At 35.6% G+C, this 57,671-nt stretch carries 53 protein-coding genes and 1 other RNA gene (1 of these 54 cut by a window edge); 44 read left to right on the top strand and 10 right to left on the bottom strand.

Features of this window, described 5'->3' with window-relative positions; translation table 11 throughout:
* Positions 1-268: 268 nt before the first annotated feature.
* Positions 269-1,417 carry a YhgE/Pip domain-containing protein gene (locus MKX39_RS07630; protein ID WP_340768985.1) on the bottom strand — a complete coding sequence of 383 codons (1,149 nt, stop codon included), beginning with the start codon at positions 1,415-1,417 and terminating at the stop codon, positions 269-271.
* Between the two features lie 128 nt (positions 1,418-1,545).
* Between MKX39_RS07630 and MKX39_RS07635 the strand changes: the two genes are divergently transcribed.
* The 10 genes from MKX39_RS07635 to MKX39_RS07680 all read left to right on the top strand — a co-directional run bounded on the left by MKX39_RS07635 (position 1,546) and on the right by MKX39_RS07680 (position 10,562).
* Positions 1,546-2,142, top strand: coding sequence for a TetR/AcrR family transcriptional regulator (locus MKX39_RS07635; RefSeq protein WP_340768986.1), 597 nt, complete (start codon positions 1,546-1,548; stop codon positions 2,140-2,142).
* A 203-nt stretch (positions 2,143-2,345) separates the two neighbouring features.
* Complete coding sequence (locus MKX39_RS07640; RefSeq protein ID WP_340768987.1) at positions 2,346-3,473, top strand: ABC transporter permease; 1,128 nt, start codon at positions 2,346-2,348, stop codon at positions 3,471-3,473.
* Positions 3,473-4,144, top strand: coding sequence for an ABC transporter ATP-binding protein (locus tag MKX39_RS07645; protein ID WP_340762102.1), 672 nt, complete (start codon positions 3,473-3,475; stop codon positions 4,142-4,144). Before MKX39_RS07640 ends, MKX39_RS07645 begins: the two co-directional genes overlap by 1 nt.
* Positions 4,145-4,197: 53 nt before the next feature.
* Entirely contained in the window at positions 4,198-4,869 is a 672-nt protein-coding gene (locus MKX39_RS07650; RefSeq protein ID WP_340768988.1) for a response regulator transcription factor, read from the top strand.
* Positions 4,866-6,251: a sensor histidine kinase gene (locus tag MKX39_RS07655; protein ID WP_340768989.1), complete on the top strand. Its 1,386-nt coding sequence runs from the start codon at positions 4,866-4,868 to the stop codon at positions 6,249-6,251. Before MKX39_RS07650 ends, MKX39_RS07655 begins: the two co-directional genes overlap by 4 nt.
* 4 nt (positions 6,252-6,255) lie before the next feature.
* The gene (locus MKX39_RS07660) at positions 6,256-6,657 is read left to right on the top strand and encodes a hypothetical protein (RefSeq protein ID WP_340762105.1); all 402 of its coding nucleotides are present in this window, start codon (positions 6,256-6,258) and stop codon (positions 6,655-6,657) included.
* A gap of 671 nt (positions 6,658-7,328) precedes the next feature.
* Positions 7,329-7,853, top strand: a complete 525-nt coding sequence (locus MKX39_RS07665) for a GNAT family N-acetyltransferase (RefSeq protein ID WP_340771372.1) — start codon at positions 7,329-7,331, stop codon at positions 7,851-7,853.
* A gap of 133 nt (positions 7,854-7,986) precedes the next feature.
* Positions 7,987-8,412, top strand: a complete 426-nt coding sequence (locus tag MKX39_RS07670) for a hypothetical protein (RefSeq protein WP_340768991.1) — start codon at positions 7,987-7,989, stop codon at positions 8,410-8,412.
* A 185-nt stretch (positions 8,413-8,597) separates the two neighbouring features.
* Positions 8,598-9,116: a GNAT family N-acetyltransferase gene (locus MKX39_RS07675; protein WP_340768992.1), complete on the top strand. Its 519-nt coding sequence runs from the start codon at positions 8,598-8,600 to the stop codon at positions 9,114-9,116.
* Positions 9,117-9,863: 747 nt separating this feature from the next.
* Entirely contained in the window at positions 9,864-10,562 is a 699-nt protein-coding gene (locus MKX39_RS07680) for a class I SAM-dependent methyltransferase (protein WP_340768993.1), read from the top strand.
* A 622-nt stretch (positions 10,563-11,184) separates the two neighbouring features.
* Here the strand turns inward: MKX39_RS07680 and MKX39_RS07685 are convergent.
* Complete coding sequence (locus MKX39_RS07685) at positions 11,185-12,054, bottom strand: YitT family protein (protein ID WP_093534659.1); 870 nt, start codon at positions 12,052-12,054, stop codon at positions 11,185-11,187.
* Positions 12,055-12,164: 110 nt separating this feature from the next.
* Here MKX39_RS07685 and MKX39_RS07690 point away from each other — a divergent pair, with 110 nt between their 5' ends.
* The 9 genes from MKX39_RS07690 to panD all read left to right on the top strand — a co-directional run bounded on the left by MKX39_RS07690 (position 12,165) and on the right by panD (position 19,282).
* Positions 12,165-12,497, top strand: a complete 333-nt coding sequence (locus tag MKX39_RS07690; protein WP_093534657.1) for a nucleotide pyrophosphohydrolase — start codon at positions 12,165-12,167, stop codon at positions 12,495-12,497.
* Positions 12,498-12,499: 2 nt separating this feature from the next.
* Positions 12,500-13,276: a 4-hydroxy-tetrahydrodipicolinate reductase gene (gene dapB, locus MKX39_RS07695; protein ID WP_340768995.1), complete on the top strand. Its 777-nt coding sequence runs from the start codon at positions 12,500-12,502 to the stop codon at positions 13,274-13,276.
* A gap of 10 nt (positions 13,277-13,286) precedes the next feature.
* Positions 13,287-13,694: a methylglyoxal synthase gene (mgsA, locus tag MKX39_RS07700; protein WP_093534653.1), complete on the top strand. Its 408-nt coding sequence runs from the start codon at positions 13,287-13,289 to the stop codon at positions 13,692-13,694.
* 12 nt (positions 13,695-13,706) lie between these two features.
* Entirely contained in the window at positions 13,707-14,837 is a 1,131-nt protein-coding gene (bshA, locus tag MKX39_RS07705) for an N-acetyl-alpha-D-glucosaminyl L-malate synthase BshA (protein WP_340768996.1), read from the top strand.
* Positions 14,815-16,023 (top strand): CCA tRNA nucleotidyltransferase, encoded by a 1,209-nt coding sequence (locus tag MKX39_RS07710; protein WP_340768997.1) that lies wholly within the window; start codon positions 14,815-14,817, stop codon positions 16,021-16,023. Before bshA ends, MKX39_RS07710 begins: the two co-directional genes overlap by 23 nt.
* A complete protein-coding gene (locus MKX39_RS07715; RefSeq protein WP_340768998.1) occupies positions 16,007-16,996 on the top strand; it encodes a biotin--[acetyl-CoA-carboxylase] ligase in 990 nt (329 codons plus the stop codon). Before MKX39_RS07710 ends, MKX39_RS07715 begins: the two co-directional genes overlap by 17 nt.
* Positions 16,997-17,217: 221 nt before the next feature.
* Positions 17,218-18,075 carry a 3-methyl-2-oxobutanoate hydroxymethyltransferase gene (panB, locus tag MKX39_RS07720; protein ID WP_093534645.1) on the top strand — a complete coding sequence of 286 codons (858 nt, stop codon included), beginning with the start codon at positions 17,218-17,220 and terminating at the stop codon, positions 18,073-18,075.
* The gene (gene panC, locus MKX39_RS07725; protein ID WP_340769001.1) at positions 18,050-18,895 is read left to right on the top strand and encodes a pantoate--beta-alanine ligase; all 846 of its coding nucleotides are present in this window, start codon (positions 18,050-18,052) and stop codon (positions 18,893-18,895) included. The genes panB and panC overlap by 26 nt, the downstream gene beginning before the upstream one ends.
* Before the next feature lie 3 nt (positions 18,896-18,898).
* Positions 18,899-19,282, top strand: coding sequence for an aspartate 1-decarboxylase (gene panD, locus MKX39_RS07730; protein WP_093534641.1), 384 nt, complete (start codon positions 18,899-18,901; stop codon positions 19,280-19,282).
* A 460-nt stretch (positions 19,283-19,742) separates the two neighbouring features.
* Here panD and MKX39_RS07735 read toward each other — a convergent pair whose 3' ends face one another.
* A complete protein-coding gene (locus MKX39_RS07735) occupies positions 19,743-20,747 on the bottom strand; it encodes a hypothetical protein (protein WP_340769003.1) in 1,005 nt (334 codons plus the stop codon).
* 262 nt (positions 20,748-21,009) lie between these two features.
* On the opposite strand from MKX39_RS07735, the gene MKX39_RS07740 reads away from it, so the two are divergent.
* From MKX39_RS07740 to MKX39_RS07750, 3 genes are all read left to right on the top strand, one after another.
* On the top strand, positions 21,010-22,044 hold the full coding sequence (locus tag MKX39_RS07740; RefSeq protein ID WP_445678020.1) for an ROK family protein: 1,035 nt from the start codon (positions 21,010-21,012) through the stop codon (positions 22,042-22,044).
* A gap of 22 nt (positions 22,045-22,066) precedes the next feature.
* Positions 22,067-23,272 carry an MFS transporter gene (locus tag MKX39_RS07745; RefSeq protein ID WP_340769006.1) on the top strand — a complete coding sequence of 402 codons (1,206 nt, stop codon included), beginning with the start codon at positions 22,067-22,069 and terminating at the stop codon, positions 23,270-23,272.
* A gap of 240 nt (positions 23,273-23,512) precedes the next feature.
* Positions 23,513-24,097, top strand: a complete 585-nt coding sequence (locus tag MKX39_RS07750) for an AAA family ATPase (RefSeq protein ID WP_340769008.1) — start codon at positions 23,513-23,515, stop codon at positions 24,095-24,097.
* 41 nt (positions 24,098-24,138) lie between these two features.
* Here the strand turns inward: MKX39_RS07750 and MKX39_RS07755 are convergent, their stop codons facing one another.
* Positions 24,139-24,360: a hypothetical protein gene (locus tag MKX39_RS07755; RefSeq protein ID WP_340769009.1), complete on the bottom strand. Its 222-nt coding sequence runs from the start codon at positions 24,358-24,360 to the stop codon at positions 24,139-24,141.
* Positions 24,361-24,751: 391 nt separating this feature from the next.
* Here MKX39_RS07755 and dinG point away from each other — a divergent pair, with 391 nt between their 5' ends.
* From dinG to MKX39_RS07800, 9 genes are all read left to right on the top strand, one after another.
* A complete protein-coding gene (gene dinG, locus MKX39_RS07760; RefSeq protein ID WP_340769010.1) occupies positions 24,752-27,514 on the top strand; it encodes an ATP-dependent DNA helicase DinG in 2,763 nt (920 codons plus the stop codon).
* Between the two features lie 21 nt (positions 27,515-27,535).
* Entirely contained in the window at positions 27,536-27,706 is a 171-nt protein-coding gene (locus MKX39_RS07765) for a YpmA family protein (protein ID WP_093534627.1), read from the top strand.
* 3 nt (positions 27,707-27,709) lie between these two features.
* Positions 27,710-28,198 carry a cell wall elongation regulator TseB-like domain-containing protein gene (locus MKX39_RS07770; RefSeq protein WP_340769011.1) on the top strand — a complete coding sequence of 163 codons (489 nt, stop codon included), beginning with the start codon at positions 27,710-27,712 and terminating at the stop codon, positions 28,196-28,198.
* Positions 28,199-28,219: 21 nt separating this feature from the next.
* Entirely contained in the window at positions 28,220-29,515 is a 1,296-nt protein-coding gene (gene asnS, locus MKX39_RS07775; protein ID WP_093534623.1) for an asparagine--tRNA ligase, read from the top strand.
* A gap of 40 nt (positions 29,516-29,555) precedes the next feature.
* Entirely contained in the window at positions 29,556-30,266 is a 711-nt protein-coding gene (locus MKX39_RS07780) for a DnaD domain-containing protein (protein ID WP_340762124.1), read from the top strand.
* 9 nt (positions 30,267-30,275) lie between these two features.
* Positions 30,276-30,932, top strand: coding sequence for an endonuclease III (gene nth, locus MKX39_RS07785; RefSeq protein WP_340762125.1), 657 nt, complete (start codon positions 30,276-30,278; stop codon positions 30,930-30,932).
* Entirely contained in the window at positions 30,919-31,212 is a 294-nt protein-coding gene (locus tag MKX39_RS07790; RefSeq protein WP_340769013.1) for a YpoC family protein, read from the top strand. The genes nth and MKX39_RS07790 overlap by 14 nt, the downstream gene beginning before the upstream one ends.
* A 244-nt stretch (positions 31,213-31,456) precedes the next feature.
* Positions 31,457-32,644 carry a YhgE/Pip domain-containing protein gene (locus MKX39_RS07795; protein WP_340769014.1) on the top strand — a complete coding sequence of 396 codons (1,188 nt, stop codon included), beginning with the start codon at positions 31,457-31,459 and terminating at the stop codon, positions 32,642-32,644.
* A gap of 73 nt (positions 32,645-32,717) precedes the next feature.
* Positions 32,718-33,266, top strand: coding sequence for a PadR family transcriptional regulator (locus MKX39_RS07800; protein ID WP_340762128.1), 549 nt, complete (start codon positions 32,718-32,720; stop codon positions 33,264-33,266).
* 94 nt (positions 33,267-33,360) lie between these two features.
* Here MKX39_RS07800 and MKX39_RS07805 read toward each other — a convergent pair whose 3' ends face one another.
* Both MKX39_RS07805 and recU read right to left on the bottom strand, forming a co-directional pair.
* Complete coding sequence (locus MKX39_RS07805; protein WP_340769015.1) at positions 33,361-36,060, bottom strand: PBP1A family penicillin-binding protein; 2,700 nt, start codon at positions 36,058-36,060, stop codon at positions 33,361-33,363.
* Between the two features lie 21 nt (positions 36,061-36,081).
* Positions 36,082-36,681, bottom strand: a complete 600-nt coding sequence (recU, locus tag MKX39_RS07810; RefSeq protein ID WP_340769016.1) for a Holliday junction resolvase RecU — start codon at positions 36,679-36,681, stop codon at positions 36,082-36,084.
* A 183-nt stretch (positions 36,682-36,864) separates the two neighbouring features.
* Between recU and MKX39_RS07815 the strand changes: the two genes are divergently transcribed.
* The 10 genes from MKX39_RS07815 (at position 36,865) to MKX39_RS07860 (ending at position 48,331) form a co-directional block, all read left to right on the top strand.
* Positions 36,865-37,020: a hypothetical protein gene (locus MKX39_RS07815; RefSeq protein ID WP_175496162.1), complete on the top strand. Its 156-nt coding sequence runs from the start codon at positions 36,865-36,867 to the stop codon at positions 37,018-37,020.
* A gap of 75 nt (positions 37,021-37,095) precedes the next feature.
* A complete protein-coding gene (locus tag MKX39_RS07820; protein WP_093534606.1) occupies positions 37,096-37,464 on the top strand; it encodes a YppE family protein in 369 nt (122 codons plus the stop codon).
* A complete protein-coding gene (locus MKX39_RS07825) occupies positions 37,457-39,736 on the top strand; it encodes a DEAD/DEAH box helicase (RefSeq protein WP_093535686.1) in 2,280 nt (759 codons plus the stop codon). Before MKX39_RS07820 ends, MKX39_RS07825 begins: the two co-directional genes overlap by 8 nt.
* Positions 39,726-41,000 (top strand): ribonuclease H-like domain-containing protein, encoded by a 1,275-nt coding sequence (locus MKX39_RS07830; RefSeq protein WP_340769017.1) that lies wholly within the window; start codon positions 39,726-39,728, stop codon positions 40,998-41,000. Before MKX39_RS07825 ends, MKX39_RS07830 begins: the two co-directional genes overlap by 11 nt.
* Before the next feature lie 79 nt (positions 41,001-41,079).
* The gene (gene gpsB, locus MKX39_RS07835) at positions 41,080-41,376 is read left to right on the top strand and encodes a cell division regulator GpsB (RefSeq protein ID WP_093534602.1); all 297 of its coding nucleotides are present in this window, start codon (positions 41,080-41,082) and stop codon (positions 41,374-41,376) included.
* 144 nt (positions 41,377-41,520) lie between these two features.
* Positions 41,521-41,904: RNase P RNA component class B (gene rnpB / locus MKX39_RS07840), an RNA gene on the top strand.
* Positions 41,905-42,010: 106 nt separating this feature from the next.
* Positions 42,011-43,729, top strand: a complete 1,719-nt coding sequence (locus tag MKX39_RS07845) for a putative bifunctional diguanylate cyclase/phosphodiesterase (RefSeq protein ID WP_340769018.1) — start codon at positions 42,011-42,013, stop codon at positions 43,727-43,729.
* Entirely contained in the window at positions 43,729-44,856 is a 1,128-nt protein-coding gene (locus MKX39_RS07850; protein ID WP_093534598.1) for a THUMP domain-containing class I SAM-dependent RNA methyltransferase, read from the top strand. Before MKX39_RS07845 ends, MKX39_RS07850 begins: the two co-directional genes overlap by 1 nt.
* A 56-nt stretch (positions 44,857-44,912) precedes the next feature.
* Positions 44,913-46,814, top strand: coding sequence for an ATP-dependent DNA helicase (locus tag MKX39_RS07855; RefSeq protein ID WP_340769019.1), 1,902 nt, complete (start codon positions 44,913-44,915; stop codon positions 46,812-46,814).
* 17 nt (positions 46,815-46,831) lie between these two features.
* Positions 46,832-48,331 (top strand): carboxypeptidase M32, encoded by a 1,500-nt coding sequence (locus MKX39_RS07860; protein WP_093534594.1) that lies wholly within the window; start codon positions 46,832-46,834, stop codon positions 48,329-48,331.
* Between the two features lie 442 nt (positions 48,332-48,773).
* On the opposite strand, the gene MKX39_RS07865 is transcribed toward MKX39_RS07860, so the two are convergent.
* The 4 genes from MKX39_RS07865 to MKX39_RS07880 all read right to left on the bottom strand — a co-directional run bounded on the left by MKX39_RS07865 (position 48,774) and on the right by MKX39_RS07880 (position 51,716).
* Entirely contained in the window at positions 48,774-50,441 is a 1,668-nt protein-coding gene (locus MKX39_RS07865; protein ID WP_340762134.1) for a b(o/a)3-type cytochrome-c oxidase subunit 1, read from the bottom strand.
* A gap of 1 nt (position 50,442) precedes the next feature.
* Entirely contained in the window at positions 50,443-50,919 is a 477-nt protein-coding gene (locus MKX39_RS07870) for a cytochrome B5 (protein ID WP_093534587.1), read from the bottom strand.
* Between the two features lie 24 nt (positions 50,920-50,943).
* A complete protein-coding gene (locus MKX39_RS07875) occupies positions 50,944-51,066 on the bottom strand; it encodes a cytochrome c oxidase subunit 2A (RefSeq protein ID WP_093534585.1) in 123 nt (40 codons plus the stop codon).
* A 197-nt stretch (positions 51,067-51,263) separates the two neighbouring features.
* Entirely contained in the window at positions 51,264-51,716 is a 453-nt protein-coding gene (locus MKX39_RS07880; protein WP_340762135.1) for a chemotaxis protein CheX, read from the bottom strand.
* 690 nt (positions 51,717-52,406) lie between these two features.
* Between MKX39_RS07880 and MKX39_RS07885 the strand changes: the two genes are divergently transcribed.
* From MKX39_RS07885 to rlmN, 3 genes are all read left to right on the top strand, one after another.
* Positions 52,407-55,997 (top strand): dynamin family protein, encoded by a 3,591-nt coding sequence (locus tag MKX39_RS07885; protein ID WP_340769020.1) that lies wholly within the window; start codon positions 52,407-52,409, stop codon positions 55,995-55,997.
* 12 nt (positions 55,998-56,009) lie between these two features.
* On the top strand, positions 56,010-56,834 hold the full coding sequence (locus MKX39_RS07890) for a sulfurtransferase (protein WP_340769022.1): 825 nt from the start codon (positions 56,010-56,012) through the stop codon (positions 56,832-56,834).
* A gap of 99 nt (positions 56,835-56,933) precedes the next feature.
* Positions 56,934-57,671, top strand: partial view of a 23S rRNA (adenine(2503)-C(2))-methyltransferase RlmN gene (gene rlmN, locus MKX39_RS07895; RefSeq protein ID WP_340762138.1) — the 5' portion only. The gene runs 336 nt beyond the window's last position; the window shows 738 of its 1,074 coding nt (coding positions 1-738); the start codon lies at positions 56,934-56,936; its stop codon lies off the right edge, out of view.

Consider the following 57,671-nt stretch of genomic DNA (forward strand, 5'->3'; position numbering starts at 1 on the left):
GTAGGAATGATTATTAGTAGATTTGCTTTCGTAATTCCCAAATATTACTCTTATCTTTTGTATAATAACCTTTTTTACTTTTGATATTTAGACATAAAAAAACCCCCGTAAATGTTAGATTTTGTGTCTAACATTTACGGGGCAGTTCAATATGGTTGGCTTTTTCCTTCACTTTAGTTGCGTAAGTCGATAATAATGTTAGATCTGATTGGACGGAACAAAAGAGCACTTTTTAATGATGGAAGCATTTACGCTTGCCAACTGTTCTTTATTTTACACTAGTTTTTGTACGTACTGGTTTAAAAATAGACAGTAGGAAAATCAATAAACCTGCAATACCAATTCCTAAAATAGTGTTGAAAGATTCCCCTGTGTAGAAGCCGCTACCAAAGTAGAAGATTTCACGTAAACCTTCAGAAGCAAACCGAATTGGTACCCAAGGACGAATGAAGTTTACAAAGAAACTTGGAAGCATTTCTTGTGGCGTCATTAGAACACCCATACCTAACAGCATAACGACCATAAATAACGTAATGGCAGGTTTGCCAATCCATGCAGTTATAGCTGATACCAATAAGTAGAAACAGAATGCTGCAAAAGATACAAATAAAGCGACTAAAAAGTAGCTTGGCATATTAATACCAGCAATCTGTGCTAGTGTTGCAACAGTAAAGCCTGAGAACAGGGCGATAATTACACCGAATAATACTTGTCCACTCATTAGACGTAATGTTTGTTTACGTGTTAGCATTTCTTTTTTAAAGATGCTAGATGTAGCTAGGAAGACAATGAAGCCACCGATTAATGCTCCAACCCAAGCAGGCACGGCCAATAATGTCGGTGCACTCCCATTCGCTGTGGCAGTAGTGATTGTATTGAATACTTTTTCTTCAGATACGACGGGGTGGATAAGCACAGATGCTTGGTTAGCATCTATTTGTTGATCGCCCAATTGTCCTATAAGGTTTGTTGAATATTGATCGCTAATTTGGGTAACTAATCCATTTAAAGCAGTTTTCGCAAAGTTTGCACCTGTCATGTTAAAACCTTGATTAATATATATTTTGAGAGTTGCTGATGTGTTACTTGTCATGGCATTTTGTACGGCATCGTTATACCCTTCAGGAATAACTAGAGCTGCATAATACTCTTTTTGAGCAAACAACTCTTCAATATCTGCTTCTTTTTCACTTGAAAAAGCTAACATCGGTTCCTCACCGTCGATACCTTTACTCATTTGTTCGATTGCTTCTTTTACAGCATCCACATGACTGCCTTCATCACTCGTTATAAGCGCAATTGGTAGATTTTTAACTTTTGGATCTCCTTGAGCAAATAAGTTCAAAGAGAATAGAGCAATTATTAATATTACAGCGATAGGAGCAACCCATGCTAATTTTTCTTTAAATAATCTCAACTGGAATTCATCCTTTCTCAATTTACAACATGTTGTTTAGTGGTACTTGTATATCTTACAATTTACGCGTATATTAAAGCAATAAACAAAAGTTAACAGTGTGTTCATTTTTGGGAGGAGTTGATTTTTTGAGTGTTTATACAGAAAAAAATCGCAAAACAAAGAAACTTATCCAAACGTCATTTATGCAGATTATAGAGAATAAGTCATTTGAAGCAATTACGGTAGGTGACATTACAAAAGTTGCGCAAATAAATCGCGGGACATTTTATTTACACTATAAAGATAAATTTGATTTACTTGATCAAATTGAGCAACAGTTATTTGAGGATTTAGGCAATCATATTGATGAATTGCAAAAATATTATTCATCTATGCAAAAATTTGAAAAGAATCAAGAACAATTAGCTGCTACCTTATTTAACTCGATTAAAATGCATGCGCCAATGTTAAAAATATTTTTAAGTGATCGCGGTAGAGCTGGTTTTCATCTTCGATTTAGAGATGCCTTTTCAGAAAAAGTGCGTGTTAATTTAGAGAAAAATGAAAGTTTCCATGCAAACTTAAAGGTGCCAATGGAATACTATTTATCCTTTATCACATCAGCATTTTTAGGATTAATTGAACAGTGGATTCAAAATGGTTTAGATAAGACCCCTGACGAAATGACAGCGTTATATATCGAGATTATATCTATTATTCAAAAGAACCAATCAGGTTTATAAGCTCGGAATATATAATGGTGATGAAAAAGCATCTGATACATCCTGCTCAAATATTTGAGTGGGTTTTTTTGTCTTGTGATGAAATATATTAATAAATTTGGCGGATTTCTATATCTCTAATTCTGCTTAATTGGTGAAAGTTTATATAAAGTTTATATAGCTTGTATATGATGAGAAATGTAAATAAATAAGGAGGTTATTATATGTTTTTGGCATTAAAAGAACTAAAACATGGTAAGTTACGTTTTACAATGATTGGGCTTATCATAATATTAATCGCATGGCTTGTATTTATTCTTTCGGGTTTAGGAAATGGATTATCTACACTAAGCGCTGCGACGATTAAAAACTGGGAAGCAGAGCATGTTGTTTATGAAAATGGGGCGGGTGCGACATTTTCAAAATCATTATTGTCTCAATCGTTGCAAAGTAAAATTGAAGCGCAGCCAGGGGTAGAAGAAGTTACACCATTTTCTCAGTCAGTCATAGCAATCTTACCAATTGATGGTGTTGCTGAAGGGGAGGACAAAGTAGATGCTGCTTTATTAGGTATTGAAGCAGGCTCATTTTTACATCCAGAAGTAATAGAAGGTAAAGCTGTTGATCCGAAGATTAAAAATGGTGTGGTTGCGAATATCACATTAAAAAATACAAATGGCTATGAAATTGGTGATTCTGTAGCAATTGATGGTTCTGAACTAAATGCAGAAATTATTGGTTTTGTGAAAAACGAGACATTCAATCACTTGCCTTCACTATTTGCAAATATGGATTTTGTACGGGAGTATAAATATTCTGCACCCGGATCAAATAATGGAGTAGAAGATGCTATCAATGCATTCGCCATATTAGGTAAAGACGTGGATGCAGCACAAATTGAAAAAGAAGTTGATGGCTTGGAAGTAGTAACCAAATCCGCTGCTATTAATGGTATGCCAGGTTATACTGCGGAAAATGGTACAATAATGATGATGCTTGTGTTCTTAATTGTCATTTCAGCTTTCGTAATTGCAGTTTTCTTCTATGTTCTAACAATCCAAAAAACACAACAATTTGGTGTGATGAAAGCAATTGGTGCTTCAAATGGATTTATAGCTAAAGCAATCGTATCTCAAGTATTTGTGTTGTCGTTTTTTAGTATTTTAATAGGTATTGGCCTTACATATCTAACTGCGATGGTATTCCCAGAAGAAATGCCATTTAATTTAGATCCTGTATTAGTTGTTATTTATGGAATAGTACTATTAGTGATATCTGTTGCTAGCTCGTTGTTTTCAGTTCGTCGAATTTCAAAAATAGATCCATTAACCGCATTAGGGAGGGTTGAATAATGACTTTAAGCATGAAAAATGTCTCAAAGGTATATAAAGAAGGCGAATCACAAATAGTAGCTTTAGATCAAGTTTCAATGGAGGTTGCTTCTGGAGAGTTTGTGGCCATTATTGGCCCATCAGGTTCTGGAAAGTCAACATTTCTATCGATTGCTGGGGCATTATTAAAACCTTCACAAGGTGAAGTCAAAATTGATAATAAAGATATTGCAACACTAAAAGATAAAGAACTTTCCAATTTACGATTACATGAAATAGGATTTATATTACAAACGTCTAATTTAATGCCGTACTTAAATGTTTTAGACAATTTACTTCTATTAAAAAAGATGTCGGGTAAAGTAACAAAACAAGATGAAGCCTTTGCAAAAGAATTATTAATAGAGCTTGGTTTGAGTAGTAAATTCGAAAAATTCCCTAATGAGCTTTCTGGTGGGGAACGACAACGTGTAGCAATCGCGCGTTCATTTATGAATGATTCATCGCTTATTTTAGCGGATGAACCTACTGCATCATTGGATACAAACCGTGCAAATGAGGTCGTTTCCCTTATTTCAAAAGAGGTTAAAGCACGTGGTAAGGCTGCTGTTATGGTAACTCATGATGAACGAATGCTGGCATATTGCGACCGCGTTTACCGTATGGAAGATGGTAAATTAACGTTACAATAATATAATTAATAACTTACATGAAACCAAATTCACTAGAAAGCGGAGGCGTTACTATGCAGATTTTATTAGTAGATGATGATTTAGATACATTACAACTAGTAACTATACATTTGGAACGTGAAGGGTATAAAGTGCATAATGCTGACAATGCGGAAGCAGCGCTAATTTTACTAGAAACTTACAAAGTGGATTTGGCGATTGTAGACGTTATGATGCCGGGTATGAATGGTTTTGAGTTAACAGAAATTTTGACGGAAGATTATGATATTCCCGTGATTTTATTAACCGCTAAAGGTCAATTAGCAGATAAAGAACAAGGATTTACTGCTGGATCAGAAGATTACATAGTAAAGCCATTTGAGCCTAGCGAGTTATTATTTAGGGTTGCAGTTGTTTTGCGACGTTATGAAAGATCTTTAGAAAACTTCATAGAAATTGGGAATATGAAAATTGATCGAAAAAACTATGAAGTAATTATAAAAAAAGAAACCGTTTTGTTGCCTTTGAAGGAATTTGAACTACTCACTTTGTTAGCATCACGAAGTGGAAAAATCGTGCAACGAATTTTTCTAATTGAGCATACATGGGGAATTGATATTGAGGGTAATGACTATACGCTGAATACACATATTAATCGATTAAGGGAACGATTAATACGTTACGAGGCAAATGTTGAAATTATAACCGTTCGTGGAATTGGTTATAAATTAGAGCTGTTGAAATGAAAACACTTTATCGACAATTTATTAGCGCGACTGTATTAATTTTGTTTTGCAGTATTATCGTCGGATTTGCCCTTGCGAATATTATTTACTTTTCAGTCTCAAAAAACAATATTGATTCACAGAATGTAGAGTTTGCTCAAGAGGTTGCGAATGGAATTGAAAATATGCATGATTCGAAGGATTCTATGCATGCCTATTTATCATTAATCGGTAATTCAGGATATCAAATCTATCTAATATCTAGTTCTGGAGAAAAATACCCCTTTGGTGAAGAATTTCAAAATCTAAAGATACCCCCTGAAACAGTTCAAAGTATTATGGATGGCGAAATATATCATGGGATGAAATATGCACCGAGTTCGTTATTAATGATGGGGCATTTTTCCAATAGCTTGGAAAATTCCGTTGGGGTACCTGTTGTTACACAGCAAAACCAATATGCATTATTTTTGAGACCCGATAATAAGTCCATTTTCTCGGATATCCATGTTGTATTAATGAGCTTTGTCGTTGCAATCGCTATCATTAGCTTACTCGGTGTGGCTGTTATGACACGAAACCTAATACGACCGATTTCATCCTTAACAGAAGCTACTAAGGCGGTAAAAAACGAAAATTTCAATTACCGATTAAATATTTCACGAAACGATGAGATTGGCCAATTGGCGGAAAATTTTAATTTGATGCAGCAGCAGCTTGCTCATAATGATGAATTACGCAAGGGATTTGTAAATGACGTTTCTCATGATTTTCAATCGCCATTAATGAATATTCAAGGTTACTCTGATCTACTTCAAACTGATGAACTAAAGAAAGAAGACAGGTTACAGTATGCAGCCATTATTCAGCGAGAATCTAAGCGATTATCGAACTTAACAAAACAGTTACTTATCTTAACCTCTTTAGATCAGGCTTCTTATTCCTTACAAAGGAATAGTGTCCGATTAGATGAACAGTTAAAAGAGATTATAAGGAAGTCGCAATGGCGAATCAATGAACGTGAATTAGAATTATCCTATAAATTAGAACCAGTAGCTATTCAAGGGGATGCAGAATTACTCATGAGTGTGTGGGATAATTTATTGAGTAATGCTATTAAGTATTCTGAATTAGGAAGTATCATCTCTATTACTTGTCGAGAAGTACATGGTGAAATTCAAATTATTTTCAAAGATACAGGAATAGGGATTAGTAATGAACAATTAGCGCAAATATTTGTCCGCTTTTATCGAGTAGATACAGCTAGAAAAAAAGATGGTACTGGGCTAGGACTATCAATAGTCAAGAAAGTTGTGGAGTTACATGGTGGACAAGTAAATGTCACTAGTAAAGTTGGAAAAGGAAGTACATTTGTAATTAAATTACCAATTAGAAGGAGTTAACATTATGGAAAAGAAATGGTCAATTCGATTAATTCGTTTTGCTGCTATATTTGGAATAATCGGTACGTTTTTAGGGTCTAAAATGAGTGGAAGTATGGATTATTCATTGCGTCCCATACATGCACATATATTATTAGTAGGATGGTTATCCGTATTTGCATGGGGAATATTTTATAGAGTGTATACTGTAAAATACAAAAAACTTGTACCTATACACGCTATTACAGGAATGTTAGGTGCACTTGGTCTAACGTTTGGTATGTGGATGTATAATTTAAACCCATTTAACTTAAATGAAACATTTGTGATGATTTTGTTCATTGTAGGCGGAACTTTATTATTATTGGCATTTGCATTATTTGTAGTTATTACCTTCTTAACAGAGGATACGAAACAAATTAAGTAAAAGACATTGTGAAGAAATACATTCAAAGTAACAGGTGTTTAGTAAAGAAAGACAGAAAAAAGAGTTTGGAAGTTTCATTTTCCAAGCTCTTTTTTAATATGTTGAACAATTATTATTAAATTTGGCTAAGTAAAAGGTAAGGGTTAATTGATTTTTAGTAAAAGTATCATGAATTTAACCTACATCTAAAAGTTTGTGAAAGAATGTACTTAATGGCAGTTTCGTTGAAGAAGAAGGTTATTTTGCTACTGTGTTGAATAAGTTAATATATGTAAAATATTGTGCAAAAGGGTTGCTTACTTCAAGTTTGGAGATGGATCAATGAAACCTATATTATTGATTATTGGATTATTACTCTGTTGCATGTATATCTTGAGCGGTTTTTACATTCGAATTAAAAGAAGGCCAGTTTCCGGAACTCCATTTATTGTCACAGGAATAATAGGGATTTTTGTTTTTTTGATATATTCTTTTTTCTTCACTTAAATTTCGATTATGCAGTTAGTCAAATAAGGATATGAGAATAGATTCTACTTAGACTAATGGGTGCTTAGTTAAACAAGTGGCTGCCTGTAAGGGTAACTTTTCTTATTGAACTAACACAGCAGGTTAGTTCATTATGAAATCGAAATTTTGTGGTATTATTTACTGCAAAAGAGGGAGAGGAATTAATGAACAATGGGAATATGAACATTAGAAAAGCTGTTTTATCAGACGTAAAAGGAATAGCAAAAGTACACGTTGATTCTTGGAAAACTACGTATAAGAATATAGTTTCAGACCAATATTTAAATAATTTAACATACGAAAGCAGAGAACGGCTATGGGAAAACAATATTCCTAATGGCGGGGTATATGTAGCAGAGACCAATGGCGGGGAAATTGTTGGTTTTTCTTCTGGTGGATTAGAAAGAAGCGGGAATTACCATGGGTTCGAAGGGGAGTTATATGCAATATACATTTTAAAAGAGTATCAGGGCAAAGGTTTAGGAAAAGCACTTGTTAAACCAATAATTGAAGAAATTGCAGAATTGGGATTAAACTCTATGCTTGTTCTTGTCTTAAAAGATAATATTTCTCGTCTGTTTTATGAATCACTTGGTGGGAAAAAAATAGATGCTGTTGAAGTTGAGATTTCAGAGAAAAAACTTACCGAACTTGTGTATGGTTGGGAAGATACTAGAAATATATTTTAGTTTTCCTACCTCAACTAAGGGTGCTTTACTTTAAGAAGGAGTAAAGCCTTTTTCTTATTGAACTAACGAAGCGTTAGATTAAGAAGGAATTTGAGATATAGTATATAAAAATCACTAAAAAGGTGGTAGTAAAATGATATATCAACTGTATTTTAGTGTATCTGGTGAATATGAAAAAATTGATTATTGGGTTCCTTTGATGAACTACTTTTTATCACAATCAGATACGATAGAAATCCATTGTTGGAATGAAGAAGCAGTTGTTGTCGAGGAAACAAAATCAATGCTTAAAGGCCCATTCGAAAGAATCACGGAAAATAACCTCACTATTTTCAAGGGAAATAAAGCACTAAATGTTGTAACCCATTTATTATCAAACAATGTAAATATTGAGGGGAAGATAAAATGGTTCTCTATTTTTTTGAGTAAAAACTCCACCACTATTTTTCATTCCGAACATTGGGGTATGGAATTTTTTGCACCCAATGTTAACGAAAAAGATATAGCCTTCATTAAATCGGTAATGCCTATCGAAACGAATTTTAATCAGTATAAATAGCGAGATTACTACTTCCTTCTTCAACAACGAGGTGCTTTACTTCAAGAAGGAGTATAGCTTTTTTTCTTATTGAACTAACGAAGCAGTATAGTTGAATAATCAGGTAGAATTTGGATGCATATCGAAGTAGATAATATAAAATGAAAATTTTTTAAGTAACTGTATCAAAGGAGAAGAGAGAAAATATGGAAAAGGTAGAAATTAGATTAGCGGAACAGAAAGATGCTGTGAATATGCTTGAAATTCAGCGTGCAGTTTTATCAGAAGAACAATATTTATTATCGACCTCAGAAGAATTTAACCAGTCTGTAGATGGTCAAAAAGCGTGGATTCAATCGAAGATAGACAATGGACGTGAAACAATTTTAGTAGCAGAGATAGAAAATGTTGTTGTTGGATGGCTTGTCTTTCAATCATCAAACCGCAAAAGGTTGAGTCATACAGGTTCCTTAGGCATGATGATTGATAGTGCCTTTCGGGGAAAAGGAATTGGGAAAGCTTTATTGCAAGAATTACTAAATTGGGCAGAACAAAATCGGTACATTGAGAAAGTAAGCTTAGGTGTATTTTCTACAAATATTAATGCTATATCTCTTTATAAAAAAATGGGCTTTATCGAAGAAGGAAGAAAAATTGGTGAGGTTAAGCTGAATGATAATGAATATATAGATGATGTATTGATGTATAAAAACGTAAAGAATTGACTTGGACATTAGTGGCAAATCTTTGGGTACTTTAATTACATTTTCCTCTACAACTAACGTGGTGTTTTACTTCAAGAAGGAGTATAGTTTTTTTAAAAAATAAGTAGTTTAGTTAAATAAGAGAAAGAAAAATTACTCTGTTCCTTTAGGGTCATATTTTATCTTTTATTTCTTCTCTTTAATTGGATTAAAGTTATTAGTACACCTAAATTTATTGCTATTAGAATAGGAAATCCGAAGTAAATAACATAGAGTATCCAGTTCAATGCATCCTTTTCAGAAAGTAATTCCATTTTATCACCTCAAGTAATCGTATGAAGAAAACTATACTATCATGCCATTACGACCATAATGTGTAATAAAAGAGATGGTGCTTAGTTTAACAAGCGGTTGCCTGTAAAGGTAACATTTTCTTATTGAACTAACGAAACAGTTTAGTTCAAAATTAAATATTACGATAGTGTAACAAATAATACAAAAATAGCTTATGAGTTCATTTTGTAATAGGTCAAATCCTTTTAAAAAGGATATTTAAGAGGACTATTATCGTTAAGTATATACTAAGTCATTTGTTCGATTAAAATAGTATAAATGTTTCAAAAATACCTTTTAAAGCTAGATTCAAGGACTTTGCTAATCTGAATTTACTAATAAAATAACGTTAAATTAATGGTTGTGTAACATTGGGAATGGTAACTTTTAGTAAAATGGTAGAGAGAGATAACTTTTACTAAAGGGGGGATTTTTTTGAAAAAGGCAATACTGAATTATGAGAATTTGCAAGAAATGTTGGATGGGTTCCTAAGAGAGCCAAAGGAATTTTGGGATGATTTTTATACTGATAGAACTAAAGAAATTCCGTTTTTCATTAAAGGTCCTGATGAGAATCTTGTAGATTATTTTAAAAATGGGTTGGCACCTAAACGAGTATTGGAAATAGGATGCGGACCGGGTAGGAATGCTGTTTATATGGCTAAAAAAGGCTGTGAGGTAGATGCTTTAGACCTTTCTAATAATGCGATTGAATGGGCAAAAGAAAGGGCTAGAGAAGAAGGGGTTAATATAGATTTTCAATGTATTTCGCTATTTGACTTTAAGTTTAAGCCACACTCGTATGACTTTATTTATGACTGTGGGTTGTTTCATCATTTAGCACCACATCGCAGATTAACATATCTTGAAATGCTGAAAAAGGCATTGAAAAGAGATGGATACTTCGGAATTGTTTGCTTCAATACTGAGGGTGCCTTAGATACATCTGATTGGGAAGTCTACAAAGAAGGTAGTTTAAAAGGAGGAATAGGTTACACTGAAGGGCGATTAAAAGAAGTGTTTACGAATGATTTCAATTTAATTGATTTTAGGGAAATGAAAAAGATTAGTCAACCAGATAAATTATTTGGAGAAGACTTTTTATGGGTCAGTTTGATGCAGGTTAGAAATTAATTTCTTATTCAACTACCTGGTGCTTTAGTAAAAAAGGACATCAAAATAAATGAGTTTGGAGAACATACTCTAGCTCATTTTTTTATTTATATTAAAATCAACCTTTATCTTTAACATAGCTTGAAATTAAAATGCAACTAAATAAGAACACCGGAAAAGACGCTTGATCCCCAATAAATAATAATGTAGACATGCAGTTAATTTTACTCCGAGCGAACGCTTTCTATTGGCCCTACTCCAGCCGCCTCCCTTGCTCCTGCGCTCCAATCAACTAGATCCACTTTATTTAATCGGATAATTGGATATACTTCGACTACTCCTATTATCCAAGCGATAGCCTATGCTAAATCTTATAGGCCAGTACTACCCGCTTAATTGATTGAAGTGAAGGGTGGCGACTTCGGCGGGATGAGTGAGACAGACAAGATATCACAACGACGCGTGTGCTGTGGTGGTAGCTCATCGCTCACCCCGCGAAACGCGTCCACCTGTAGCGTAAATCTGAAGTATCATTCATTCATTAAAATTTTATAAATAATCCAATATTCATGCTGTGTTCTATATTATTGCTTATCTATTAAAAAAGGATCACCCAAGTAAGATACTTGAATAATCCTTCACACTAATCTATCGGATTTTTCTCATCATCTAAAGTGAAACCTTCTCCCATGACATCCTTTACTTCTGTTATAGACACAAATGCATGTGGATCGATAGAACTTATAACCGACTTCAATGCACTTATCTGGTTTTTCGCTACGACGCAATAGATTACTTCCCGACTACTTTTTGTGAAATGTCCATGTCCGTTCAATATTGTTACTCCGCGAGACAATTTATTCGTAATGAGATCAGCAATCTCATTTTGCTTGTCTGAAATGATAAATGCACCTCTAGCAGAATATGCGCCTTCTTGCACAAAATCTATAACTCTTGCGCCAACGTATACAGCAACAAGCGTATACATCATGGAACGCTCATTTAGGAAAGTTGCCCAGGATAACAAAATGACGAATGCATCGAAGATAAACATCGTTTTACCCATGCTCCATCCCTTGTATTTGAATACAAGTCGGGCGATAATATCCACCCCTCCGGTTGTACCACCATATTTGAATATAATACCTAAACCTACACCTACAAAAACCCCAGCAAATAGTGAAACTAGAAACAAGTCACCTTCTAGCCCAAGATGGAATTCATAAATATCAAATAATTTTAAAAATACGGATACTGAAACAGTGCCAATCACTGTATAAGCAAACATTTTCCGCCCAAGCAACTTCCAACCTAAGAAGAACATTGGTATATTTAATAAAAGGTTCATCAATGCTACATCCCAGTTGAATGCAAAATATAAAACGAGAGTAATACCAGAAAATCCACCTTCACCAAGTTCATTTTGCATATTAAAGTGAACAAAGCCAAAACTATAAATGGCTGATCCCAATATAATCATTATAATATTTTTTAATTTAAGTCCAACTCCCATTGTTACACCTCGCTTATTAGTTCATACTTAAGTTATTATCGATTATTTTGATGTTTTTGACAACTAGCTGTTTTTCTTATTAGGATATACACGAAGGAGAGATAGATTATATGGTAGAGAAAAAAACTTTATCTGATTTACAACTAGAAGTGGATACATACATAAACCAATTTAAAGAAGGCTATTTCCCACCAATGGAACTACTAGCAAGACTTACGGAAGAACTAGGGGAGCTCTCCCGTGAAGTTCAACATAAGTATGGGACAAAGAAAAAGAAATCCACAGAAGTGGAGAAAGAAATTGCGGATGAGATGGGAGATTTCTTTTTCGTACTATTATGTTTGGCAAATGCAGAAGGTATAGATCTTCAGCAATCATTAGAGCAAGTTTTAAACAAATATAATACAAGAGATAAAGATAGATGGACGATTAAGGAGGACTAATAATGGTTATTAAAGTAGCGGTAGCAGGCCCAAGAGGTAAAATGGGAAGAGAAGCAGTAGCAACTGTAATAAAAAACGAAAATTTTTTATTAGTGGCAGTTTTGGATTATAAGCAAGAGACAGAGTGCTTAGGGGATAACATTCCCATCTTCACATCATTAGAATTATTAATCGAACAAACAGAACCTGATGTATTAGTTGATCTGACTATTCCTTCTGCCGTTTTTGAGCATGCGATGACTGCACTTGACTATGGTGTGAGACCAGTTATTGGTACAACGGGCTTTACTGATTTACAATTAGATACATTAAGAAACAAAGTAGAAGAGGTACAAGTAGGATGTATTATTGCCCCAAACTTTTCTATAGGTGCGGTGCTTATGATGAAGTTTGCACAAACAGCAGCAAAATATTTGCCGAATGTGGAAATTATTGAGATGCATCATGATCAAAAAGTAGATGCTCCTTCTGGAACAGCATTTAAAACAGCTCAGATGATACAACAAACACGTACTTCTATGGAACAGGGACATCCGGGTGAAGAAGAGATAATTCCAGGTGCAAGAGGAGCAAAAATGGATGGCATGCATATACATAGTGTCCGATTACCTGGTTTAGTTGCACATCAACAGGTGCTTTTAGGTGGAGAGGGGCAATTGCTAACACTACGTCATGATTCTTTTGACCGCGCATCCTTTATGTCTGGAATTGTATTATCTATCAATGAGATCATGGAGCGTGATGTTCTGATTTATGGTTTAGAAGATATTATTTTATAGGAGGGAAACAATGAGAATTGCATTAGTCGCACATGACCAGAAAAAAGAAGATTTGATACAGTTCGTAACAGCATATAAGTCAATATTAATAGAGCACGAATTATTTGCTACCGGAACAACCGGAACACGAATTATAGACGAAGTTGGTTTAAATATATTTAGATATAAATCTGGACCACTAGGTGGAGACCAGCAAATAGGATCAGCGATTGCAAATAACGAAATGGATATGGTTATATTTTTCCGAGATCCACTTACCGCTCAACCGCATGAGCCAGATGTAACGGCGCTTATTCGACTTTGCGATGTATATCAGATCCCACTTGCAACAAATATGGGAACAGCTGAAATCCTTTTAAAAGGTATAGAACAAGGTTTTTTAGATTGGCGTTTACTAGAAGAGAGACGTTCACGTTAAGGAAGTGATTAAGTGCGTAAATTGAAAATAGGAATTACTTGCTATCCATCTGTTGGGGGATCAGGAGTAATTGCAACAGAATTAGGAAAGATGCTTGCAGCAAAAGGGCATGAAATACATTTCATCACATCTGGGATCCCTTTCCGACTAAATAAAATATCTCCAAAGATCACATTTCATCAAGTGGAAGTGAATAGCTACTCTGTTTTTCAATATGCTCCATACGATATTGCTTTAGCCAATAAAATGGCAGAGGTAATTGTAGATGAGCAATTAGATGTATTGCATGTACATTATGCTATTCCTCATGCGGTGTGTGCAATACTGGCAAAGGATATGGCAAACTCAGATATCGGCATTGTTACTACTTTACATGGAACTGATATAACCGTTTTAGGATATGACTCGTCGTTAAAAGGCGCAATAAAGTATGGGATAGAAAAATCAGATGTCGTAACGGCAGTGTCTCATTCCCTTGGCCAAGAAACAATGGACTTAATATCTCCCAATAAGGATATTGAGACGATATATAATTTTATTGATGAGCAGGAATATACTAAAAAGGATGCAGGTAATCTAAAGGAATTATTAGGTATAAAACCACATGAAAAAGTAGTAATTCATGTTTCTAACTTTAGAAAAGTAAAGCATGTTCCGGATATAGTACAGAGCTTTAAGCTTATCCATGAAGAGGTTCCTTCTAAATTACTGTTAGTAGGAGATGGACCCGAAAAACATCCTATTATGGAATCCATTAAAGGTACATCTATCGAAAGTGATGTTCTATTTTTAGGTAAACAGGAAAATCTATCAGAACTATATTCCATAGCAGATCTTATGCTATTGCTTTCTGAAAAAGAGTCTTTTGGTTTAGTGCTATTAGAAGCAATGGCTTGTGGAGTGCCTTGTATAGGAACGAATGTAGGTGGCATTCCTGAAGTAATTACGAATGGCGAAAATGGATTTATCGTGGAACTAGGGGATTGGAAAAAGGTAGCAGAACATGGTGTGGAAGTTTTACAAAACCCCTCATTACATAAACAGATTGTCGATAGGTCTTTAGAGGTTATACGGGATCGATTTAGTTCTAAAAGTATTGTAGAGCAGTATGAAGAAATGTATGAAAGAGTGGCGAGAAAATAGCTTGATGAAAAATCGGTGGCCGGCAGCTTATAAAATAATAGAAGAACTAGAACAGGCAGGCTTTGAGGCGTTTGTAGTAGGAGGGGCTGTCCGAGACTTTGTACGTAATGCTCCTGCAAATGATGTAGATATCACTACAAATGCTACTCCCTTGGAGGTCAAACAGATATTTACTCATACTATTGATGTTGGAATCGAACATGGGACTGTTTTAGTTGTAGTAGATGAGCCTATTGAAGTAACTACGTATCGCTCGGAATCTACCTACTCTGATTTTAGACGACCAGATGGTGTAACATTTGTACGTAATTTACAAGAGGATCTTCAACGAAGAGACTTTACGATAAATGCAATGGCCTTAACTAAAGAAGATAAGCTTGTCGATTATTTTGGAGGCAAAAAAGCTATCGAGGAAGAAATAATTCAAGCGGTTGGAAATCCTCAGTTAAGATTTTCAGAGGATGCATTACGTATGTTAAGAGCAGTACGTTTCTCAGCGCAGCTGAATTTTACACTTGAGCAAGAGACCTTTCAAGCAATTCGTTCCTTACATGCACTTATTGAGCATGTCTCCATTGAAAGAGTGAAAGTGGAGCTAGAAAAGATATGGCTAAGTGACTTTCCTTTCAAAGGGATGAAACTTTTTGTAGAAAGTGGATTATCTCAGAATTTCCCTGGCGACTGGGAAAGGCATCTACAAAGTTGGGACAACTTCTCGAGTTTTAATGTTAAAGCTAATGGATGGGCCTTCTTTGCTCTATTGCAGTCGAACGAAAATATTAACATTCTGTTAAATCATTATAAATGCTCAAATGACGAGAAAAGACATGTAAAAAATGTGTTGGAAGCAGTTTATAGTTTGGAAAAAGGTGCTTGGACGCTTGATGAATTATTCCTTTTTAGGGAGGAAGTTCTGACAGTAGCTTACCACTTTGGAAACTCCATTTTTTCAAATGAAATAGCTCATCCACTTGCAAAATTTTTACTACAGAAACGCACACTTCCCATTACTTCTAAAAAAGATATTGTTGTGAATGGAAATGACCTGATTGAATGGACAAACAAAAAAAGAGGCCCATGGATAAAAGAAGTTTTAGACATATTAACGGGCATGATTGTAAATGGCAAAATAAATAATGACAGACATGAAATAAAGGAATGGTTTTCTCATGAATATCTCCATTAAAGAAAAGATTCTTTCAACGCTTATCAATGCAAAAGGGGAACCGGTCTCTGGTCAGAAGTTAGCAGATGAACTACATATTTCACGAACAATGATCTGGAAGCATTTGAAAAGTATCGAAGAGGATGGCTATGTAATTGAAGCTATCAAAAAGAAGGGGTATATACTCCAGTCTATACCGGATTTAGTTACGCCAGAGCAAATTCTTCCTAAACTTAACACGAAACAATTAGGAAGAAATATTGATTATTATACATCTTGTACATCCACTCAAATTATTGCAGCAGACAAAGCACGTCAGGGTGCCTCTCATGGAACGGTTATTATTTCGGAGGAACAAACTGCTGGAAAAGGAAGGTTAGAACGCAGCTGGGACTCTACTGCAAATAAAGGCATATGGATGAGTGTTATTATTCGTCCAAATATAAGTCCCGAGTTTGCTGCTCAGTTTACACTGGTTTCAGCTGTAGCTATCAATCAAGCTATTCAAGAGGTAACTAATCTTACACCTCAGATTAAGTGGCCAAATGATATATTGATAAACGGAAAAAAAGTCACCGGTATTTTGACGGAATTACAGGCAGATATGGATATAGTCCATTCAATTATTATAGGAATTGGTGTCAATGTAAATCAGGAACTAAGTGCATTTGACGAATCCATCCAAAACATTGCCACTTCATTGAAAATGGAAAATGGAGAAGAGGTTGATCGTTCCTTATTGGTAGCTAAAATACTTTACTATCTAGAAAAATATGGCGATCTATATGTAGAAAACGGCTTTGAACCTATTAAAATACTATGGGAAAGCCATAACTGCACGATTGGAAAACGTATACGTGCCACTATGTTACGAGAAACACTTGAAGGTGTAGCTTTAGGTATTACGAAAGATGGAGTTTTAGAGCTGAGATTAGATAGTGGTGAAATTCGTGGTATTTATTCGGCAGATATTCATTTGTTAGGAAGAAGTTAGTTTGGACGGATTTCATTTTTTTTGTTATTCTGTATGTGTTGGGCAGTATCCTTTTAGAACTGCACCTTTAGAAAAAGAGTTTTGTTAACTAAATAGTCTGCCTTGATCTATATGACAGGGACGGGAAAACCTATGAATACAATTTTTCTGCCCTTCTGTCCATTTCGGAATAGAAGGGCTTTTATATGGTTTTCTCTTCACCACAAATGGAGGGATTTTGTATGAAAACAACGAGTAACTTTATTAGTATGAAAAAAAACGACGAGAAAATTACGATGATGACAGCTTATGATTTTCCGACCGCTAAATTTGCGGAAGAAGCAGGAATGGATATGATTCTTGTGGGTGATTCACTAGGTATGGTCGTTTTAGGCTATGACTCTACTGTTTTCGTAACGATGGACGATATGATTCATCATGGAAAAGCAGTTAGACGCGGTGCGAAGGATACTTTTGTAGTGGTCGATATGCCTTTTGGGACGTTTCACGGTTCATTGGATTCAGCATTAACTAATGCGGTTCAACTTATGCAGCAAACGGGTGCACAGGCTGTGAAACTCGAAGGTGCGGATGATGTATTGCCAGTCATTGAAAAATTGACGTTTGCCGGTATTCCAGTTATCGCTCATCTAGGTTTGTTGCCTCAATCTGCGGGTGTACTAGGTGGATATAAAGTACAAGGAAAAACTGCAGCAGCAGCAGAAAAGTTAATAGAAGACGCAAAACTATGTGAAAAAGCTGGGGCTTGTGCCGTCGTTTTAGAATGTATTCCACATCAACTGACTGACACTATTTCTAAGGCTCTAACGATTCCTACTATTGGTATTGGAGCAGGTGCTCAAGCTGACGGGCAAGTGTTAGTTTTTCATGATATGGTAAAGTATGGTACACATCATATTCCTAAATTTGTGAAGGAATTTGCAAATGTTGGGGAACCAATTTTAGCTGGTATTAAGCAATATGTAGAGGAAGTTAAAAATGGTACTTTCCCAACAGTAGAACATTCCTTTACGATGAAGGAAGAGCAACTTTCCGCACTATATGGAGGCAATCATGCAAACAATACAAACGATAAATGAGCTAAGACAAATAATCGAACTAAATAAAAACAAAACGATAGGTTTCGTTCCCACAATGGGCTATTTGCACGAAGGACATCTGGCCTTATTAACTAAGGCTAGAATCGATAATGACATAGTCGTGGCAAGTATTTTCGTGAATCCTGCTCAGTTTGGTCCAAATGAAGATTTAGACAGATATCCAAGAGATATTGAAAGTGATACACAACTAGCTACAGATGCTGGAGTAGATGTATTATTTGTTCCAAGTGCACAGGAAATGTATCCTTTTGAAAGTGGTATCTCTATAGGGGTAGGAAATCTTTCCACTAAGCTATGTGGTGAAAGTAGACCAGGACATTTTGATGGTGTCCTAAAGGTAATTACTAAATTATTTAATCTTGTTCAGCCAACGAAGGCATACTTTGGTCAAAAGGATGCACAACAACTAGCTATTATTGAGACATTTGTGAATGCGTATAATTTCCCAGTAGAAATAGTTCGGGTACAGACAGTGAGGGAGCTTGATGGACTTGCTAAGAGCTCGCGGAATGTATTTTTAAGCGAACAAGAACGATTAGAAGCAGTTCATTTGTATAAAGCTTTGCAATTAGCTACAGAAACATGGGAAAAAACAAATGACTTACCAGCGGCAATTGCAAAAGGGAAAGAGCATATTGAGAGCAACACCTCTGGTAAGATTGATTATTTAGAAGCATTATCTTATCCAACATTACAGTCAGTTACAGATGATACGAAGGAAGTACTGTTTGCGACAGCCGTATTTTTTGAGAAGGCACGTTTGATAGATAATATTTTAAAAGAAAAAAAGGATGTGTAATATATGTTGCGAATGATGTTAAATGGGAAGATCCATCGAGCAGTAGTAACGGAAGCTGATTTAAATTATGTAGGAAGTATTACAATAGATCAGAATATACTAGATGCTGTAGGTATGTTACCTAACGAAAAAGTGCATATAGTAAATAATAATAACGGTGCACGTTTTGAGACATATATTATCTCAGGTGAACGAGGTAGTGGTGTTATTTGTGTAAATGGAGCAGCTGCACGGCTAGTTCAACGTGGAGATGTAGTAATCATACTATCGTATGCATATGTGATGAATGAAGAAGCACAATCACATAAGCCGACAGTGGCGATTATGAATGAAGATAATTCTATCAAACAAATCATCCATTACGAACCCGAAGCAACCGTTATGTAATTGAATACAAAATACGCCTGCCATTCAAATCAGTGAACACTGACTTGAATGGCAGGCTATTTATATCTAATCGGCTACTTCTTCTTTTTAAAATTGTTCGCCAAATTATCGATGTGTTTTAATACTTGTTTAGAAACTTCTTGCATGTGTGGCCGAGAAATTTTGGTGTAGCATGTTGGCTTGAAATGTTAATCGCACAACCTATAGCGCGTTATGCTATTAAATCACTCCATGTGAGACAAGCGAAGAAAGTTGAAAGTGTAAACAGTTAAAGAAATTTGGTTTTCTTTTGCTTACACTAGATTCATGGGACTTGAAGAAGCAAACTCCATTATCCCTTTAAATACATTCGGTAATAATATAGTGAAGAATACAGGTTCTAAGAGAATTGTGGCGTGTCCTTTGCCCATCTCCTCTTATCCTCTTCAGACTAAACTTTATACTAGTATGTTATCTTGGATTATATTTCTTCTTGGAAATAGATTTTATAAAACTTCCGATTTGTAGCTTCATCATAGCCAACTTCAATTAGCTCATTGACTTGTTCAATATCTCGTACATTCACTTGAATTTCAATATTGGAATCTAATTTAATTTTACGTTTATACGTTTTTTCTGCTTTTGCAATGGCACTTTCAGAAATGATCGTTTCATATGGTTTTACTGAATTGACAATTATATCTTTTTGAACTGAATCTGTTTTTTCAAAGACTGTGTCAATATAATTATCTACCTGGAACTCTTCTTCATTTCTAAAGTATTCGAGTGTCTTATTCAAATAACCCAATTTCTCGGTATTCGTATAGTTTTCTTCCTTAATAATATACTTTTTACATTCTGTTAAAGCTAACTCTGTTTTGTGATAATGCTCATCTGCTACCTTAATCTTCAAAAAACGCTCTTGCCAGTATACGACATCTTCTTTCTTTTTTGTTTTCATAAAGACAGCTGGTGCTACGTCTGGACCCATGTCCATGATGACCGCCATATTATTGATTTTTTTTACATTAATTCCGTCAATGCCATTCACAACCATTTTATTTTGCTCATTTTTCACATCTAAAAACATTTCTTTTTCATCAATTTTGACGATAGCTATTACTTTTTTCACTTCGTTATGCCATAGGCAATTATCAAATAACCCTATGAATAAATCTCCGTGTTTAATATTTGGATGCTGAGAAACACTTTTTAAATGAGTGGCAATATGGTTGGATTGCTCTAGGAAACTAGTATCCTGATCAAATATGGAGTTTACATACGTATATACTTCATTCAATCCTATGTCTGATTCGTGGAAAAACTCGTATTGTTGCTCCAAATCAATTTTGTTAAAAGCTAATTGAGTAAAAGCCGCTTCCAACATCGTTTCAGGTTGGGAGAGTGCTTCATCGCCTAGTACAAGCGTATCGCCGACGTGATGTACAACATATTTCGATAATTTACTTTCACTTACTTCTAGCACGGTGTTCACCTTCTAATCTTTAATTGTAGACAATTTACCATATCATACTTCGCATCAGATTTTCATGAATTAATTAAAAAAGTAATGTATGGATTCAATTTTTAATCAGGAAACAGAGTAATAGAGGTTATTTATTCGTGTGATTGTAAGAAAAAAGAATTATTTGAAAATAAAAATTATAGTAGTTGTTTCCAATAATTTTCTATGATATATTATCATCAATACTTATTAAAGATCTTTAATAAGTATATTTAAGTAGGAGGTGGAGTTAGTGAATGCTACTCCAAAGTCTGTGAGGAAAGTAATTCTTTCGAGTATTAGGAAGTCGCTTTTAGAGTTTGAAAGTGCAACAAAAGCTGAACTCTGCGATAAATTAGACATTAGTTTCCCAACTATAAGTAAGTTTCTTTCTCAAATGGAGAAGAGTGGAGAGGTTATTTCAGTAGGTTTAGATGAATCTAGTGGAGGTAGACGAGCAAAAAGGTATAAGTACAATCCTGAGCATACGCTTGGTCTTTCCATTTTTTTAGAGAGGCAAGAAACAAATTATGCGATCTTTAATTGTGTGGGAGAGGTGAAAGAGCGGGGGGTAATTCCAAGTGTATTAGTGGAAGGTGGCTTAGAGCTATTAACTATGAGCATGGAAAAATTAATAGCAGAATACCCAAAAATTAGCTCTATCGCAATAGGGGTACCTGGTTCTGTTGATAATGGAAGGATTTTTCATATACCTGGATATGTGGACTTTCAAAATTTTGATATTAAAGGATTTTATGAAAATCATTTTTCGATACCTGTGGTTGTTGAGAACGATATGAATGCTGCCGTACTCGGATATCACCATTATAAGGGGGGGAAGAACAATCCCTCCCTTGTATATTTGTATATAGGTCAAAATGGTCCTGGTGCAGGTTTTTTGATAAATGGAGATGTGGTGCGTGGGAGTACATTTTTCGCTGGGGAGATTTCGTTCGTCCCTCAGTATGATGAGCAGAATTTATGGCAAGCGTTAGAAAACAACGGAACTGAATCTAAAGAAGCTCCTTTTTCTCAAGATTATCAGATTGATCCGATTAGCCGATTAGTAGCATCATTTACAGCAAGCATTAACCCACATACCATCATTTTTTGCAAAGATGAAGTGGATGAAGCGTTAGTAGAAAAAATTACTAGTGCAAGTTCTAATTATGTTCCACCAGAACATCTTCCTGAGCTAACTATAAGTGATTGGAAACAAGATTATTTATATGGACTACAAAGATTAGGGATAGAGCTTATGTTGAATGAAATAAAATAATTGGAAGTATATGAGGTGAAACATGGCAACATTTCTTTTAATAATAATCTATTTGGCTTTTATCAGTTTAGGTTTACCTGATTCATTATTAGGAGCAGCTTGGCCTGTTATGCAAGGGGACTTGGGAGCTCCACTCGAGACTGCTGGACTATTATTTATGACCATAGCATGTGGCACAATAATCTCTAGTCTTATTAGTGGAAGGATTCTCAAACGGTACGGGACTGGGAAAGTCACATTTGTCAGCGTATTAATGACCGCTGTTGCCTTGCTTGGATTTCATTTTGCTCCATCGATTGTTTGGTTAATGGTTTGTGCTGTTCCACTTGGATTAGGAGCTGGGGCTGTAGATACAGGGTTAAACGATTATGTAGCTGTAAATTACAAGGCGAGGCATATGAGTTGGTTACATTGTTTTTGGGGAGTCGGAGCTACTTTAGGTCCGATTATTATGGCTCAGTTTATATCTGGGGACAGTTCTAGTTCTTGGAGAAATGGATATTTTCTTATTGCAGCTATTCAGTTTGCATTAGTTATTATTCTTTTCTTCACTTTGCCTTTATGGAAAAAAGTAAAAGTAAAAAGAAATGATCGTTTACTAGAGGAAAGTGACGAGCTAAAAGGTGTAATTAATGAAAAAGAGACTAATACAAAGCCACTTCAAACTAAAGGAGTAAAATGGGCTCTGACTACATTCTTTTTTTATTGTGGAGTTGAAGCAACTGTGGGTCTTTGGGGAAGTAGTTTCTTGGTAAATATTAAAGGAATAAGTGTAGCAACAGCTGCAGGTTGGATCTCTTTTTATTACGCAGGGATAACTGTTGGCAGATTAATAACAGGTTTTATCACTTATAAAGTTACCAACCGTACGCTCATTAGGTGGGGGCAGTTAATAGCATTGAGTGGTGCCATAATATTAGTTTTACCGTTACCGTCCGCTTTCTCATTTGTCGGATTTATAATTGTCGGATTAGGATTAGCGCCGATATTTCCGTGTATGTTGCATGAAACACCAACACGTTTTGGGAAAAAGCATTCTCAGACGATTATGGGCTATCAAATGGCGTTTGCTTATACGGGCACAACATTCATGCCACCACTTCTTGGTTTCATGGCTTCTCAGATGACTATTGGGATTTTCCCGATTGTTATTGTCATTTTTGCTGTAGCAATGCTATTAAGCTCAGAAAAACTTAATATAATACTAGGGAGGAAGAATGCATACTAAAGGAATGATCAAAATTCAAAATTCCATTATTCATAGCTAGTAGAAAATGAAATACATACTTCATTTTCTTGTTTTGCAACAAAGAGCTAATAATAACAGCTCTTTTTTTGTTATACAGCAGTAAATAAAAGGATTTTCAGCTTAAAAGGTTGAATAAGTGTTGTATATAATAATTTTGGAACTTATGAATTTAGTAATGAGTGTAGTAAGTTGATCATTCATTAAAGAAAAGGTGATTTTATGATTATATGGATAAACGGGGCATTTGGTTCAGGGAAAACGCAGACTTCATATGAATTACATCGTAGGATTCCTAATTCTGTTGTCTTTGATCCAGAAAAAACGGGTTTTTTTATTAACAAAAATATTCCAACTGAGCTTAGTAAACCGGATTTCCAAGATCACAGTGTCTGGAGAGAACTAAATTATACTACGTTAAAATACATAGCGAGTGAATACAATGGGGTAATTATTGTACCAATGACTATTGTAAATCCACAGTACTTTGAAGAAATAATAACAAAGCTAAGAAAGGATGGTGTCGTAGTAAATCATTTTGTCCTTTGGGCATCCAAGGAAACGCTGATAAAGAGACTGAGAAGTAGAGGAGAGAGCAAACACTCTTGGGGTGCTTTGCAAATAGAAAGGTGTATAGAAGGCTTATCCAATGATATATTTAAACATCGTATTGAGACCGAACACATGTCCATTGAAAGAATAGCTGAGACCATTGCATCTTTGTTAGACATCCGTTTACTAGATGACAACAGAAGTAAACTGAGCAAAAGGTGGGACAGAATCAAAATTCAAATAAAACAGTTATAGAACTAATTTTATTCAAAAAAAAAGAGACCTACTAGTTAGGGTCAATTTGTAAAAATATTATTCTCTATATATTCTACTACCGAATCTACATTATCGGAAGTTTCTGTCTTGTGATTGTTGATATTGGTAACTTGAAATAGACTTTCTGATAAACTTACTGTAAATAAGGCTTCATTGTTGTGGTCATTGATTGTAATGGAGATTTTAGAATCTTGAAATTGTTGTAATGATAACAACATGTTTTTTAAATGTTGAGATGACATTTCCTCGAACTCCTCTCTAAGGAGTGACAACCTCGGAAGTCACTAATCCAATTGTGTACTGCTTGATTATACCACAGTTTCTGGAAATTCCAATCATTACGACTATTCTGTTCTTTTCCTACCCTATTTTTTATAAAATTATTTAGAAACTCCAGGATACGTATTAATATGGTCTATAATTCCAGATTGAATTAGGCTTTTTTAGGATTGTTTAAAGATACTAATTCCTTTTTAAACGTATTTACGCAAGTATATGGAGAGAAATTGATCGGAACGTGATTTTAAGAATTTTCCGTTTATCCATTTGTATCTTGTTTGAAAGTAAAAATTTCGTCACTGGAAAGTGAATGTGGTACAATTTTTTTAGAACAAAAGGACTGTGAGTTGAGGAATGATGGAAAATCATAAATATGCAGTTGTCGATATTGAAACAACAGGCCACTCATCGACGAATGGTGACCGTATTATTCAGCTTGCAATTGTATTTATTGAAAATAACAAATTGGTAAACACATATACGACTTTTATAAACCCAGAAAAGCCAATTCCTCTGTTTATCCAGGATCTGACTAATATAGCGGAAAGTGATGTTGAAAAAGCACCATTATTTGAGGATATTGGAGCAAAAGTATTGGGTATGCTGCAGGATCACATCTTTGTCGCTCACAATATTCACTTTGACTTACCATTCCTTCAGAAGGAACTAAAGAGAGTAGGTCTTCCAAACCTAGTATGTAAAACAATGGATACGGTAGAATTCACAAAGCTAATGTTTCCGAACCTTTATAGCTATAAGCTTCAGGACATAGCAAATGAGTTAGAAATCAATTTAGAATCTGCTCATAGAGCTGATGACGATGCACTGGCAACTGCTTATTTGCTTATAAAATGTATCGATCAATTAATGAAACTACCGCTAAAAACTATCGAATTATTACATAAACGTTCCTTTCAGTTAAAATCTAATTTATCTATATTATTTTTTGATGTACTTGTTGAAAAAAGAAAACAGGTAGTGTCAGAAGGTTTTCTACTTTACCGAGGGATTCCAATAAAGGAAATTTCTGATGAACAACATGAAGAAACCGATTCATTGTCATTTCCTGAAACACGGGAGAAGAAAATTGAATTATTTAGTAAAAGTATCCCTAGCTTTGAAGAACGTGAGGGACAATTTGAATTGATGGATCAAATTCAAGCATCCTTAACAAATGAATTAGAAATAGTTTGTGAGGCCGAAACGGGAATTGGTAAAACACTAGGCTATCTATTACCTGCTGTCCTCTATTCATTCCAAAAGAAAAGACCTGTAATTATAAGTACATATACAACTCATTTGATCGATCAATTAGTGAGTGAAGAAATACCAAAGATCAACGCAATTTTAGAAACTAATGTGAAGGTAGCAACATTAAAAGGAATGCATCATTATATTGATCTGTATAGCTTTTGGCAGCAGGTTCAACTGGAAGATGAGTCATATGATGAAACCTTTACGATTATGCAAATTTTAGTATGGCTTACTTTAACCGAGGATGGCGATTTAACTGAGCTTAATGCCTCAGGTGGCGGCCAATTATTTGTCGATAAAATCAGAAGAGGAAGCTTGTCTAACAAAAAAGAAGTAGGAGCAAATGATTTTTATGAAAGAGCTCTTCGTAAAAGTGAAGACTGCCATATTTTAGTTACAAATCATGCAATGGTAATGACCGATCAAGAAAGAGAACAACCAATATTAACAGCTGGTTGTGCAATGATTGTCGATGAGGCCCATCAAATGATTCACGCTAGTATGTCGCGCGGTGAGCGTATTTTCTCTTATACCAATTGGAAATATGTTTTAGGACAATTTGGGACACTTGATACCGAGCAATTGTTGCAGAAATTGGAGCTTTTGCATGTTCCATTATCTATTCAAATTCAATTAGAAAAGCAATATGTAGAAACCATTGAGAAATTTGATAAGGCTGTTTCCTATGTAATTGATGCCTTTCTTCAGAAAAGTAAAAGGAACGGGAAGAGCACTAAAAAGACTGTAGCATTAGATGACCTGGAGTTAGACCAAACTATTTTCCGCTCCGTTGCAAATTCGATTCAGGTTTTCATCTTTTCTACCAAATCTATGATTGACTCATACAGTAAACATGTGGAAGACGAGAAAATACAATCATTTATCAATGAATGGCAATATTGGATTAGAGAGTTAGTCATTAAAGTCAGTGAATGGGATGAAATTTTCTTACAGAACAGAGTGACAGAGGCAAGATGGTTAGAAGTTGATACTCGGAGTATTCCTGGTAGCCTTACTGTTATAAAAAGACCACTAAATTATAGAGAAGATATTAGAAAAGCCTTAATGACGCATCGAGAAGTGGGAGCGGTTATTTGGACGTCTGGAACAATTACGGTACCTTCTAATAGGCATTTCATCACGACCCAACTCGGGTTGGGTACAGAAATACCTATCTATCAGTATAAAGCCGCTAGCGATTATTATAGTGGAGCGGAACTGCTAATTGTGGAAAATATGCCCGACATTAAACAGGTATCGCAAAGTGATTATATTGAAGCGGTTGCGGAAGCAGTGGTCCAAACTGTTCTTGTATCAGAAGGTAGATGCTTTGTTTTGTTTACCTCCCAAGATATGCTTCGTAAAACTGTGGAATTAATACAAGATACTCATTTGTTGGATGATTATATGCTTTTTGCACAAGGCATGACATCTGGAAGTAGGATGAGATTATTAAAGTCATTCCAGCGGTTCTCCAAATCAGTTCTTTTTGGGACGAATAGCTTTTGGGAGGGAGTGGATGTTCCTGGTGATGCCTTATCGGTTATCATTATGGTTCGGTTACCATTCTCTTCTCCAGACGATCCATTATTCAAAAAAAGAGCAGAATTGTTAACGAAAAATGGGCAGAATCCATTTTCTGCTTATTCTTTACCAGAAGCGGTGTTGCGTTTTAGACAAGGTTTCGGTCGTCTGATTCGATCATCTTCAGATAAAGGCGTTTTCATCGTCTTGGACAGACGTATAGAGACTAAGTCATATGGAAGAGACTTTTTACAGGCTATTCCTAATATTCCTGTTAAGAAAGTATCGCTAGAAAATATGGTCTTAGAGCTAGAAAATTGGTATACTGATGAAGGATGATTTTAGAAAGCGGGTTGGAATATGGAAAACAAAATAGAAACGCTATCAACTGTTATAGTTGACTACCAATCAGACTTATATAAAATAGTCGATGTATTGAATCGTACGCTTAAAGAGAAAGACTTAATGTTTGGGCTTGCTCTTGATAAGCAAGATGAAAATAAAGCGGTTTTCACCATTTATAGGACGTAACAGATGGGACTTAAAAAGTGGTTATTATTTATGGTTATTTTTGCATTAAGTTTAACGATTGTTATTAGCTTATTAATTTACTTTCAAGCCAAAGGTCCATTTTCTGAAGCAACGGATAAAGCAGAATCGTATGTTTTGGAGAACAATTTGCTAGCTCAGGTGGATAAAACTTACGTATATAACAATACTTCCACTTTTTACACCGTAATTGGTTCGACAGCTAAAGGGGAAAAAAAAGCATACTTTTTACCTCATGGGAAATCGGACGAAAAAATTATGGAAGTGAATCTGGAAGAAGGAATATCAGAGCAACGAGCAGTAGACTTGGTGATGAAAGATGTTAAAGATGGTAAGCTTTTACATGCTAAACTCGGTGTAGAAGAAATAGGGCCGGTGTGGGAAATAACCTATGTAAATGCAGAAGACAACCTCAATTATGTATATTTGTTATTTGATAATGGAGAATGGTGGAAGCGAATTTCGAACTTATAGTCAAAAATTTTGGAGGGTATAATGAAAAAAATCATGATTAAAGATATGGCCAACCATGTTGGAGAAACAGTAAAAATGGGCGCTTGGCTTGCTAATAAGCGCTCAAGTGGTAAAATTGCCTTTTTACAATTACGCGATGGTTCTGGTTTTGTACAAGGTGTAGTAGTAAAAGAAGATGTTGGGGAAGAAATCTTCCAAACTGCAAAAGGTTTATCGCAAGAAACTTCTATGTATGTAATAGGTGAAGTGATTAAAGATGAACGTTCTTCTTTTGGATATGAACTTCAAGTAAAAGAAATAGAAGTAATTCATGCAGCAGTCGATTTCCCTATAACTCCTAAGGAGCATGGTACGGAATTTCTAATGGACAACCGTCATTTATGGTTACGTTCTAGAAAGCAACATGCCATTATGAAAATTCGTAACGAAATAATTCGTGCTACATATGAATTCTTTAATGAAAATGGTTTTGTTAAAATGGATCCACCTATTTTAACAGGTTCATCGCCAGAAGGTACTTCTGAATTATTCCATACTAAATATTTTGATGAAGATGCATATCTTTCACAATCAGGACAATTATATATGGAAGCAGCGGCTATGGCATTAGGAAAAGTATTTTCTTTCGGACCAACATTCCGTGCAGAGAAATCTAAAACTCGTCGCCACTTAATCGAATTCTGGATGATTGAACCAGAAATGGCTTTTGTTGAATTTGAAGAAAGCTTAGAAGTGCAAGAACAGTATGTTTCATTTATTGCGCAGGCAGTATTGAAAAACTGTACACTTGAATTAGAGCGTCTTGGTCGTGATACGTCTAAATTAGAAAATATTCAAGCACCATTCCCACGTATTTCATATGATGATGCTATTAAGTTTTTACAAGAAAAAGGCTTTGATGATATTAAGTGGGGAGATGATTTTGGATCACCTCATGAAACAGCAATCGCAGAAAGCTTTGACAAACCAGTATTTATTACTCACTATCCAATAGGCATTAAACCATTTTACATGCAGCCACATCCAGAACGTGATGATGTAGTTTTATGTGCTGATTTAATCGCTCCTGAAGGGTACGGAGAAGTAATTGGTGGTTCTGAGCGTATTCATGATTATGAATTGATGAAACAGCGTATTAAAGAGCATAACCTAGATGAATCCGCTTATGCTTGGTACTTAGATTTGAGTAAACAAGGGGCTGTACCACATTCTGGATTTGGTTTAGGATTAGAGCGCACAGTAGCATGGTTTAGTGGGTCAGAGCATATCCGTGAATCTATTCCGTTCCCACGTTTGTTAAATCGTTTATACCCATAAAAAGTAAATAGAAATTATATAGAGAGAAAGGAGTACGAGCATGCAAAAGCGAGATCGACTCCGTATCTGGACTGAGCAGGGAAATGTAACTATTTCCCAGCTTTTTTTTAGTCACTATAAAGCGATCAATATTAGAGATGAGGAAGCTATTCTTTTATTGCATTTAATCGCTTATGGAGAAGCAGGAAATCATTTTCCTACCCCACAGAACTTAGTGGAACGTACTTATTTTAGTGAAGATAAAGTAGTGACTATTTTGCAACGCCTTATGCAGAAGGGGTTAATACAAATAGAAAAGCATCTAGATCAAAATGGGATACATTATGAATACTATTCCTTTCATCTATTATGGGAGCTATTAGTAGATTATATGGAACAGCTACAAAACGACGATAAAGACCTTCACAGTAAAGAGGAGGAAGGGGATATATATAAATTATTCGAACAAGAATTTGGTCGATTATTATCTCCTATGGAATGTGAAACAATTGGTATGTGGTTTGACCAAGACAAACATTCTGTATCGCTGATTCGATTGGCATTAAAAGAAGCAGTACTTTCTCAAAAACTTAGTCTACGTTATATAGATCGAATTTTATTTGATTGGAAGAAGAAAAATATTAAAACGGTGGAAGCTGCTGAAAATCAGTCCGCACAATTTAGACAGCATATGCCAGTTCAAAATCCAACGGAACAGCCATCGTCTAGTGTGAAGGTTCCATTTTACAACTGGTTAGAAGAAAGAGAGTAGGTGTAAACTTTGCTTACAAAGGTACAATGGCTCTACTGCTTAGATGAAATGGAGCAAATGTTCCCGGATGCACATTGTGAGTTAGTTCATGAGAATCCATTTGAATTATTAGTTGCCACTCTATTATCCGCACAATGTACAGATGTGTTAGTCAATAAAGTAACAAAAAACTTGTTTCAAAAGTATAAAAAACCGGAGGATTATTTAGCTGTATCCATTGAGGAATTACAGACAGATATTCGTTCGATTGGTTTATTTCGAAATAAGGCTAAAAATATACAAGCACTGAGTAGGCAGCTAATAGAATTGTATAACGGAGAAGTGCCCCCTGACCGTGATTTACTCACTACGTTTCCAGGAGTAGGTCGGAAAACGGCTAATGTAGTAGTTTCGGTTGCATTCGACATTCCGGCGATTGCGGTAGACACACATGTGGAAAGAGTTTCAAAGCGATTAGGTCTTTGCAGATGGAAAGATTCTGTGCTACAGGTGGAAGAAACGTTAATGAAAAAAACACCAATTGATTTATGGTCAAAAACGCATCACCAGCTAATTTTCTTTGGTCGCTATCATTGTAAAGCGCAAAACCCAAATTGCCCAGAATGCCCTTTACTCTCGGTTTGTAGAGAAGGGAAGAAGAGGATGAATAAGATTGTCCCACAATAATCAACGTTATTTCGATGAATGGGAAATAATGAGGGAAGAACTACTTCAGTTAATCCGAAATAAAGATCCGAAAAAAAGTGAGCTAATGCGAAAGGGTATTCATCAGCTAATGTATATACTTGATGAGACAGAAGAAGCAACACCTCTTAACTATATGGAACGCACTACATTTATCAAGTCCAATATAGATAAACATGTTGCTTTTGTTCAACTCGATGAGCTTTTTAAAGAAACAAAGAAAAAATTAGCGCGTATACGTGCACAATCCAAAAGCGAGTGAATCCAAGAGATTCATTCGCTTTTTTAGTTTTTAGTAGAATTAGCTTAAGGGAGTATGACAACATCCTTCATGAAATAATGGAGAGCATCAAAAATGTGTCTATTTTAATAACATAAACCAACGGGAAGGGAAAAGGCATAGTAAACATCTTTACTTTTATAATATAATAATTTAATATAGTTAAAGCAAAGTACTTTAATTGAAGTACTTTAATCGAAGTTTAGTTGAAGAAGGGAAATAAAGAATGAAATTCAAACAATTTTTAAACTTACAAGGCTTTAAAGCATCTATTTTTATGGGCATATTTTATGCTATAGCTATGCTATTAATTTTTCTATTAGGCTATTCAGCATTACCCGGTAATATGGATGAACTAAAAGTTGCGATTATTAATGATGATGCTGGTGAATCCGGTTCACAAATAGCTGAACAGTTGACCGAATCTTTACCATTTAAGATAGATACAGAGTTAACAAATGAAAAAGCTTTAGATAAATTAGGAGATAACAAGTATGCATTAGTTATCCATATTCCTGAAACATTTACAGAAAATGCTCAAAAAGGTGAATCAGCTCAAATTGATTTCACTGTAAACGAAGCATCAGCTACAATGGTTTCATCAGCAATGAACTCAGTTGTAACAGAAATTAACAACCAGTTAAGTACAAGCTTCTCCACACAAACGGCTCAAGGTGTATTATTAAATATGAATGTACCTGAAGAGCAAGCGACTGCAATAGCAGAGCAAATCGAAACGGCTTATGTAGGAAACTATGTCATCATGAATGATGTGCCAGATGGTATGCACAACAGCATGTTACCTATGTTCTTAACGATGGCTTGTTATGTAGGAGCAATGATTGCGGCAATGCAACTAGTCGGTGCCTTTAAACTTAGCCGTGGTAAAGCGTCTAAAGTAAAACTATTCACTTATGTACAAGGTTCAGCATTGATCATAGCAGTTGTTTCAACGATCTTTGCATTAATAGTGGCGTTTTCAATTGCAGATTTGGATACAAGTATTATATTCAAACTTGCAGGTCAACAAATCTTGTTATATATGGCGGCATTTAATGTATGTGCAATCTTCACATTCCTAATTGGTGAAGCAGGTATGATTATTAATATCCCTGTATTATTATCACAAACGATTGCGAACGGTGCGACAATGCCTCGTGAAATGATGTATGGTTTCTTTAACTTCGTTAGTCATATTTCACCTATGTACTATTCCGTACAATCGTATTATGCGGTTATGTTCGGTTCTACAGAACAATCTCCATTCTTATGGGGCTTAGTAGCTGTAGCAGTCGGAGCAATGATTATCAATATGATCATCGTGAGATTCGTTCACAAAGACGTACCATTGGATGTAATAGCAAGCGCAAATACAAGCGTCCCAGTAAATGCTCAGCCAATAGTAAATAATTAATAATAAAGCTTCAATCATGTTACATGGTTGAAGCTTTATTACTTCTAATGTAAATTAAGTATGGAGGTGTATTATGTCAATCCAAATTTATATTTTAAGTAAGTTAATGGCAGAGGATAATTATCCTTATAAATTAAAAAAAGAATTATCAGATCCTATTCCATTTGATAAAATAGGTGATTTAACAGAAAGCAAACTATACTATCATTTTGAATCTCTTTCCAAGCAGGGACTAATCCAGCAGGTAGAAGTCATCAAGGAAGAAAATCGACCAGATAAACAGGTTTATACCATAACTGAAAAGGGTCGTGAAGACCTGCCTAAAAAAATATATGAACTATTTGAAAAAGCAAATAAGCTAGCAGAAGTGATCGTTGGATTAATGTTTTTACGTTATGTAGAGAAATCCCACATCATTCTTATTTTGGAGAGAAAGCTAGAAAGCTTGCACTCGAAGCAGTTACAATTAAAAGATATCTATAGTCACATTCACGTAGAGGATACTGTGCAGGAAATGGTGGACTTTGCGGATGCATATTTCTCGGATACGATCGCAAATGAAATTATTTGGCTCGAGAAGTTAATTGTCAAATTGAGAAATAGGGATATAAATGAATCTTGAGATAGTATGTGGAGAGCATTGCACTTAAATAGCCTAAATCTAACATAAATAAAGAAGCAGATCTTGACTAATGTCAAGATCTGCTTCTTTATTATTAAGGGGTTGTTCCGGTATCATCATTTTCTCCGGTTTCTCCAGTACCTCCAGTACCTCCAGTACCTCCAGTACCTTCAGTTGGAGGGACAATCGATCCATCATCAGGCTTCTCTGTTCCTGCACCAGGACCAGGACTTGCACCACCTGCACCAGGATCTGTCCCTGGATTTGACCCATTACCGTTGTTGCCATTGCCGTTATTGTTTCCATTTCCATTATTACCATTATTACCGTTGTTGCCATTATTACCATTATTATTTTCATTACCATTATTCGAGCCGTCTGGATTTTTTGGCTCTTCTTCAATTGGCTCAATTTCATCTAATTCTTCTTCAACTTCAGCATCTAACGTTAATTGTACGGAAACACTTTCACTTCGGATACCGTCTGAGACTGCGGTAACGCTGAACATATATGTGCTTCCTGGAATTAGACTTTGTATGATTAAACCTTTTTGTTTAGTCGTTTCAATTAATTCATTGGCTCCGTTATCTACCTTAACGGCAACTTCAAATTGAACTTCCGATTCTAAATCTTCTTGCTCAAAATCCCAAGATAATGTGGCAGTAGAAGCTAGTTCATCATAATCCACAGAAAGATTGGATGGTGAATTCAATTCTAGTTGTTCATATTCCTCAGAAACTGCGGTTGGCTCTGTGCCTTTTACAAATAGTTCCGTCAGTTTTAGTTCGTCAGGTGTATATTCACTTGCTAGTTTAAGAGGGCTTGAGCCTTTTTCAATTGTGGCTTCTACGACAGAACTTGGTTTCTTAAATTTCTCATTAGCTGTGTCTGTAGAAATGTTAGCCATAACTTCATGGAAAATATTTTGAGGAAGATTACGTTCCTCATTCGTTGTCATTGGTGTTTTCATCTCTGGATATCCAGACCAAATAGCAATTGAGTAGTCTGTTGTGTATCCAGCGAACCAAACGTCAGGAAAGGCGCTACTTGGTAGGTCCCATTTATTCATATCATCTTTACTATAGTTAGATGTTCCTGTTTTACCAGCAATGTCTAACCCGCTGACATCTGCTCGCTTACCGGTACCTTTTGTCAATACATCACGTAATACATCGGTAACCATATAAGCGGTAGAATCTTTCATAACTTCTTTAGATTTTGGTTTATAATTTTTTTCTGTTTTGCCATCACGATATACGATTTTATTAATCGAATATGGCTCTGTATGGACTCCGCTATTTCCAAAAGCTGCATAAGCTCCGGCTAATTGAATAGGGGACATTGCCTTAGAAGTACCGCCGATTGCACTACTTTCTGTTATATTCCCAAGATCAATTCCAAATCGGTCTATAAATTCTGCGGCATTCTTTGTACCAACTTCTTGCAGTGTTTTAACAGCAGGAACATTTCGAGAATTATATAACGCTTCTCTAAATGTCATCTTACCTTTGTATTTACCATCGAAGTTTCGTACTACTTGCTCAGTTCCCGTATAGGTAATTTTTTCATCGGTAATTGTTTGTCCTGTTGACCAGCCTAGGTATTCTATAGCTGGACCATAATCAATCAGTGGTTTAATCGTCGAGCCAAGTGAACGTGTGGTCATGTCCTGAGCAAAGTTAAAGCCTCTGTCAGCTCCATAATTTCTACCACCACCAACAGCTGCAATAGCACCTGTTTTCGTATCGATTACTGATACGGCTGACTGGATATCTTCAGTAGGGAACATATCAGAGTTTAATGTTTTCTCTACTTGTTGTTGAGCATTTGGTTGTAATGTCGTGTAGATGGTAATCCCTTCAGAGATAGCACCCCCATCTCCATTTGCTTCTAATTCATTTAAAACGATATCTATGAAAGCATCATATTTAGAATCCTGTTTAGCAACTCGTTGATCTTCGGGTAGTAGTGCCTCTTCAATAGGGACAGCTTGAGCTGCTTTCATTTCTTCCTCTGTAATTTTGCCGTGTAGATTCATCAAATGTAATACAACATTTCTTCGATCTTTTGTAAGTTCTGGGTTTTTAAACGGGTTAAACGCATTTGGACGTTGTGACATACCTGCAAGAACTGCGAATTGATCTAAAGTAAGGTCTTTTAAGTCTTTACCATAGAAATGTTGAGCTGCTGTCCCATAACCGTAAATTCTTCCAGACATTAGTACTTTATTAAAGTACATTTCAAAAATTTCTTCTTTTTGATATTTTCTCTCAAGCTTTATGGAAAGATAAGCTTCTTGTGCTTTTCTTTTTAAAGTTTTTTCATTTGTAAGAAACGAGTTTTTTATGACCTGTTGTGTAATCGTACTTGCTCCTTGATCACCAAAACCATTTGTGAGGTTAGCGAGTACGGCTTTCCCTAAACGTAATACATCGACACCGAAATGATCGTAAAAACGAGCATCTTCTGTAGCGATAATCGCATCTTCCATTTGTTGTGGAATATCGTCATAAGCGACATATTCCCTGCTCTCCGCCCCAACTGTTGCGAAAAGATCACCGTTAGCGTCTAACAATTTTGGGCTTATCGGATCTTTTAATGAAGTTTCATCGAGCTCAGGGGCACTGCTAGCATAGAAGGCGAATAATGACCCTCCACCTATAAGTCCGACGACACCAATAATGACAATGGTTAATAAAATTCTTTTTACCCACATTTTAGCTGGTGTTTTAGATTGTTTCTTTTTTTGTACTTGTTTTCTTCGTTGTTCACGAGTCATTTTTTGCTCACTCATAAACGTCTCCTCACTTTCACTTTATACGTTCAAGTCATTAACTATTTTTATATAATCAATTCTTGGTGCATATCTTGGAGTAATTTCTATTGCATGTGATTCCATTTCAGATATGGCAATAGACTTCCTTCCTCCTGTTAGCATTCTATCCCAAAACAATGATAATTGTTCAAATGGCAAACAAAAATAACGATCTAATGCAGAAAAACGGACGAGCAAAAAGGTAATCCCTTGTTGTTTAGAAACCTTTCGCATATGTTCTACCTGATGAAGATGAATATTTTTTAAGGGAAACGCTGTTCTATTTTCCGTTTCTTTTGCTTCAAAGTCAATATATCTCCCTTTATATACTCCATTAAAATCGGTTGTAGAAGGAGTACGGTAGTAAGCTTCTTTAATAACAGCACTACTCCTTGAGGGATAATCTACTTTGACGACTTGAATAGGTATCGGCTTTTTATGAACAACAGCTATATCCTGCGCAATATAATATTCATTTGCATCACTAATTTCGTCCTCTAACGTCTTACCCCTATTGCTGAATGAGTAATCCTTTTTCTTTTCTTTTGTTGCTTGGATCACGGGGACATACGCTTTTCCATTTGGATAATGAATAGCCAAAATAATCACCTCTTTATGCTATTAGTTTATCACAAGTAGATTAGACGAACAGCTATTAAAGAAGGTTTCATATTCCGAAATGTCGAGTAGGCACTTGTTTTGTCTATCGAGAAGATGCTTTGTCATACAGGAAGGAGAGTAAATAAATCCAGCGAATAAATACTAAAAAAGGGGGACTATAAAATGAACAAAATTGAAAGATTAATAGATCAGTTAGAGCTTCTAGAATTTTTATTGGAAACGAGATTAAATGACGAGCAGGATAAATTTGAAGAGGATTTTAGTAAAAACTCATTTCGATTATTAGGCAAGCTAGAAAAAATTGAAAACAAATTGTAAGGAATGTACGTTCGCTTAGAACTAGTAATATTAGTGTGAATTTGCTAAACTGTAAATAGAATGCGAGGGATCACTTTGTCATTATTAAAGCTTAGCAACCAACTAATGAAAGAATGCGATGATTGCATTTTACGTTTTCATCAATATAGAGAACTTGATAAAGAGCCAGATTTTTTTATAGATGTAAAACCACATGCATATAAAATAGATGAGATCTGTCTGGAATGGGAACAATTGGTCCGGAAATGGATTCAAGTGAAACGTCCAAAATATGTCCACCCAAGCCAAATTGACTCATTACTTGAATCCATGAAACAGTTTATCGTGCAATCTTACTATAAAGGGACAAGCAAAAAAAGATTTCTTTCGTCTGTCCATTCATCCAAATACACGCTAGAAACAATTATTCAAGCTATTAAGGAAGTAGGGGATGAATATGCTTGAAAAACAAAGCATTCATCAATTATTAGATGCGTGGAAAGTGGATGAAAATCGCTTTCCACAAATTGAACATATTCACACAACCGAAGAAAAAGAAGCAATTTATGCTCCATTTCCAGAGACAATGCATTCGTCCATTCAAAAGGCACTGAAAAGCCGTGGTGTAAATCAGTTATATATACATCAGCGACTAGCCTTCGATTCAGCATCATCCGGTAAGTCTTACACAACGATCACTCCTACAGCCTCTGGAAAGTCACTTTGTTATCATCTCCCAGTACTACAATCGATTATGGAAGATCCAACCTCACGGGCAATCTATCTATTTCCAACAAAAGCATTAGCACAAGATCAAAAAAGCGATCTAAATAATTTGATTGAAGCAACAGGGGAAGAAATACTAAGTTACACATATGATGGTGATACAGCCCCGGGTATTAGACAAAAAATTCGGAAGTCTGGACATATAGTCTTAACTAATCCTGATATGTTGCATTCGGGTATCTTACCACATCATACAAAATGGGTTACTCTATTTGAAAACTTAAAATATATTGTGATAGATGAAATCCATACATATAAGGGTGTTTTTGGGAGTCATGTTGCACATGTTATAAGACGTCTGAAAAGAATTTGTGCATACTACGGAAGCAATCCACAATTTATTTGTACTTCTGCGACCATCAAAAATCCAAAGGAACTAGCTGAAAATTTAACGAATACACCTCATGAATTGATCAACCAGAACGGTGCACCAGCGGGGAGAAAACATTTCATATTTTATAATCCTCCAATAGTCCATCCAGTTTTTAATGTGAGAAGGAGTGCCGTTTTAGAAGTTAGAGATTTGGCACAGGAATTATATGTAAATGGTATTCAAACAATTGTTTTTGCGAAGAGCCGTGTGCGAGTAGAAATGCTTGTGACGTATTTACAATCCTTAGTTAGTAAAAAGATTAATGATCAAACAATAAGAGGTTATCGAGGCGGTTATTTGCCTTCGGAAAGAAGGACTATTGAAAAGGGACTAAGAGAGGGAGTAATTAGAACGGTTGTTAGTACCAATGCATTAGAGTTAGGAGTCGACATTGGACAGCTGCAGGCGTGTATTATGACGGGATATCCAGGGAACATTGCTAGCGCTTGGCAACAAGCTGGACGAGCAGGTAGACGACAGGATGAAGCACTTATTATATATGTGGCCGGGTCTACCGCTCTTGATCAATATGTAGTAAAACACCCTGAATACTTTCTTGGACAGTCTCCAGAAGAAGTAAGGATTCATCCGGATAATATGATAATTTTGATGGATCATTTAAAATGTGCCTCCTTTGAATTACCTTTTTCACCTGCCGATATGTATGCAGAATTTTCTATACAGGAGTTACTAGCATTTCTTGAAAGTGAAGGTGTCCTTTTAAAAACATCAGAAAAATGGCATTGGATGTCTGATAGTTTTCCGGCAAGTAATATAAGCCTACGTTCCGCATCTCAAGAGAATGTTATTATTATCGATCAATCAATTCCAACTAAAACTAGGGTTATTGGTGAAATGGATCAATATAGTGCGATGACATTACTTCACGAAGAAGCTATTTACTTACATCAGGGAACTCAATTCCAAGTAGAAATTTTAGACTGGGAAGAGAAAAAAGCATTTGTGCGAGAAGTCGATGTCGATTATTTTACAGATGCTAATATAGCAATTGAGTTAAAAGTATTAAGCGAAGATAGAGCAAAAGAAGCTGACATTGGGATACTTCGATTCGGTGACATTATAGTGTTAGCACAACCAACTATATTCAAAAAGATTAAGTTTGATACACATGATAATATCGGTTCTGGTCAAATCCATTTACCACCAATAGAATTACATACTTCTTCTACCTGGTTTAGTTTTGATAAACCAGACGGTTGGAAAGACACTTTGTTGTCAGACGCAATGACAGGGGTTTCTTATGCGTTACATGCTTTTATCCCGCTATTTATTCATTGTGATGCGAAGGATATCCATGTTGTGCCTCAGGTTAAATCGATTCACGGAGAAAAACCGACTTTTTATATGTATGATAGTTATCCAGGTGGAATCGGTCTCTCTGAAAGAATGTTTGATCTTTGGAATGAGTTAGTACCAAAAGTAACAGTTCAGGTAGAGAGTTGCTCTTGTATGCATGGCTGCCCTGCATGTATTGGTGCTCAAGACGCGGAGTTGAATCTAAAGGAAGAAGTGATTAAGTTACTTCATTTATTGCAGGTGGACCGCCATGTCGTATGAAAAAAAACTCATGCAAATGAAGAATTTAGTGAAAAAGAAGCCAATTGAAGAGGTAGTAAAAAAGGAAGAGTCAGAAATGGCGCTTCCCTTTTACGTTGAACCGTGGAAAAATGCAGGGTTAAAATTTATACAAGAAGAAAAAGGATTTTACTTTGTAAAGGAAACTTTTTATCCTTTGGGGCATATACATGGGAATATTGGGCTTAATAAACTACAACAGGCAATAAAGTTTATGCAGGAAGTCTATCCGACGCATCCTTTAACTATTACTAAAGACAGTCCCTTTTGTTTTTATGATACAGAAACGACCGGGTTAAAAGGTGCGGGAGTACTTATTTTCTTAAACGGAGTGTTAAAGGAAGTGGAGGATGGGTTCTTGCTTACTCAATTTGTGCTAGCTGATCCAGGTCAAGAGGTAAGTTTCTTAAAGGCGACTGATTTTTGGGTAAACGAACAGACTATTATTACGTATAACGGGAAGAGTTTTGACCTTCCCCAGCTGCTATCAAGATGGACGATGAATAGAAACGATTTACCACGATTAAAGCACCATCATCAAATTGATTTAATGCATTCTTCTAAAAGAATTTGGAAGGGTGAATTAGAGCGTTTTAAGTTAAAGCAAATAGAGGAAATGAAGCTTGGATTTAAAAGAGAAAATGATATACCTGGTCACCTAGCACCAATAATCTATTTTGATGCAGTGAAAAGTGGTAATCCTATCAATTTGATGAAGGTATTAAAGCATAATGAATGGGATATTTTATCGCTTGTAACGCTTTATATTCTCTCCGTAGAATTACTTCAAGAAAAAGATGTAGTGGAAACAGCCACAACTTATACTAATATCGCTAAATGGTTTAGAGATTTAAAAACGATGAATACAAGTATGGATTGGTTTACTTTTGTCGTAAATAATTTTTCTGCAGAAGAGACTAGTATCGCTTACTATTTCGTAGGTCTCCATTTAAAACGAGCTCGTTCTTACGAGGACAGTTTGAAAGCGTTTGAACAAGCATTGAAAGAGATTTCTGGGAAATATCGTATAGAGGTTTATATTGAGCTGGCAAAGCTATTCGAACATCAAGTAAAAGATTTCCCAAAAGCTTTAGAAATGACGCAGCAGTGCATAGAATTTGAAGCAAAACTTAATAAAGACGTACAGTCTCGCTTGAAAAAGGAACTTACTAAGAGAGAAATGAGAATAATTCGGAAGTTAAATATTTCCCGGGAAAGCGCAGAACATAACAAAAAACGCATATAAACGGCTGAAAAAACTCCATTATTCGACACCGATATGCTATAATATGAGTAGCGAATTGTTGATGGAAGGAAGATACCATATGGAATTTAAACTAAAGGCATCTGATATATTAGAAAAAGAATTTAAAACGGGTTTAAGAGGTTATAACCAAGAAGAAGTAGATGTTTTTTTAGACGATGTTATTCAAGATTACGAGGCTTATGAAAAAAGAATTGCACAACTCCAATTAGAAAATAATAAACTAAAAGAACAACTAGAGGAAATGCCAAAGAGAACACAAGCTGTTGCACCGCAAACTGGGGCAACTAACTTTGATATTTTAAAGCGTCTTTCACATCTAGAAAAACATGTTTTTGGTAGTAAATTGTACGAATAATTATTACTAAGTCTCCTATAGATATCACAGCTCTACTTGTAGACTAATCGGACATGACTTACAAAAAAAGATGCTAAAGACAATTTGGCATAATCTTATATTGAAAAACTTTGGAGATTCGTATATAATGGAAATACCACTTATATATTCGGGCAATCGCTGCAATGCTAGACATTGTAGAGGAAAGTCCATGCTCACACAATTCTGCGATGAATGTAGTGTTCGTGCTTAGTGAAAAAATAAACTAAGGTAGCTATTAATAGCTAACGGCGGGATGAAGGCCTAAGTCTTAGGATATGGCTGACAATCTCTGAAAGTGCCACAGTGACGGAGCTGTATAGGAAACTATACAGGTGGAACGAGGTAAACCCCACGAGTGAGAAACCCAAATTATGGTAGGGGCATTTTCTTGAAGGAATTGAACGGATAGAAAAACAGATTTCATCTGTAGATAGATGATTGCCGTCCACATACGTACGAGGTAATGCACCGTTTGAGTACCGTGGAAACAAAACATGGCTTATTGAGTGTATGAGTGGCTATATTTAATAACTAAGAAGCTCTCCATTAACGGAGAGCTTTTCTATTATATGAATAATTTTACTGAATTACGTAATAGGGGAGGTAAAAGATTATGAAAAAACAACCACCCGAACGTTTACAGAGCTTTTCAATTGAATTATTGGAACAAATTCTTCAGTCAACAACTGAAGGTATTATGATTACAAATGAAAAAATGCAAATTACTATGGTAAATAATGCTTTTGAGACACTTACAGGTTATCGGTCATCTGAAATACTCGGGAAATATCCAAACATATTACAATCCGGGAAACAGGATGCCGATTTTTATAAAGTAATGTGGTCTAAAATTCGCTCCAATGGATCATGGAGGGGCGAGATTTGGAATAGACGAAAAAATGGAGAAATATATCCAGAAATTCTTTCTATTTATAGCGTATTTGATAAAGTAGGGCAGCTCACCAATTATTACGGGGTTTTTTCCGATATCTCTATAGAAAAAGAGACGGAAAAAGAACTTGAAGAACTAACTCAATCCGATTTATTAACCAATATTCTGAATCGAAATGCTTTTAATGAATTATTATTTGAGAAAGTAAATAATTCGATACATAGTCATGCTATATTATTTATTGATTTAGATCGGTTTAAGCAGATAAACGACACCTTGGGGAATGAAGTAGGTGACCAAATATTAATAGAGGTTACTAACAGAATAAACTCGATAGCTGGTTCTTCCGATATTTTTGCTCGTTATGGTGCAGACGAATTTGTCTTTTCTAGATCCAACATAGAATATCAAAAAGAAGCTGCAAACTTGGCTAAGGATATTACAAAGCTCTTTAACAAACCATTTCTCATAAATGATACAGAAGTATATGTCACTGCAAGTATAGGAATTAGTATTTTTCCGCAAGATGGTAAAGATATTGAGAAATTGATAAATAAAGCAGACAAGGCAATGTATTTTGCAAAACAAAATGGTAGAAACCAATATGCTTTTTATTTTGATGATTTAAAGAAAGACTCTAAACGACTAATTGTACTAGAAGCAGAGCTTAGAAAAGCTATTCAAAATAAAGAATTTTTCATTCACTATCAACCAAAAATCGGTTTAGCTAAACAAGATATAATTGGGGTAGAAGCTTTAGTAAGATGGAACAATGTTAAGTTAGGTTTTGTCTCACCCGCTGAATTTATACCAATTGCGGAGGATACTGGTCTAATTATTCCTTTAAGTGAGGTAATATTAGAAAAAGTTTGTTTGGATATACTGGAGTCAAGATCTCAAGGGAAGATACATATATTACCGGTGTCCATTAATATCGCATCTGTCCATTTTCAACAGGATGATTTTATAGAACGTATAAATTCTATACTTATGCAATATAATTGTAGTCCGCACCTATTGGAATTAGAGCTTACAGAACGTACAGTGATGAAGGATTCAGACGATATAGTAAATAAACTTGTTAAACTAAAAGCAATGGGTTTTAAAATTTCAATTGATGATTTTGGAACTGGATACTCATCTCTAAGTTATTTGAATAGATTCCCACTAAATTATTTGAAAATAGATAAAAGTTTTATTCAACAAATTACTAACTTACAAGATAAGCAAGCTATTGTAGAGACAATCATATTAATGGCTCATCGGCTGCATATAAAAGTTGTAGCAGAGGGAGTAGAAACGATAGGTCAAGTAAAGCTTTTACAGCAAATGGGCTGCGATATCATTCAAGGATATTATTATAGTAAACCATTAGCAGCAAAGGAGCTTATGGATTTTATCGAGTTATGGGAAATTTATAGACAGGAAAGGAATATATAATGACAACATTTAAATTAGTAGCAACGTCAGCTATGGGATTAGAATCAATCGTTGCAGATGAAGTAAAAGCATTAGGATATGAAACAACAACGGAAAATGGCAAGGTTTATTTTGAAGGGGACGAGCGTGCAATTGCGCGTGCAAATATTTGGTTACGTGTTGCAGACAGAGTTAAAATAGTAGCTGCTCAGTTTCCGGTAAAAACCTTTGATCAACTGTTTGAAGGCACAAAAGCTGTACAATGGGAAAAGTATTTACCTGTCGATGCAGCATTTCCGGTTCAAGGAAAATCAGTCAAATCAACATTATTCAGTGTACCAGACTGTCAAGCAATAGTAAAAAAAGCAGTAGTGGAACGCTTAAAATTAGCACATAAAAGAACTGGTTTTTTAGATGAATCTGGAGCAACATTCAAACTGGAAATAAGTATATTAAAAGATATAGCTACCATTACAATAGATACAAGTGGTGCAGGTCTTCATAAACGTGGTTACCGCCATGGACAAGGGGAAGCACCACTAAAGGAAACACTTGCCGCAGCTTTAGTGAAAATTTCTAAATGGAATCCGAACCGACCATTTGTAGATCCTTTTTGTGGATCCGGTACTATTCCGATTGAAGCAGCAATGATTGGACAAAATATTGCACCAGGGTTTAATCGCGATTTTCATAGTGAAGCATGGCCATGGATGCCAAAAACAGTTTGGGAAGAAGTACGTAATGAGGCAGAATCATTGGCCAATTATGATCAAGAACTTCAAATTTTCGGTTCAGACCTTGATCCTAAAATGATTCAAATTGCGGAACAAAACGCATTTGAATCTGGATTTGGTGACATAATCACATTCAAACAAATGCATGCAAAGGATTTTACTACATCTTTGACAGATGGAGTAATAGTTAGTAACCCACCTTACGGAGAACGTATTGGTGAAGTGGAAGAAATCGAGCAGGTTATTGGTGAACTAGGGTATTTAATGAGCCAATATCCTTCCTGGTCTGTCTATATGTTATCGTCTATGGAAAACTTTGAGAATGTATACGGTAGACGTGCAACTAAGAAGCGTAAATTATTTAATGGATTTATTCGAACGGACTACTATCAGTTCTGGGGTAAACGTTCATAACAGTAAGGGGGACTAGTTCCCCTTGCTGTTATATTATTATTTAAGGGAGTTTTTAGATGAAGCAAGCTTTACCATTCCAACTTTCAAAAGACCGTTCTTTCTTCGAATCATTAGGAGACTGGATGGGTGATGTATTATATGATGAATTACCCGAAAAAGGTTTTGAGTGTCGCGACGAACAGATTTTCATGGCATATCAAATTGAAAAGACGTTAAAAGAAAGAAATGTGCTATTTGCTGAAGCGGGAGTAGGTACTGGTAAAACCATTGCTTATTTGCTTCCGGCTATTGCGTATGCTCGTTATTCTGGAAAACCGGCTTTAATCGCATGCGCAGATGAAACACTAATTGAACAACTTGTAAAAGAAGCTGGAGATATTTTTAAACTTCAAAACTATTTAGATATAAAAATTGATGTGCGATTAGCAAAATCACGTGATCAATATTTATGTTTGAAGCGATTAGAAGAAGCACAAAAAGATGATGATAATGAATATTTCTTAGAAGAAATTGAAGATCAAGTTCCAGACTTTGTATATGCACATTCATCTATGCAAAAAATTTATCCATATGGAGAGCGCAGTCAGTTTGCTGGAGTAAGCGATGAGGATTGGCAGAAAGTTAATTATCATCCAACTCAGCAATGTATGGTTTGTGATTTGCGAAATCGTTGTGGACAAACAATTCATCGCCAGCATTATCGTGAGTCTACAGACTTAATCATTTGCTCACATGAATTTTTAATGGAGCATATTTGGACAAAAGAATCTCGTATACGTGAAGGTCAAATGCCATTATTACCCGAGGTATCAATGGCCGTATTAGATGAAGGGCATTTACTTGAATTCGCTGCTCAAAAAGCTTTAACGTACGAAATTCAAAGTGAAACACTTATTCGATTACTGGAAAAAGTAATGGTTGACGGTGTGCGAGAAAAAACATTGAACTTAATGGAAGTTCTCCAAGAATTACACGATAAGATATTTGGTTTGTTACGTATTGGTAGTAATATGGAAGAAACCGATCGCATGAAGGTTGATAAATCTGTAGAGTTAATGGAATTATGTAAACAAGCCATTCGGGTAACCGACAGCTTGTTAGAGGAATTTGTTTTCGAGTCAGAGTTATATACGATTCCTGAATACGAGCTACGTATGGTAGAAGAATTTTTAGAGCAATACACATTCTCTCTTCGTTTATTCACCGAAAAAGGGGACGGAATTGAATGGTTAGAGATCATTGATGGTTATGAAACGTTAATCATCATGCCAAGATTAGTTACGGACATTTTAAATGAGAAGCTATTTACTTCTAAAATTCCTATTGTCTTTTCTTCCGCTACTTTATCTATTGAAAAAGACTTTACGTATATTGCAGATTCTTTAGGAATCGAAAAATTCCAATCGTTCTCTGTGGCATCTCCATTTGATTATGACGAAGTGATGAAGATATACACGGAGGAAATGGAACAGCAAGAGAAGCCTTATCATGTGGAGAAACTATTAAATAACCCAATGCAAACCCTTATTTTGTTTAAATCCAAAGCAGCAATGGCTTCTTTCCGAGCTACTATAGGTGATAGAAGCGATATCGTCTTTGAAGGAGATCGGGAGCTTTCAACCATTGTAAAAGAATTCCAAAATGGAGAATACTCCACTTTATGTTCCTATCATCTTTGGGAAGGGTTAGATTTACCTTTAGAAGCCTTAACCAGAGTTATTATTTACGATCTACCATTTCCACCTGTAGATCCACTATTTGATGCAAAACGTTCTTTCTCTAACAATCCATTTGAGGAAGTAGAATTGCCATTTATGCTTTTAAGATTACAACAAGGTATTGGGCGTTTGATCCGTACATCTAGTGATTACGGGGAAATTCATTTATTGTTAAATGAAGAAGAAGCATTACAAGAAAGTAGATTTACAGGGGTATTACCTACACCAATTTCGAAATGAATCAAGGGGGAATAGAAATGTCTGTAGAACAAAATTTTTTAGATTATGTGAAGAAAATTGGTGCTTATCAAGAAGCATTAGGGGTGCTTTATTGGGATATGCGTACTGGTGCTCCGAAAAAAGGTATTGATCAGAGATCTGAAGTTGTAGGAGTACTTGCAACGGATGTATTTAATTTATCGACTTCAGACGATCTTAAAGAATTACTAGACCAGATGGAACTTGAGCTGGATTCTGTAAACGAAGTAAGTAAACGTGTGTTTGAAGAAGTAAAAAAGGAATACAATCTCAGCAAGAAAATTCCAGCAGATGAATACAAGAAATTTGTTATTCTTCAATCTAAATCAGAATCTGTTTGGGAAGAAGCAAAAAACAACAATGATTGGTCTATGTTCCAACCATATTTAACTGAAATGGTTGCTACGCTAAAGAACTTTGTAGAGTATTGGGGAGTTACAGATAACAATCCTTATAATGTATTGTTGGACCAGTATGAGCCTGGCATGACGACTGAAATTTTAGATCAAGTTTTTAATGAACTAAGAGAAAAAATTGTGTCGTTATTAAAACGCATTTCAGAATCTCCAAACCAGCCAAAAACAGATTTCTTGTTCCAATCTTTTGATAAACAAAAACAACAGTCCTTTAGTTTAGATATACTAAAACAGCTTGGATATGATTTTGATGCTGGAAGATTAGATGAAACAGTGCATCCATTTGCTACTGGTTTAAATAGAGGTGACGTGCGCATCACGACTAAGTATGATGAGTTCGATTTCCGTTCGGCAATATTTGGTACTATTCATGAATGTGGTCACGCGATATACGAGCAGAATGTTGCAGAAGAGTTAACAGGTACACCTTTAGCGGGTGGGGCTTCCATGGGTATTCATGAATCTCAATCACTGTTTTATGAGAATTTTGTAGGACGTAATCCAAAGTTCTGGGAACAAAATTATGAAAAGCTACAAAGCTATTCACCTGAACAATTTGGGGAAGTTCCTGTGGAAGACTTTCTTCGAGCTATCAATGAAGTAAAACCTTCTTTAATCCGGATCGAGGCGGATGAGCTGACATATGCTCTTCATATTATGATTCGCTATGAGATTGAAAAAGGATTGTTTAACGGTGATTTAAAAGTAGAAGATCTCCCTGAAATTTGGAATTCTAAGTACGAAGAATATTTGGGTGTTAGTCCATCTACTAACGCAGAAGGAATTTTGCAGGATGTCCATTGGGCTGGGGCTAGTTTCGGTTACTTCCCGTCCTATGCTCTTGGTTATATATATGCATCTCAATTCAAAGCGGCGATGCTAAAGGATATTCCACAGTTTGATAGTTTGTTAGAACAAGGCAATTTAGCACCTATCAAGGAATGGCTTACACAAAACGTGCATCAGTATGGTGCTCTTAAAAAACCTTTAGATATTCTGAAGGCAGCAACAGGTGAAGGTCTTAACGGTAAATACCTTGCTGATTATTTAGAAGAAAAGTATACAAAAATCTATAAACTTTAAATAAAAGGTGACCCAAGCGACGAATGTTGCTTGGGTCTTTTTAAAAGATTAAGAAAGTATATAATATGCAGTATAAACACTGGGTTTACAGAACTTTTAAGAATTACTGATTTCCGTTTCAGGTGGGGTTCAAATGCTATGAGCGCCACATCGTGTGGCAACGCTTTCGTGACCAACATCCTGTTGGCCACCGCGGGGTGAGCAGCTGAAGCCATGCCCATGGAAAGCGTCGCCCAGAGCCGATATCAACGGCATATCTACGTTCCTGTTATTAGAAGACTGGGCGTTTTTTACCCAGTTTTTCTTATAAAGGGAATTGTTTTTGGTATTTATTATTTTTATTGATTTTAATTGAACGGGTGCTTCTCTGTTCCTATTGGACTATAGAAAAATGGTTAGCCTGGACATAAGTCTCGACTAACCATTTTTTAATATTTTATTGTTACCAGAATTTATAACCTTTTGAACCTGGAGGAGCATTTTGAATCATCTCAAAGACTGGAACAGTGTAAGCAAATAGGATTAATGCAATACAAATTGTTAACCAAATCTTCCAATTTTCCAACCACATTGGTGTCTTTTCCGCGTTCTCTGAAACTTCACCAACAGGGAATTCTGTTTCACCCTTAGGAGCAAACCATAATAAATTTGCAACAATATAAAGTACTAATATGATCCCGATGAAAAGAATTGTTCCTCCAACTGCTTGTGCTATTTGATAAGGTATCCATTCAGTTGCTTGTTGTGCACCACCATAAGTGGAGAAATCCGAACGACGAGGCGCACCCATTAATCCTACAACATGCATTGCACCTGACATGATCGACATTCCAAATGCCCAAACAATAGCCTGAATAATTGCCAACTTGTTCATTTGTTTCGTCAATACTCTACCCGTAAGATGAGGTATTAACCAATAAGCGGCTCCAAAGAAAGTCAGTACAACTGTCGTTGCCAGTGTTAAATGGAAATGTCCAGTTACCCAAATAGTGTTGTGTATTAATGCATTCATCTGATGAGAAGCATTAATAATACCGCCAGCACCAGCAGGGATAAATGCAGCCATACCGATAAATGGAACTGTAAACCTAGCATCATTCCATGGTAGTTTTTTGAACCAACCGAATAATCCACGACCACCCAGTTGTCTTCCTCGTAACTCAAAAGTAGCGAACATAGAGAAAGCGGTTAACAATGAAGGGATAACAACCATCATTGTTAATACTACTTGTAAGAACTTCCAGAACGAATCAATCCCGGGTTCTGTCAATTGGTGATGGAAACCAACAGGAATGGAGAAGAGTAAAAATAACATAAAGGAAAGCCTTGCTAATGCATCAGAGAATATTTTCCCTCCAATGATCTTAGGAATAACAACATACCAAACCATATAGGCAGGTAACAACCAGAAGTACACTAATGGATGACCGAAATACCAGAATAATGTACGAGAAAGCAATACATCAACCTTATCCACCCATCCTAATGACCAAGGAATTAGTTGGAATACTACTTCTACAGCTACTCCTAAAGAACAGATAATCCACATCGCCAAATTGACAATTACCATAAATGATAAGAGCGGGCTAGGTTGCCCTGGATTTGCTTTACGCCATTCCACATATTTCATAATCTGTGCAATAGCTACTATCCATGACCCAACTACAACTAGTGCCATACCTACGTAGAAAATCCAATGTGCTTGAAGTGGTGCGTAAAAAGTATACAATACAGAAGCTTCATTGAGTAATACCATTATGGAAGCAGCAACTGTACCTGCAGTCATTACCCAGAAACCAATCCACCCGACTAATCGTTGTTTGTCTGATAACGTACCGGATGTTTTACTAATTGCAGCAATTTGAAAACCTAATATAAAATAAGTTGTTAAGATAAGTCCTAATAAAACCCCATGAATAGTTAATACTTGATAATAGCCAATCCCCCAAGGGAGTGTAAATTGACCTGAACGGACAAGGACTTGTAATAATCCACAAAGCCCCCCGATGAATAAAGCGATAAAAGCTACATATATATGAGCTAGTGCCAGTTTCCCATCGCGTCGATCAACTCTTACTAAGTCTTGTGCTTTTTCTTTAATAGTTGTCATTTTACTCTACCACCTTTAACATGGACGTCATTGTGGTATGTCCCACGCCACAATATTCATTACATAAGATTAAAAATTCACCAGGTTTGTCTACTGTTGTTACATATTCCGAAACATAACCTGGCTCTAGAATCATATTAATATTAGTTCCAGCAACTTGAAATCCATGAACTACATCTTTAGTAGTTGCTATGAACTTTATGGTCGAACCTATAGGTACTTCTATTTCGGGTGGATTATAATAGAACGCAGACGCTACAAGAACGACTTCATAATCCCACTCTTCACCTTCTACTTTATGAACTCCTGGTTTATTAAAAGGAGCTATCTCATCAACTCGCTCAGGGTCGATATAAATTTTCCCGGAAGGGGGATGGGAGCCATAATGAAATGCACTAAAACCGACGATAGTTAAAAATAATACCAATGAGCTAATCCCAAATGTTAGCCACCACTTTTCATACTTATGAATATGCATAAGTCTTAAACCTCCAATTTAAATTCAAAATCTGTCTATGAATAAGTAAAATGCCAAGAACCAAGTAACTAATATAAATGCGCCAACGAAACCTACGGAATAAAGTGTCCCTTTTAAATCAGAGTCTTTTTCTTTCTTTTTCGACATTTACTTACACCTCCTTCTACTAAACTCTATAGTCTCATCATAAATATAATAGTCGTGAGATGATGTGATAAAAATCACACATACGGTTATTAACTGTGAAATATATGTGAAATCTGGTATTTTTGGAACACTATTACCTTCCTGTAATGATTTTAAGCAAAAAAAAGAACCTTCCTATTTAAAGGAGGCTCCGTTTTCTATTCATCTATCGTTAAGATTATGGTCATTTCACCTATATTTTCAATTTCTACAGGCAGTCTAAAAGCATGTTGGAAACCATATAACCTGCTAGTACCAACAATAACAGTAGGTGGAGTAATATCAATTTCAACTCCACTTGCAGCAACGGAGGTACATAAATTACCTGCTATCATATTCCCGAGTTCACCTGTAAATGATTCGAGCATTTCACCTTCTAATGGCATTCCGAACATAGTAGCTCCAATTGCAGAAAAGGATTCAGCCGCAGAGTCAATAATAATACGCCCTTTAATATCACCAATGATTCCGATAAGTACGCCCATTTCCTTTTGCACAAATGGTTGAACCATCAGGGAAGGTGACTTTATATCCATTGAAATAGGTATTACTGATTTCAAGGATTGGATTGTTCCATTTAAAATTGTTTGAATATGTTTAGAAGTACTCATTTTAACCCTCCGACTAGTATAGATGTATCAATTTTAACATGTTATATAGGAAAAAAGAATAGGTATTGTAGAAATTTAAAATATACTATGGTATTATGTCAATGAGAATGAATATCAAATTCAGTTGAGAGGGCGATTTTTTATGTTAGCTATTTTCATTGGATCAGCTATTTTAGTTTATGGTGGGGTAACGGCATATATTTTAAAATCTATAGCTCCTAAAGCGAAAACAATATGAAACAAAGACGAAATGACTTTATTTGTGAAAACAAGTAGAGTCATTTTTAAAAGATTAGAAAAGTATTTAAAAATTTACGATGAACACTGTACGATTTTATCCTTTTAACTTTGACCACTCTTATCATTTAAGCGAGAGGCTACGCGAAATCTTATGATTGAGTACTACTCCCTATTTTGATTGGAGCGCAAGGCGGCGACTCAAGCAGGATAGCTTGAGCTGAAGACCCCGCAGGAGCATAGCGAACGAGGAGGCTGAAGCCAAGCCTGCGGAAAGCGACCACTCGGAGCGGAAATTGCCGGCATATCTACGTTTCAGTCCCTTAAGGACCGGACATCTTTTTGCTCGGTTTTTCTTATTAACTAAAAGAGTGAAAGAATATTGTTTTAGGCTTTAAAACTTTGCTATGATAGATGTACATTGTCGAATTATGAAGGAGATTAACTTTTTATATGCAGAACTCAAATGAATTACAAATGATAAAAGAACAAAATGCTTTACTTGCAACGATTTTCCAACAGAATAATGATGATGAACGCTATCGTAAGTCTAAATTATTTGCAGGAAAATTAGAAAAAGGCACATTTACTATCGCTTTTGCAGGTCACTTTTCTGCAGGGAAATCTAGTATGATTAATGCCTTAGTTGATGAGCAAATACTGCCAACTAGCCCGATTCCAACCTCCGCAAATATTGTGACGGTTCAAAATACAGCAGAAAATTATGCTCTTGTTCACTTTGTGGATCAACCACCTGTTAGATTTTCAGGGGAGTATGATATTCAATTAGTAAAAAAATATTCAAAAGACGGAAGTAAAGTATCTCAAATTGAAATAGGACATGCTGGGTCTAATCTTCCCGAAGGAATTACTATAATGGATACTCCTGGAGTTGACTCGACTGATGATGCACATCGCGTTTCCACCGAATCTGCCCTTCATTTGGCAGATATTGTTTTCTATGTGATGGATTACAATCATGTTCAGTCTGAGTTAAACTTTCAATTTACAAAGCAATTACTTCATTATAATGAGAATGTATATTTAATCGTAAATCAGGTAGATAAGCACAGAGAAGAAGAACTACCATTTGCAGCTTATAAGCAATCTGTTACAGATGCATTTAAATCGTGGTCGGTTGATCCAAAAGGAATATTTTATACAAGCCTAAAAAATAAAGATTTCATACATAATGATTTTCCGCAAGTTCAACAAATCGTTACTAGTTCTATTGAAAATAAAGAGGATTACTATCTTACACTGGCCCAGACAACGCTAGAAAAGTTAAAAGATGAGCATTTACATTTTTTAGAGGATGAAAAAGCTACTTGTTTTGAAGCCTTTGAAAGTCAGCTAAGTGAAGAAGATTGGAATAATAAAGAGGATATCAAAGAACAATTGGAACTAGCTCAAACGCAAGTGAAACTTCAAGATGTTACGCTTTGGAGAAAAACATTTGAAGAACTTCGAAAAAACATACTTGAAAATGCTTCTATAATGACGTTTGAAATGCGTGAAGCTTTAAAGTCTTATGCAGAAAGTAAGCAACCTACTTTTAAAGTTGGATTTTTGGGTAGTAAAAAGAAAACTGAAGAAGAAAGACAAAGAAGACTTAACGAAATTATTAGCATGTTAGAAAAAATAATTTCTACCAATATAACTTCTCATATGAAATTGTTAATGAAACGTATGTTAAAAGATGTTTCCTTATTAACAGAAGAAAAAATCCATCAGATTGATGAAATTCAGTTTGCTATTTCTCCTAGTCTGATTGAAAATTCTCTTCACGAAGGTGCAAGTACGACTGGTAATGCGATTCTAAATTTCGCCAATCGAGTTACAGAAGCGGTAAATCGTTACTACATCAACCAAACAGATGTATGGAAAGAAGAAAATATACATTATATAGAAGAAAGCCCGTTGGAAGATGAGGACCAAATACTATCAAAAACAGCGGAGCTCAATGAAAAGAGACTAGCTATTCAATCATTGGAAGAAATAGATACACGAATAGAAACATTTGAAAAAAACGTCACTACTCCTTCGTTGCCAATTAGAAAAGACAGAGATAAATTATTAAAAAGCTGGGAACAAGAACGACTTCAATTTGAAGGTTCTATTACAGATTATGAAGAACAAGCGCATACTACGGAGCAACCTATTGTAAATGTAGCAAAGGAAGAAGAAGTAAAGGACGAAGAAGTTCTTCTCTCCGCGGAGGCAGTAGTGAGTCGTGCGAAAAGAATTGGTGAAGTATTAGCAGAATTACCTGCTTTTGAAGAAGCTGCTGCAACGATAAAAAGAAAAGCTTTACGAGTGGAAAATCAACAATTTACTATCGCGTTATTTGGTGCATTTAGTGCCGGGAAATCTAGTTTTTCGAATGCTTTAATGGGGGCAAATGTGCTACCGGTTTCACCAAACCCTACAACTGCAGCTATTAACAAAATTCATCCTGTGTCTGAAAATCATTTACATAATACTGCTGATGTAGTGTTGAAATCAGAGGGGCAAATTTTAGAAGATGTGAGTTATGCTTATGAGCAGCTTGGAATAACTGTCCATACATTAGAGGAAGCTTTTGAAAAAGCTAGTACGGTTATGCAAGAGAAGGTAGCTGAAGAGGTACACAAATCATTCGTTACTGCATTTTATAAAGGGTATCCAACATTTAAAGGGCAATTTGGAAATGTTCTGCATGTTTCTGGAGATGAATTTGGCCAATTTGTAGCGGATGAATCGAAAAGCTGTTTTGTAGATTTTATTGATTTTTATTATGATTGTGAATTAACGAGACTAGGTGTGACATTAGTAGATACACCTGGAGCAGATTCGATTAATGCGAGACATACCGGAGTAGCTTTTGACTATATTCGTAACGCTGATGCTGTATTGTTTGTTACTTATTTCAACCATGCATTTTCAAAAGCAGACCGTGAGTTTTTAATACAGCTGGGAAGAGTAAAAGATGCCTTCGAGTTGGATAAAATGTTCTTTGTTGTTAATGCTATCGATTTGGCAGATTCAGAAGAGGAGGCCAATTTAGTAAAACAATACGTCCAGGACGAACTGCAACGTTTTGGTATTCGTTTCCCAAGAGTTTACGGGGTATCTAGTTTACAAGGGTTAAAAGAGAAACTCGATGGATTATCATTGCATGAAGGAATGCAACAGTTTGAAGAATCTTTTCATCATTTTCTTGAAAAGGATCTGAAGCAAATCTCAATATCTGCTCTTGAAGAGGAAGCAACTCGTCAACAATCGAAACTACTTGGCTTAATAGAACAGACGGAAGTAAATCTGGCCCGAAAAGACCAACGTCTAGTCGAGCTTCGAAATCAAGAACAAAATATTCGTAAACGCTATACAAATTCTAAATACACACAGATTGCAAAAGATGCTAACCAGGAGCTAGATACACTACTCTATTACGTATTACAACGTGTATATTATCGTTTCAATGAGTTCTTTAAAGAGGCATATAATCCATCATTATTTGCAAATAAATCCGCAACAATTGCATTGGACATTGCTTTAAAGGATATTCTTAAAATGATACGTTTTGATATCGAACAAGAAATGCGGGTCTCCAATTTCCGTATATTGCAATATATTCAGCAACAAATCCTGCAATTAGAAAAAGAAGAAATACGCGTACTAAAAGATTTGAATACAAGTTTTACATTTAGTCCACATGAAGTAACCGAGAGAGAATTACTAGATTTTGTAGGACCATTTGAAAGCATTACTAAATATGAACATGTAAAATCCTATTTTAAAAATTCCAAGAGCTTTTTTGAGAATAATGAAAAAGAAAAATTACGTGATACTTTATCTGATGAAACCAAAGTGGAGGCAGATCAATACCTATCGAATGAAAAAGAACGTTTAGGAAAATGGATAGAACAATACTCGGATATTGAATCGGAGGCACTACGTTTAAAGTTACTACAAGAATCGATTACGCAAATTGATGCGGAACGAAAATTATTAGAGCAGGAACAAACACTTCACTTGTGGAAGTCAGTATATGCGCGACTATAAAGGAGGGCTTAAATGGTAAAAGTGTTTATTGAATTAGGAGAGATTTTAGAGAATAATCCCCGTTTTATCGATACTCGCTTTGATCTTGGTGAAAAAAGTGCGGGTCGTCAAATGTATAACAAGGGACATATAGAAGGTGCAATATATTGGGATTTGGAAGAAGATTTATCAGATATGGGCAGTCAAGATGGTCGTCATCCAATGATTTCGAAGGAACAAATGACAAGACTGGTTCAGCAAGCTGGTTTAAAATTAGATGATTATATTGTAATTTATGATCAAGGAGCGACTCCTTTTGCGTTACGTGCCTATTTCTTATTGGAGTGGGCAGGATTTAAACATATATATGTATCCCGTTCCGGCTACGAAGAGTTGAAGGGCAAGTTACCAGTTTCTAACATGGAGTCTGTCCTACCACATACTTCAACAATCCCTGAATGGAACAACGATAAGTTACTGACAATGGCTGAAGTAAGGAAAGTTGTAGCGCAGGAAAAAGAGGGTCAATTAATAGATGCAAGATCAAATGTACGCTATAAAGGTGAAAGTGAACCAATCGATTCAATTGCTGGGCATATCCCTTCAGCTATAAACTTTGACTGGGAGCAACTGAAGAAAAACGGGAAATTCCTAGAGCAGAAAGAATTAAAGAAAAAGTTAAGTCAATTAGCTCCAATTGACAAACCTGTGATAGCTTATTGTGGTAGTGGCGTTACAGCTGCGCCTTTGTATGGTTGTCTGAAAGAGGCGGGCTATGAAAATGTTCAGCTATATGTTGGTAGCTACAGTGATTGGATTAGAGAAAATGAAGTAGAAATAGATATGACACAAGCATAATTATATCTTTTTAACCTTTTTTCCAGTATAATAAGTTGTCTTGGGTAAATAACTATAGTATAATAGGCAAATTGTATACGCATGAAATGAGGGCTTATAATGAAAAAATCTATATATGGTCTAACAAGAGATCAGTTAATCGAATGGCTAATGGGTCAAGGCCAAAAAAAATTCCGCGCAGAGCAAGTTTGGGACTGGTTGTACATTAAACGTGTACAAAGCTTTGCAGAAATGACCAATGTAAACAAGGAATGTCTTCAGATTTTGGAAGAAAATTTTGTTATACAGACGTTAAAGGAAAGTGTTAAGCAAGAATCTGCAGATGGCACAATTAAGTTCTTATTTGAAATGCAAGATGGTAATTTAATCGAAACTGTACTAATGCGCTTTAAATATGGTCTTTCAGTGTGTGTGACGACGCAGGTAGGGTGTAATATTGGATGTAGTTTCTGTGCAAGTGGATTACTTAAAAAGAGCCGTGACCTTGACGCAGGAGAAATTGTGGAACAAATCATGAAGGTGCAATTCCATTTGGACCAAATTCAAAAGGAAGAACGTGTCAGCCATATCGTTGTTATGGGTATCGGGGAGCCGTTTGATAACTATAAAAACTTGATGAACTTCCTACGTACTGTAAATGATCAAAAAGGACTTGCTATTGGTGCTCGTCATATTACAGTATCAACAAGTGGTCTTGCTAAGAAAATTATGGATTTTGCGGAAGAGGATCTTCAAGTAAATCTTGCAGTTTCATTGCATGCTCCTAATGATGAGCTTCGCTCGAGAATTATGGTTATTAATAAGGCATTCCCTATTGAAAAAGTAATGGCAGCTGTA

The sequence above is a fragment of the Psychrobacillus sp. FSL K6-1464 genome, assembly GCF_038003145.1.
In the GTDB taxonomy this organism is placed as follows: Bacteria; Bacillota; Bacilli; order Bacillales_A; family Planococcaceae; genus Psychrobacillus; species Psychrobacillus psychrotolerans.

Coding starts and splice junctions, on each gene's coding strand:
- MKX39_RS07890 (WP_340769022.1), top strand. CDS start 56,010: ATGGTAAAAGTGTTTATTGAATTAGGAGAGATTTTAGAGAATAATCCC.
- MKX39_RS07665 (WP_340771372.1), top strand. CDS start 7,329: ATGAACAATGGGAATATGAACATTAGAAAAGCTGTTTTATCAGACGTA.
- MKX39_RS07750 (WP_340769008.1), top strand. CDS start 23,513: ATGATTATATGGATAAACGGGGCATTTGGTTCAGGGAAAACGCAGACT.
- MKX39_RS07875 (WP_093534585.1), bottom strand. CDS start 51,066: ATGTCGAAAAAGAAAGAAAAAGACTCTGATTTAAAAGGGACACTTTAT.
- MKX39_RS07825 (WP_093535686.1), top strand. CDS start 37,457: ATGCTTGAAAAACAAAGCATTCATCAATTATTAGATGCGTGGAAAGTG.
- MKX39_RS07660 (WP_340762105.1), top strand. CDS start 6,256: ATGGAAAAGAAATGGTCAATTCGATTAATTCGTTTTGCTGCTATATTT.
- dinG (WP_340769010.1), top strand. CDS start 24,752: ATGATGGAAAATCATAAATATGCAGTTGTCGATATTGAAACAACAGGC.
- MKX39_RS07805 (WP_340769015.1), bottom strand. CDS start 36,060: ATGAGTGAGCAAAAAATGACTCGTGAACAACGAAGAAAACAAGTACAA.
- MKX39_RS07870 (WP_093534587.1), bottom strand. CDS start 50,919: ATGCATATTCATAAGTATGAAAAGTGGTGGCTAACATTTGGGATTAGC.
- MKX39_RS07655 (WP_340768989.1), top strand. CDS start 4,866: ATGAAAACACTTTATCGACAATTTATTAGCGCGACTGTATTAATTTTG.
- MKX39_RS07690 (WP_093534657.1), top strand. CDS start 12,165: ATGGTAGAGAAAAAAACTTTATCTGATTTACAACTAGAAGTGGATACA.
- MKX39_RS07770 (WP_340769011.1), top strand. CDS start 27,710: ATGGGACTTAAAAAGTGGTTATTATTTATGGTTATTTTTGCATTAAGT.
- MKX39_RS07880 (WP_340762135.1), bottom strand. CDS start 51,716: ATGAGTACTTCTAAACATATTCAAACAATTTTAAATGGAACAATCCAA.
- MKX39_RS07860 (WP_093534594.1), top strand. CDS start 46,832: ATGTCTGTAGAACAAAATTTTTTAGATTATGTGAAGAAAATTGGTGCT.
- MKX39_RS07715 (WP_340768998.1), top strand. CDS start 16,007: ATGAATATCTCCATTAAAGAAAAGATTCTTTCAACGCTTATCAATGCA.
- MKX39_RS07780 (WP_340762124.1), top strand. CDS start 29,556: ATGCAAAAGCGAGATCGACTCCGTATCTGGACTGAGCAGGGAAATGTA.
- MKX39_RS07765 (WP_093534627.1), top strand. CDS start 27,536: ATGGAAAACAAAATAGAAACGCTATCAACTGTTATAGTTGACTACCAA.
- MKX39_RS07885 (WP_340769020.1), top strand. CDS start 52,407: ATGCAGAACTCAAATGAATTACAAATGATAAAAGAACAAAATGCTTTA.
- MKX39_RS07755 (WP_340769009.1), bottom strand. CDS start 24,360: ATGTCATCTCAACATTTAAAAAACATGTTGTTATCATTACAACAATTT.
- asnS (WP_093534623.1), top strand. CDS start 28,220: ATGAAAAAAATCATGATTAAAGATATGGCCAACCATGTTGGAGAAACA.
- MKX39_RS07865 (WP_340762134.1), bottom strand. CDS start 50,441: ATGACAACTATTAAAGAAAAAGCACAAGACTTAGTAAGAGTTGATCGA.
- MKX39_RS07830 (WP_340769017.1), top strand. CDS start 39,726: ATGTCGTATGAAAAAAAACTCATGCAAATGAAGAATTTAGTGAAAAAG.
- panB (WP_093534645.1), top strand. CDS start 17,218: ATGAAAACAACGAGTAACTTTATTAGTATGAAAAAAAACGACGAGAAA.
- MKX39_RS07645 (WP_340762102.1), top strand. CDS start 3,473: ATGACTTTAAGCATGAAAAATGTCTCAAAGGTATATAAAGAAGGCGAA.
- MKX39_RS07710 (WP_340768997.1), top strand. CDS start 14,815: ATGAAAGAGTGGCGAGAAAATAGCTTGATGAAAAATCGGTGGCCGGCA.
- gpsB (WP_093534602.1), top strand. CDS start 41,080: ATGGAATTTAAACTAAAGGCATCTGATATATTAGAAAAAGAATTTAAA.
- MKX39_RS07685 (WP_093534659.1), bottom strand. CDS start 12,054: ATGGGAGTTGGACTTAAATTAAAAAATATTATAATGATTATATTGGGA.
- dapB (WP_340768995.1), top strand. CDS start 12,500: ATGGTTATTAAAGTAGCGGTAGCAGGCCCAAGAGGTAAAATGGGAAGA.
- MKX39_RS07850 (WP_093534598.1), top strand. CDS start 43,729: ATGACAACATTTAAATTAGTAGCAACGTCAGCTATGGGATTAGAATCA.
- MKX39_RS07845 (WP_340769018.1), top strand. CDS start 42,011: ATGAAAAAACAACCACCCGAACGTTTACAGAGCTTTTCAATTGAATTA.
- panC (WP_340769001.1), top strand. CDS start 18,050: ATGCAAACAATACAAACGATAAATGAGCTAAGACAAATAATCGAACTA.
- MKX39_RS07650 (WP_340768988.1), top strand. CDS start 4,198: ATGCAGATTTTATTAGTAGATGATGATTTAGATACATTACAACTAGTA.
- MKX39_RS07855 (WP_340769019.1), top strand. CDS start 44,913: ATGAAGCAAGCTTTACCATTCCAACTTTCAAAAGACCGTTCTTTCTTC.
- MKX39_RS07675 (WP_340768992.1), top strand. CDS start 8,598: ATGGAAAAGGTAGAAATTAGATTAGCGGAACAGAAAGATGCTGTGAAT.
- mgsA (WP_093534653.1), top strand. CDS start 13,287: ATGAGAATTGCATTAGTCGCACATGACCAGAAAAAAGAAGATTTGATA.
- panD (WP_093534641.1), top strand. CDS start 18,899: ATGTTGCGAATGATGTTAAATGGGAAGATCCATCGAGCAGTAGTAACG.
- MKX39_RS07800 (WP_340762128.1), top strand. CDS start 32,718: ATGTCAATCCAAATTTATATTTTAAGTAAGTTAATGGCAGAGGATAAT.
- MKX39_RS07795 (WP_340769014.1), top strand. CDS start 31,457: ATGAAATTCAAACAATTTTTAAACTTACAAGGCTTTAAAGCATCTATT.
- MKX39_RS07670 (WP_340768991.1), top strand. CDS start 7,987: ATGATATATCAACTGTATTTTAGTGTATCTGGTGAATATGAAAAAATT.
- MKX39_RS07640 (WP_340768987.1), top strand. CDS start 2,346: ATGTTTTTGGCATTAAAAGAACTAAAACATGGTAAGTTACGTTTTACA.
- MKX39_RS07815 (WP_175496162.1), top strand. CDS start 36,865: ATGAACAAAATTGAAAGATTAATAGATCAGTTAGAGCTTCTAGAATTT.
- MKX39_RS07745 (WP_340769006.1), top strand. CDS start 22,067: ATGGCAACATTTCTTTTAATAATAATCTATTTGGCTTTTATCAGTTTA.